Annotated in this window: 54 protein-coding genes and 2 pseudogenes (1 of these 56 cut by a window edge); 15 read left to right on the plus strand and 41 right to left on the minus strand. The window is 69.2% G+C overall.

Features of this window, described 5'->3' with window-relative positions; genetic code table 11:
* The 10 genes from ABZS69_RS42145 to ABZS69_RS42190 form a co-directional block, all read right to left on the minus strand.
* Positions 1 to 74, minus strand: the 5' portion of a protein-coding gene (locus tag ABZS69_RS42145; protein WP_355382344.1) for a hypothetical protein. The gene continues 772 nt to the left of window position 1, outside the view; 74 of the gene's 846 nt are visible here — the first part of the coding sequence; its start codon is at positions 72 to 74; its stop codon lies off the left edge, out of view.
* A 130-nt stretch (positions 75 to 204) separates the two neighbouring features.
* A complete protein-coding gene (locus tag ABZS69_RS42150) occupies positions 205 to 1,026 on the minus strand; it encodes a hypothetical protein (RefSeq protein ID WP_355382347.1) in 822 nt (273 codons plus the stop codon).
* Between the two features lie 7 nt (positions 1,027 to 1,033).
* Positions 1,034 to 1,912: a glycosyltransferase family 2 protein gene (locus ABZS69_RS42155; protein WP_355382350.1), complete on the minus strand. Its 879-nt coding sequence runs from the start codon at positions 1,910 to 1,912 to the stop codon at positions 1,034 to 1,036.
* A 15-nt stretch (positions 1,913 to 1,927) separates the two neighbouring features.
* A complete protein-coding gene (locus ABZS69_RS42160; protein ID WP_355382352.1) occupies positions 1,928 to 3,403 on the minus strand; it encodes an oligosaccharide flippase family protein in 1,476 nt (491 codons plus the stop codon).
* Positions 3,404 to 3,413: 10 nt separating this feature from the next.
* The gene (locus ABZS69_RS42165) at positions 3,414 to 4,394 is read right to left on the minus strand and encodes a hypothetical protein (protein ID WP_355382354.1); all 981 of its coding nucleotides are present in this window, start codon (positions 4,392 to 4,394) and stop codon (positions 3,414 to 3,416) included.
* Complete coding sequence (locus tag ABZS69_RS42170) at positions 4,391 to 5,656, minus strand: DUF4910 domain-containing protein (RefSeq protein ID WP_355382357.1); 1,266 nt, start codon at positions 5,654 to 5,656, stop codon at positions 4,391 to 4,393. Before ABZS69_RS42170 ends, ABZS69_RS42165 begins: the two co-directional genes overlap by 4 nt.
* Positions 5,653 to 6,669: an SDR family oxidoreductase gene (locus tag ABZS69_RS42175; RefSeq protein WP_355382360.1), complete on the minus strand. Its 1,017-nt coding sequence runs from the start codon at positions 6,667 to 6,669 to the stop codon at positions 5,653 to 5,655. Before ABZS69_RS42175 ends, ABZS69_RS42170 begins: the two co-directional genes overlap by 4 nt.
* On the minus strand, positions 6,669 to 7,316 hold the full coding sequence (locus ABZS69_RS42180) for a PIG-L deacetylase family protein (RefSeq protein ID WP_355382363.1): 648 nt from the start codon (positions 7,314 to 7,316) through the stop codon (positions 6,669 to 6,671). The genes ABZS69_RS42175 and ABZS69_RS42180 overlap by 1 nt, the downstream gene beginning before the upstream one ends.
* On the minus strand, positions 7,313 to 8,053 hold the full coding sequence (locus ABZS69_RS42185; protein WP_355382366.1) for a glucose-1-phosphate cytidylyltransferase: 741 nt from the start codon (positions 8,051 to 8,053) through the stop codon (positions 7,313 to 7,315). Before ABZS69_RS42185 ends, ABZS69_RS42180 begins: the two co-directional genes overlap by 4 nt.
* Before the next feature lie 35 nt (positions 8,054 to 8,088).
* A complete protein-coding gene (locus tag ABZS69_RS42190; RefSeq protein ID WP_355382369.1) occupies positions 8,089 to 9,300 on the minus strand; it encodes a class I SAM-dependent methyltransferase in 1,212 nt (403 codons plus the stop codon).
* A 92-nt stretch (positions 9,301 to 9,392) separates the two neighbouring features.
* Between ABZS69_RS42190 and rfbC the strand changes: the two genes are divergently transcribed.
* Positions 9,393 to 9,947, plus strand: coding sequence for a dTDP-4-dehydrorhamnose 3,5-epimerase (gene rfbC / locus ABZS69_RS42195; RefSeq protein ID WP_355382372.1), 555 nt, complete (start codon positions 9,393 to 9,395; stop codon positions 9,945 to 9,947).
* Entirely contained in the window at positions 9,941 to 10,771 is an 831-nt protein-coding gene (locus tag ABZS69_RS42200) for a glycosyltransferase (RefSeq protein WP_355382375.1), read from the plus strand. The genes rfbC and ABZS69_RS42200 overlap by 7 nt, the downstream gene beginning before the upstream one ends.
* A gap of 46 nt (positions 10,772 to 10,817) precedes the next feature.
* Here the strand turns inward: ABZS69_RS42200 and ABZS69_RS42205 are convergent, their stop codons facing one another.
* The 14 genes from ABZS69_RS42205 to ABZS69_RS42270 form a co-directional block, all read right to left on the minus strand.
* Positions 10,818 to 12,443 carry an IS200/IS605 family accessory protein TnpB-related protein gene (locus tag ABZS69_RS42205; protein WP_355382378.1) on the minus strand — a complete coding sequence of 542 codons (1,626 nt, stop codon included), beginning with the start codon at positions 12,441 to 12,443 and terminating at the stop codon, positions 10,818 to 10,820.
* Positions 12,444 to 12,845: 402 nt separating this feature from the next.
* Positions 12,846 to 13,961 (minus strand): hypothetical protein, encoded by a 1,116-nt coding sequence (locus ABZS69_RS42210; protein ID WP_355382381.1) that lies wholly within the window; start codon positions 13,959 to 13,961, stop codon positions 12,846 to 12,848.
* A complete protein-coding gene (locus ABZS69_RS42215) occupies positions 13,958 to 14,737 on the minus strand; it encodes a WecB/TagA/CpsF family glycosyltransferase (RefSeq protein ID WP_355382384.1) in 780 nt (259 codons plus the stop codon). The genes ABZS69_RS42210 and ABZS69_RS42215 overlap by 4 nt, the downstream gene beginning before the upstream one ends.
* 52 nt (positions 14,738 to 14,789) lie before the next feature.
* Positions 14,790 to 15,725: an endonuclease/exonuclease/phosphatase family protein gene (locus ABZS69_RS42220; RefSeq protein WP_355382387.1), complete on the minus strand. Its 936-nt coding sequence runs from the start codon at positions 15,723 to 15,725 to the stop codon at positions 14,790 to 14,792.
* An 8-nt stretch (positions 15,726 to 15,733) separates the two neighbouring features.
* Positions 15,734 to 16,585: a dTDP-4-dehydrorhamnose reductase gene (rfbD, locus tag ABZS69_RS42225; RefSeq protein WP_355382390.1), complete on the minus strand. Its 852-nt coding sequence runs from the start codon at positions 16,583 to 16,585 to the stop codon at positions 15,734 to 15,736.
* Positions 16,586 to 16,610: 25 nt separating this feature from the next.
* Positions 16,611 to 17,537 (minus strand): dTDP-glucose 4,6-dehydratase, encoded by a 927-nt coding sequence (gene rfbB / locus ABZS69_RS42230; RefSeq protein WP_355382393.1) that lies wholly within the window; start codon positions 17,535 to 17,537, stop codon positions 16,611 to 16,613.
* Positions 17,534 to 18,601 carry a glucose-1-phosphate thymidylyltransferase gene (locus ABZS69_RS42235; RefSeq protein WP_355382396.1) on the minus strand — a complete coding sequence of 356 codons (1,068 nt, stop codon included), beginning with the start codon at positions 18,599 to 18,601 and terminating at the stop codon, positions 17,534 to 17,536. The genes rfbB and ABZS69_RS42235 overlap by 4 nt, the downstream gene beginning before the upstream one ends.
* A gap of 2 nt (positions 18,602 to 18,603) precedes the next feature.
* Positions 18,604 to 20,058: a sugar transferase gene (locus ABZS69_RS42240; protein WP_355382399.1), complete on the minus strand. Its 1,455-nt coding sequence runs from the start codon at positions 20,056 to 20,058 to the stop codon at positions 18,604 to 18,606.
* Between the two features lie 270 nt (positions 20,059 to 20,328).
* Positions 20,329 to 20,679, minus strand: a complete 351-nt coding sequence (locus ABZS69_RS42245; protein WP_355382402.1) for a hypothetical protein — start codon at positions 20,677 to 20,679, stop codon at positions 20,329 to 20,331.
* 68 nt (positions 20,680 to 20,747) lie between these two features.
* A complete protein-coding gene (locus ABZS69_RS42250) occupies positions 20,748 to 21,371 on the minus strand; it encodes a GntR family transcriptional regulator (protein ID WP_355382405.1) in 624 nt (207 codons plus the stop codon).
* A complete protein-coding gene (locus ABZS69_RS42255) occupies positions 21,368 to 22,264 on the minus strand; it encodes an EamA family transporter (protein WP_355382408.1) in 897 nt (298 codons plus the stop codon). The genes ABZS69_RS42250 and ABZS69_RS42255 overlap by 4 nt, the downstream gene beginning before the upstream one ends.
* 19 nt (positions 22,265 to 22,283) lie before the next feature.
* The gene (locus ABZS69_RS42260; protein ID WP_355382410.1) at positions 22,284 to 22,661 is read right to left on the minus strand and encodes a hypothetical protein; all 378 of its coding nucleotides are present in this window, start codon (positions 22,659 to 22,661) and stop codon (positions 22,284 to 22,286) included.
* Positions 22,662 to 22,714: 53 nt separating this feature from the next.
* Positions 22,715 to 23,266 (minus strand): GNAT family protein, encoded by a 552-nt coding sequence (locus ABZS69_RS42265; protein ID WP_355382413.1) that lies wholly within the window; start codon positions 23,264 to 23,266, stop codon positions 22,715 to 22,717.
* A gap of 35 nt (positions 23,267 to 23,301) precedes the next feature.
* Complete coding sequence (locus ABZS69_RS42270; protein WP_355382415.1) at positions 23,302 to 23,667, minus strand: MmcQ/YjbR family DNA-binding protein; 366 nt, start codon at positions 23,665 to 23,667, stop codon at positions 23,302 to 23,304.
* A gap of 68 nt (positions 23,668 to 23,735) precedes the next feature.
* On the opposite strand from ABZS69_RS42270, the gene ABZS69_RS42275 reads away from it, so the two are divergent.
* Complete coding sequence (locus ABZS69_RS42275; RefSeq protein WP_355382418.1) at positions 23,736 to 24,359, plus strand: TetR/AcrR family transcriptional regulator; 624 nt, start codon at positions 23,736 to 23,738, stop codon at positions 24,357 to 24,359.
* Here the strand turns inward: ABZS69_RS42275 and ABZS69_RS42280 are convergent.
* The 4 genes from ABZS69_RS42280 to ABZS69_RS42295 all read right to left on the minus strand — a co-directional run bounded on the left by ABZS69_RS42280 (position 24,350) and on the right by ABZS69_RS42295 (position 27,726).
* The gene (locus ABZS69_RS42280) at positions 24,350 to 24,769 is read right to left on the minus strand and encodes a VOC family protein (protein WP_355382421.1); all 420 of its coding nucleotides are present in this window, start codon (positions 24,767 to 24,769) and stop codon (positions 24,350 to 24,352) included. The genes ABZS69_RS42275 and ABZS69_RS42280 overlap by 10 nt on opposite strands.
* Positions 24,770 to 25,041: 272 nt before the next feature.
* Entirely contained in the window at positions 25,042 to 26,067 is a 1,026-nt protein-coding gene (locus ABZS69_RS42285) for an ABC transporter substrate-binding protein (protein WP_355382424.1), read from the minus strand.
* A 14-nt stretch (positions 26,068 to 26,081) separates the two neighbouring features.
* Positions 26,082 to 26,939 carry an ABC transporter permease gene (locus ABZS69_RS42290; protein WP_355382427.1) on the minus strand — a complete coding sequence of 286 codons (858 nt, stop codon included), beginning with the start codon at positions 26,937 to 26,939 and terminating at the stop codon, positions 26,082 to 26,084.
* Positions 26,917 to 27,726, minus strand: a complete 810-nt coding sequence (locus ABZS69_RS42295) for an ABC transporter ATP-binding protein (RefSeq protein ID WP_355382430.1) — start codon at positions 27,724 to 27,726, stop codon at positions 26,917 to 26,919. Before ABZS69_RS42295 ends, ABZS69_RS42290 begins: the two co-directional genes overlap by 23 nt.
* A gap of 190 nt (positions 27,727 to 27,916) precedes the next feature.
* Here ABZS69_RS42295 and ABZS69_RS42300 point away from each other — a divergent pair, with 190 nt between their 5' ends.
* Positions 27,917 to 30,772, plus strand: a complete 2,856-nt coding sequence (locus tag ABZS69_RS42300) for a BTAD domain-containing putative transcriptional regulator (RefSeq protein ID WP_355382433.1) — start codon at positions 27,917 to 27,919, stop codon at positions 30,770 to 30,772.
* On the opposite strand, the gene ABZS69_RS42305 is transcribed toward ABZS69_RS42300, so the two are convergent.
* Positions 30,702 to 32,036, minus strand: coding sequence for a cytochrome P450 (locus ABZS69_RS42305; RefSeq protein ID WP_355382436.1), 1,335 nt, complete (start codon positions 32,034 to 32,036; stop codon positions 30,702 to 30,704). The genes ABZS69_RS42300 and ABZS69_RS42305 overlap by 71 nt on opposite strands.
* 561 nt (positions 32,037 to 32,597) lie before the next feature.
* Here ABZS69_RS42305 and ABZS69_RS42310 point away from each other — a divergent pair.
* Entirely contained in the window at positions 32,598 to 33,665 is a 1,068-nt protein-coding gene (locus ABZS69_RS42310; RefSeq protein ID WP_355382439.1) for a hypothetical protein, read from the plus strand.
* Between the two features lie 85 nt (positions 33,666 to 33,750).
* On the opposite strand, the gene ABZS69_RS42315 is transcribed toward ABZS69_RS42310, so the two are convergent.
* A complete protein-coding gene (locus ABZS69_RS42315; RefSeq protein WP_355382442.1) occupies positions 33,751 to 34,149 on the minus strand; it encodes a hypothetical protein in 399 nt (132 codons plus the stop codon).
* Positions 34,150 to 34,601: 452 nt separating this feature from the next.
* Here ABZS69_RS42315 and ABZS69_RS42320 point away from each other — a divergent pair.
* The 3 genes and pseudogenes from ABZS69_RS42320 to ABZS69_RS42330 all read left to right on the plus strand — a co-directional run.
* A pseudogene (locus ABZS69_RS42320) lies at positions 34,602 to 34,734 on the plus strand (IS5/IS1182 family transposase); the annotation flags it as partial.
* Between the two features lie 186 nt (positions 34,735 to 34,920).
* On the plus strand, positions 34,921 to 35,391 hold the full coding sequence (locus ABZS69_RS42325; protein WP_355382445.1) for a SigE family RNA polymerase sigma factor: 471 nt from the start codon (positions 34,921 to 34,923) through the stop codon (positions 35,389 to 35,391).
* Complete coding sequence (locus tag ABZS69_RS42330) at positions 35,388 to 36,629, plus strand: hypothetical protein (protein WP_355382447.1); 1,242 nt, start codon at positions 35,388 to 35,390, stop codon at positions 36,627 to 36,629. Before ABZS69_RS42325 ends, ABZS69_RS42330 begins: the two co-directional genes overlap by 4 nt.
* Positions 36,630 to 36,739: 110 nt before the next feature.
* Here the strand turns inward: ABZS69_RS42330 and ABZS69_RS42335 are convergent, their stop codons facing one another.
* Positions 36,740 to 37,432, minus strand: a complete 693-nt coding sequence (locus ABZS69_RS42335; RefSeq protein WP_355382450.1) for a hypothetical protein — start codon at positions 37,430 to 37,432, stop codon at positions 36,740 to 36,742.
* Between the two features lie 60 nt (positions 37,433 to 37,492).
* Between ABZS69_RS42335 and ABZS69_RS42340 the strand changes: the two genes are divergently transcribed.
* The 6 genes from ABZS69_RS42340 (at position 37,493) to ABZS69_RS42365 (ending at position 44,515) form a co-directional block, all read left to right on the plus strand.
* On the plus strand, positions 37,493 to 38,218 hold the full coding sequence (locus tag ABZS69_RS42340; protein WP_355382453.1) for a MerR family transcriptional regulator: 726 nt from the start codon (positions 37,493 to 37,495) through the stop codon (positions 38,216 to 38,218).
* Between the two features lie 234 nt (positions 38,219 to 38,452).
* Entirely contained in the window at positions 38,453 to 39,190 is a 738-nt protein-coding gene (gene uppS, locus ABZS69_RS42345; protein ID WP_355382456.1) for a polyprenyl diphosphate synthase, read from the plus strand.
* A complete protein-coding gene (locus ABZS69_RS42350) occupies positions 39,187 to 40,602 on the plus strand; it encodes an EF-hand domain-containing protein (protein WP_355382459.1) in 1,416 nt (471 codons plus the stop codon). Before uppS ends, ABZS69_RS42350 begins: the two co-directional genes overlap by 4 nt.
* A gap of 1,135 nt (positions 40,603 to 41,737) precedes the next feature.
* Positions 41,738 to 42,877, plus strand: coding sequence for a serine hydrolase domain-containing protein (locus ABZS69_RS42355; protein WP_355382462.1), 1,140 nt, complete (start codon positions 41,738 to 41,740; stop codon positions 42,875 to 42,877).
* Between the two features lie 252 nt (positions 42,878 to 43,129).
* The gene (locus tag ABZS69_RS42360; protein ID WP_355382465.1) at positions 43,130 to 43,708 is read left to right on the plus strand and encodes a PQQ-binding-like beta-propeller repeat protein; all 579 of its coding nucleotides are present in this window, start codon (positions 43,130 to 43,132) and stop codon (positions 43,706 to 43,708) included.
* A gap of 243 nt (positions 43,709 to 43,951) precedes the next feature.
* On the plus strand, positions 43,952 to 44,515 hold the full coding sequence (locus ABZS69_RS42365) for a dihydrofolate reductase family protein (RefSeq protein WP_355382468.1): 564 nt from the start codon (positions 43,952 to 43,954) through the stop codon (positions 44,513 to 44,515).
* Between the two features lie 664 nt (positions 44,516 to 45,179).
* Here the strand turns inward: ABZS69_RS42365 and ABZS69_RS42370 are convergent.
* The gene (locus tag ABZS69_RS42370) at positions 45,180 to 45,593 is read right to left on the minus strand and encodes a hypothetical protein (protein WP_355382471.1); all 414 of its coding nucleotides are present in this window, start codon (positions 45,591 to 45,593) and stop codon (positions 45,180 to 45,182) included.
* Positions 45,594 to 45,664: 71 nt separating this feature from the next.
* On the minus strand, positions 45,665 to 46,324 hold the full coding sequence (gene msrA, locus ABZS69_RS42375) for a peptide-methionine (S)-S-oxide reductase MsrA (protein WP_355382474.1): 660 nt from the start codon (positions 46,322 to 46,324) through the stop codon (positions 45,665 to 45,667).
* 123 nt (positions 46,325 to 46,447) lie between these two features.
* Here msrA and rarD point away from each other — a divergent pair, with 123 nt between their 5' ends.
* Entirely contained in the window at positions 46,448 to 47,371 is a 924-nt protein-coding gene (gene rarD, locus ABZS69_RS42380) for an EamA family transporter RarD (RefSeq protein ID WP_355382477.1), read from the plus strand.
* On the opposite strand, the gene ABZS69_RS42385 is transcribed toward rarD, so the two are convergent.
* The 8 genes and pseudogenes from ABZS69_RS42385 to ABZS69_RS42420 all read right to left on the minus strand — a co-directional run.
* On the minus strand, positions 47,339 to 48,331 hold the full coding sequence (locus ABZS69_RS42385; protein WP_355382479.1) for a polyprenyl synthetase family protein: 993 nt from the start codon (positions 48,329 to 48,331) through the stop codon (positions 47,339 to 47,341). The genes rarD and ABZS69_RS42385 overlap by 33 nt on opposite strands.
* Before the next feature lie 11 nt (positions 48,332 to 48,342).
* Positions 48,343 to 49,926, minus strand: a complete 1,584-nt coding sequence (gene nuoN / locus ABZS69_RS42390) for an NADH-quinone oxidoreductase subunit NuoN (protein WP_355382482.1) — start codon at positions 49,924 to 49,926, stop codon at positions 48,343 to 48,345.
* Positions 49,923 to 51,482 carry an NADH-quinone oxidoreductase subunit M gene (locus ABZS69_RS42395; RefSeq protein WP_355382485.1) on the minus strand — a complete coding sequence of 520 codons (1,560 nt, stop codon included), beginning with the start codon at positions 51,480 to 51,482 and terminating at the stop codon, positions 49,923 to 49,925. Before ABZS69_RS42395 ends, nuoN begins: the two co-directional genes overlap by 4 nt.
* Positions 51,482 to 53,329 carry an NADH-quinone oxidoreductase subunit L gene (gene nuoL / locus ABZS69_RS42400; RefSeq protein WP_355382500.1) on the minus strand — a complete coding sequence of 616 codons (1,848 nt, stop codon included), beginning with the start codon at positions 53,327 to 53,329 and terminating at the stop codon, positions 51,482 to 51,484. The genes ABZS69_RS42395 and nuoL overlap by 1 nt, the downstream gene beginning before the upstream one ends.
* A 70-nt stretch (positions 53,330 to 53,399) precedes the next feature.
* Positions 53,400 to 53,696 (minus strand): NADH-quinone oxidoreductase subunit NuoK, encoded by a 297-nt coding sequence (nuoK, locus tag ABZS69_RS42405; RefSeq protein WP_185069996.1) that lies wholly within the window; start codon positions 53,694 to 53,696, stop codon positions 53,400 to 53,402.
* On the minus strand, positions 53,693 to 54,502 hold the full coding sequence (locus ABZS69_RS42410) for an NADH-quinone oxidoreductase subunit J (protein WP_355382488.1): 810 nt from the start codon (positions 54,500 to 54,502) through the stop codon (positions 53,693 to 53,695). Before ABZS69_RS42410 ends, nuoK begins: the two co-directional genes overlap by 4 nt.
* Complete coding sequence (gene nuoI, locus ABZS69_RS42415; protein WP_355382491.1) at positions 54,495 to 55,010, minus strand: NADH-quinone oxidoreductase subunit NuoI; 516 nt, start codon at positions 55,008 to 55,010, stop codon at positions 54,495 to 54,497. The genes ABZS69_RS42410 and nuoI overlap by 8 nt, the downstream gene beginning before the upstream one ends.
* Positions 54,997 to 55,308, minus strand: a pseudogene (locus tag ABZS69_RS42420) (NADH-quinone oxidoreductase subunit H); the annotation flags it as partial. The pseudogene ABZS69_RS42420 and the gene nuoI, both read right to left, overlap by 14 nt.

Genomic DNA, 55,308 nt, shown 5'->3' on the forward strand with positions numbered 1-55,308 from the left:
TCGCGGGCGAACTCGATCAGCTTGACCGAGGCGGGCGTCGCGGAGTAGAGGAAGAGGTCTCCCTGGAAGAGCATTTTGCGCCGAACGTCATCGCCGATTCGGCTATTTGCCAATAAAACGGACATAGCGAGATTTTCCCCCTCGCGTGGTTCTTTTCCCTTCTCTCGCCTTTGCCCGCTTCTTCGTTACAGGGGGTTAGAGGGGTTAAAGAGGCAACTGTGTCTGTGTGTCCGGCCTGCCCACATAGACCGAATAGTCCGGGTGGTCGAAGCGGTGCAGCGCCTGGATGTTGTCGTTCCAGGGTGCGGGAACCGCGCGCTTGTGCCGCAGGCCGTTGATCGGCGCCAGCTTCATCAGCTCGTTGTCCTCGTTGAACTCCCGGATCGCGCTGAGCTCGCCGACATAGTCGTTGTGGATGATCTGGTCGTCGTCACCGACGGTGTCGTCGAGATAGCAGAACACGCGCGGCAGGAAGTATTTGTGGTCGCCCTTGAACAGCCGGAGCGCCGCCGCGGTCGAGGAGTAGAAGTCCACGTCGATGGAGACGAACCCGATCGGCGCCGGACGCTCGCCGTCGAGGAACTCGCCGACCGTGTCCTCGATGTTGCCCAGGATCAGCGAGGCCGTCCCCAGCCGGGCCCGGAGGGCGTCGACGTCCATGACGAAGTCGCCCTCGCGCCAGATGTAGGGCAGGTCCCGGTAGTCGGTGGGCTTGGGCAGCCCGGCGCCGGTGTCGAAGCCGTAGACGTCGATCTTCACCCCCGACGCGGCCGTCGCCAGCGCCGCCATGCGGTTGAGCTCCACCATGCCCGAGCCGCCCGCGACACCGAACTCGACCACGCTGATCCGGCCGACGCCGAGGCGTCTGGCCAGCTCCGCCGCCTGCTGCACGCCGTAGGCGTAGTGCGGCCTCGGGTGGAGGTCGAGCGCGCAGCGCAGCTCGTACGAGCCGAACGGCAGGCGCCGCAGGACGGCCAGCAGGATCCGGCCCGGCTGCATGAGCAGGCGCACGATGCGAATCAACAAGAGGAGATCACCCTTTCGAGGAGACGAGTCGGGCGGCCAACCCGGCGAGTTTGCGGCTGCGGTGCGTCACCATCTGCTGCTGCCGGCGCCAGTACGTACGCAGCAGCACGGCATGGGCACGGTTACGTTGCTCCGGGGAGAGCTCCATGAGCCGCACGGCCCGGTACATCGCCCGGAACTGCAGCGTCGTGGCGAAATGCGCGGTCCAGGCCGGGACCCCGAGCGCCGAGGCGATCCCGGACAGGCGCCGCTCGCGCAGGTTGCGATGGGCGAGGGCTTCCGGCACGTGGCCCCAGGGCGCGGTCAGCGCCAGCATGGTGGCGTAGACCTCGTCCTCACGGATCATCAGCGGCCGGGGCACGGCGGCCACCCGCGCCCGCCGCATCAGCCCGTAGAGGGGGTCCAGTCCGTGGTGCTGGGTGGTGACCACGTCCCACAGCTCGTCCAGGCGGTCGATGGGATCGTCGGAGAGCATCTGGGTGCCGCGGTAGCTGGGCTGGTGGACCGTGCCGTCCGCCCCGGTGTAGCTGATGTCCGAGGTGACCAGGATGAGCCGCTCGTCGGCCAGGAACGGCTCCAGCGTCCGGGAGACGTAGTCCGGTTCGAGCAGGTCGTCGTCGCCCATCCAGCGGAAGAACTCGCCCCGCGCCCGCCGGAGCACCTCCACGAAGTTGCCGATCACGTGCAGGTCACGCGGCTGCCGGTAGTAGGAGATCCGGCTGTCCTGCCTGACGAACTCGCGGCAGAGCTCCTCCGTGCCGTCGGTGGAGGCGTTGTCCGAGATCACCACCTCGATCTCGGCGTGATCCTGGGCCAGCGCCGATCGCACGGCCGCCTCCAGGCGGTCCGCACCGTTGCGGACCGGGATTCCGATGGACACCAGCATCGCTTCTCCTCGAGGTCATCGCGCGCGGGCGGGAAGCAGCCGCACCAGGCGATCGCTCACAATGTGGAACTGGTCGCGGGTCACCACGACCAGCACGTAGGCCAGCAGGCCGCCGCCGCCCGCCACGACGAGCTGGATCAGGGGGCTCCCCCGGGTCAGCAGCGCGAGGCCCAGCATGACGGCCGCGCAGATCAGCGCTCCCCCCGCCGGGCGGACGAGACCAGGCAGGGCCGGCGCGAGCCGTACCCCCGCCCGCTGCACGGCGAGCACAGCGAGCGGCAGGGCGACCAGCGCGGCCGCGGCCGCCTGCCCGATCGCGGCGCCGCGGATGCCGTCGAGATTCGTGCCGACGATGACCGCCGGGATCATCGCCGCCGCGTGCCCGAGGTTCATCCAGACCGTCGAGCGGGTGGCGCCCTGGCCGTTCAGGATGTCGAGGGCGAAGGAGGTGAGCATGCGCACCACCATCAGGACCGCCAGGAACCGCAGCACGCCGGCGGCCAGCTCCCACTTCGGGCCGTAGATGAAGATGATCAGCGGGTGCGCCAGCACCGCCATGAAGACGGCCAGCGGCAGCACTGTGGCGATGAGCAGCGGCACGCTCTTCTGCACGCCGAGCGACAGCGACTCCTCGTTCCGCTCGGCCAGCCGGGAGAAGCCGGCGATCGACACCATGCGGATGGCGCTGCCGATCATGCCGGGGACCCAGCTCGACACGTTGAACGCCATCAGGTAGAAGCCCAGCCAGTCCTTGCCCATGATGTTGCCGACGATGATGTAGCCCACGTTGAGCAGCGTGACCTCCAGCGCGATCCCCGCCGCCGAGGGGATGCCGAAGCGCAGCAGCTTGGCCGCGATCTGCCGGTCGAACCCGAACCGGAAGGGCAGCCGCGCGTAGAGCAGCATGAAGACGCCGGTGACCACGGCCCCCACGAACTGCCCCCAGGCGAAGCTGTAGGCCCCCGCCCCGTTGATCGCCAGGACGATGGCCACCGGCGCGTTGACCAGGAAGCCCGCCAGGACGGCCTTGGTGTTCTTGCCGGTTTGGAACCAGCGCAGCAGGGCCGCGCTGCGCACCGCGGTGACCGCCTCGACGAGGATGACCGCGGTGAGGATGCGCACCACGGACGTGGCCTCCTCGCTGCCGGCCAGCATCGAGAAGTACGGTGCGCCGACCCAGAAGATCCCGTACAGGCACAGCGCGGAGATCATGGTCAGGGTCGTGGCCGTCGGGGCGATGTCCTCCAGCTTCCCGCGCCACTGCACGACGGCCGACATGACGCCGACGTCCTTGACGACCATGACGAACTGGGTGGCCGCGAGCGCGACCGCGTAGATGCCGAAGTCCGCCGGCGCGAGGAGTCTGGCCAGAATCAGGCCGAGAATGAACGAGCCCGCGCGGGTGACCAGTGTGCCGAGAAAGCTCCACACGGCCCCTCGGCCCGCTTTACGCCCGATGTCGCTGATGTCCGGGCTCGTTTGCTCTGCCATGCCTGTCTTCCTAGCTAGGCTCGTTGACCCGCTCCAGCCAGATCTCCCGCCAGAACGGGACGAACGCGCGGGGGCAGTTGGACTTGTAGACGCCGTCGCAGATGATCCCCTCGAGCGCGATGCACGGGTTCTTCATCTCCAGCATCTCGCCGGTCTTCTCGTCGATGCAGCGCTCGACGCGGGCGCTCACGCGGGCGACGCGCCCGCACGAACGCGCCATGTCCTCCTCGAAGCCCAGGCCGCGGTTGAACCCCTTGGTGTTCAGCGTGGCGACGATCTCGTCCCTGGACTTGATCCGCACCAGCTCGCCCGGCTGGAGGTCGGTCGTGCCCGTCGGCGTGCGGCCGTCGTGCGGGCCCGGCCGTACGAAGCCCCACGCCAGGCCGCCCTTGACGCGCAGCCACTTCGGGAACTTCCTGGACAGGCGCTGGTAGCGGTTGAACACCCCGAAGAAGAGCGTGCGCAGGGTCGCTCCGACCCCGGCGTTGCCCACCTGGATGTCGGTGACGTACTGCCTCATGTCGCGGAGCGGGAGCTGTTCCGGGGCGGCGCGCAGCAGCTCCGTGGCCTGGCAGCGGAAGCGCTCCTCGCCCTCGGGCCCCGGCTCCCTGCGGGTGTTGACCTCCAGGATCGGCAGCAGCGGCCGCTCGGGGCGGACGGCCGGCTCCGGGGTGGGCGGCCCGTCCACCTGCTTGAGCCAGGCGGTCTTCCAGTAGAGCAGGCAGGCGGTCTGGCAGCCGCCGTGGGCCGCGCCGTCGCAGCGGGAGCCCGTCAGGTGGACGGCGTCCTCCATGCGCCGCATCCCGGTCCTGGTCATCGTGTCGCAGAGTTTGTTGGCCACCTTGTGCACGGTGAGCCGCTGCCCGCAGAAGCGCAGCATCTCGGGCATGAAGGGGAGGCTGTCCAGCTCCCCCTTCTCATCGAGCGTGGCGAGGATCTCCTCCGCGCTGAGGACCTCGACCACGTCGCCGACTTTCAGCGCCAGGTTCAACCCATCCACTCCTTCACCAGGCCCGCGTTCTGCAGGGCGTGTGCCGCGTCCGCTATTGCCTGGAACGGCAGGTTCGACCGTTCCGCGATGTCGAGGAGGCTGTTCAGCCCGTCGGAAAAGCTCAACACCCACAACATCGCCATCTGCGCTTGCTTCGTGTCACTGCGCCCGCCGAGTGACCCGTACAGTCCGCGGGTCCCCAGCTGGGGCTCGCCGTACGGGCTGAGGTTCTGGTAACGGCGGTTGTCCTCCAGGACCCGCACGGCCGTCCACAGCGTCTCCAGGGTGTCCTCCATGGCCTCGGGACGCACGAAGTCGGGATTGTCGGCCGAGGTGTGATACTCCGGATAGCCTCCGTAGGGTGTCCTGGTCAGCGAGCCGACGGCCAGGTTGAAGCCCGGCGAGCAGTACTGCCGCTCGTCGTAGCCGTACGGGGAGAAGTCCAGGACGGTGTGCCGCCGGTCCTTCAGCACGTGCGCGAAGACCCGGTCGATCTCCGCGTCGCCGCGCCTGCTGCGCTTGTAGGTGATCGCGCCGCCGTCTCCCGCGCAGGCCAGGGTCACGCCGTGCTTGACCCGGTCGGTACGCTCCCGGTTCAGGGCGAGCCAGGTGATCGCGCCGATGGTGCCGGGCGCGAAGATGAACCGGTAGGTGTACCAGGGATCGGTCAGCCGCCGCGCCAGGGCCGCGGCCACCGCCACGCCGGCCAGGTTGTCGTTGGCCAGCGAGGGATGGCAGATGTGGCAGGAGATCAGCACCTCCTGGGAGCTGCTGCCGCGGACCACGTGCTCGCCGTAGGTCAGGTGCCCGTCGGCCAGCGTGGAGTCGATCCTGACCTCGTACGGGCCGTCCGCCATGCCGTCCAGGGTGTTCTGGCTCAGGCAGAAGCCCCAGCTCTCGGCGTAGTAGCTGGTCCGGTACGGGACCAGGTCCGGCTGGTCGGGCAGCGTGTGCAGGTGCGGGCGCAGCTCCTCCAGGGACATGGTGGCCTCGACCGGCACGCTGTAACCCACGACGTGCAGGTTGGAGTCCCGGAAGTCGACCACCCTGTTTCCCGCGGCGTCCTTGATGTAGGCGTCGCGGATGTTCCATTCCCGGGGGATCGTCCAGTCCAGGACCTTGGTGCCCGTCGGCACCTGGGTGATCTCCAGCGGGATCGACTCGCCGATGATCTCCAGGGTCTGCCGCAGCCCGTCTCCGGTGATGCTCCGGCACAGCGGGTAGAGCCGCCGTACCAGGTCGTGCATGTCCTCCCCGGTCATGGACGCAGGGTGTCGTCGACGGTGCCGGCCGCGCGCCGGTCGGCGAGCCGGGCCAGCCGGGTGAAGCGGCGTTCGAAGTCCTGCTTCGTCAGGCCGTGCTCGCGGTAGGCGTCGATCAGCTCCACCGCACCCGCCTTGACCGTCCAGCGCGCCTCGTAGCCCAGCACGGCCCTGATCCGGGAGAAGTCGACGCGGTAGGAGCGCGGATCGGACCCGGTCTCGCCGGTGATGGTCAGCGTCGACCCGGGCACGGCGGCGACGACCTCGGCCGCGATCTCGGCGACGGTCACGTTGTTGACCTCGGTGCCCACGTTGAAGGCGGTCGCGTGCACGGCTTCGCGTGGCGCGGTGAGCGCTGCCGCGAACGCCTCGGCGATGTCGCGCGCGTGGACCAGCGGGCGCCAGGGGGTGCCGTCGGACAGCACCCGGACCTCGCCGGTCAGGTGCGCGTGGCCCACCAGGTTGTTCAGCACGATGTCGGCGCGCAGCCTCGGGGAGAACCCGAAGGCGGTGGCGTTGCGCAGGAACACCGGCGTGAAGTCGTCGTCGGCCAGCACGACCAGGTCGTCCTCGACCCGCACCTTGGACTCGGCGTACGGCGTCACCGGGCGCAGCGGCGCGTCCTCGCCCAGCAGGTCCTCGCCGCCGGACGCGCCGTAGACCGAGCAGGTGGAGGCGTACAGGAAGCGGCGCACGCCCGCCTCCTTGGCCAGCCTGGCCAGCCGGACGGAGGCGTGGTGGTTGATGTCGTAGGTCAGGTCGGGCGCGAGCGCGCCGAGCGGGTCGTTGGACAGCGCGGCCAGGTGGATCACCGCGTCGAATCCCGCCACGTGTTCGGGGCCCGCGTCGCGCAGGTCCACCGCGTGCGCCTCGACCGTCTCGGGCGCGGGGCCGAGCAGGCAGTCGGCGAACAGTCCTGAGTCCAGGCCGACCACCTGGTGCCCGGCCTCGGCCAGCATGGGAGCCATCACGCTGCCCAGGTAACCCTGGTGGCCGGTGAGAAGTACCCGCATCAGTTCTCCAGATCGACAGTCAGCTTGGAAACGTGGAAGGCCTCGGCATAGCGCGCGTGGCACTCGATGCCGCGGATGCGGGCCAGGCCCAGGAACGCCTCGCGGTCGTACCAGGGCCGGTGCCGCTGGGAGGCGTAGTGGCGCTGGAGCAGGTCCACCTTCAGCTGCGCCACCTCCTCCGCGAGCGGCTGGTAGACGGAGGGCGCGGCGAGGTCGCCGTCCCATTTGACGATCTCGTAGCCGAGCGCGAGGTGGTCGCGGAAGGCCGTGGGCACGAGCTCGGCCAGCCCCCGGTGGTCCTGGTGGGCGTCGCCCCGCCAGGGCGCGAAGATCAGGTCGGGGTCGGTACGGGCGCGCAGCTCCTCCACCGCGGCCTTGGCCTCCTCCCACCTGGCCGGCAGGTAGCCGTCGGGCAGCTTCAGCACGGTGACCCGGAGGTCCGCGCCCGGACAGAAGTCCGCCAGCGCCGCGCGCTCCTCGTCCTCGCGCTCGGTGCCGCCGCCGGACAGCACCAGCGCGTCCACGCGGAGGCCCGGGTGGGCGGCGCAGGCCGTCAGCAGGCTGCCGCCGGCCCCGATCGCCAGGTCGTCGCAGTGCGCGGCGAGCGCCACGATGCCCGTGAGCCGCCCTGGGCGCAGGCCGATCATTGGGACCGTTCCCAAAGCGCCCAAGGGCGCTCGCCCCGGGAGTAGGCCTCGTCCAGCTCCATCCGCTGGTTCACGGTGTCGGTCGGCCGCCAGTAGCCGCGGTGCGGGTAGGCCAGCAGGCGTCCGCGCTTGGCCAGCTCCGCGCAGCCGTCGGCGACCAGGTCCCCGTTCTCCGGGATGTGCTGGAAGACCTCCTGGGTCAGCACGAAGTAGCCGCCGTTGACCCAGACCGGCATCTCGCTGACCGGTGAGATGCCTCCGATCAGGCCGTTCTCGCCCACGTCCACGCAGTGGAAGGTCTGGGACGGCGGCACGACCATCATCGAGGCGGCCGCGCCCGATTCGGTGAAGCGGTCGATGATGTCGGGCAGGGGCGCGTCGGTGAGCACGTCCGCGTAGTTCGCGAGGAACATCTCGTCGCCGCCCAGGTGCGGGCGGACGCGGCGCAGCCGCTCGCCGATCGGGGAGTTGGTCCCGGTCTGCACGAACGAGATGGACCAGTCGGAGATGTCGCTCGACAGCAGCTCGACCTTGCCGCCCCGTAACACGAAATCGTTGGACGTGGCTTCCTGGTAGCCGAGGAAGAAGTCCTTGATGTGGTGGGCTCCGTAGCCCAGGCACAGGATGAACTCCTTGTGCCCGAAGTGCGCATAGTAACGCATGACGTGCCAGAGCAGCGGGCGCGGGCCGACGAGCGCCATCGGCTTGGGCACCTCGCCTGGCACACCCGTTCGCATGCGTGTGCCAAAGCCTCCACAGAACAGGACAACCTTCACACGACCTCCAGGTGTGGGATCGGGAAGACCAGACGGCCTCCCCATTCGTGCACATAGGAGAGCTGAGCGGTGAGCTCTTCGCGCAGGTTCCACGGCAGGACCAGCACATAGTCCGGGCGATCCTGGGCGATGCGCTCCGGGGGAGCGATCGGGATCCGGGTGCCCGGAGTGAACCTGCCGTGCTTGTAGGGGTTGCGGTCAACCGTGTAGGCCAGCAGGTCCTGGCGGATGCCGCAGTGGTTGAGGAGCGTGTTGCCCTTTCCCGGCGCGCCGTAGCCGGCGACCGTCTTGCCTGCTTCGGCGGCGTCGATCAGGAACCGGAGCAGGTCGCGGCGGACGCGGGCGACCCGGTCGGCGAAGCCGGCGTAGCCGGACAGATCGTGCAGCCCGGCGGCCTTCTCTTGCGCGAGCACGTCGAGCACCCGATCGGACGGGCTTCCCGACGGCCGGGCCCACAGGCGGATGGAGCCGCCGTGGGTGGGCAGCAGCTCGACGTCCACCAGCGTCAGCCCGCCGGAGGCCAGCGCCCGCTGCGCGGAGGCGACCGTGTAGTACTGGAAGTGCTCGTGGTAGATCGTGTCGTACTGGTTCAGCTCCATGAGCGTCAGCAGGTGCTGGACCTCGATCGACACCCATCCGTCGTCGGCCACCAGGGCGCGCAGCCCCTGGGTGAAGCCGATCACGTCGGGGATGTGCGCGTAGACGTTGTTGGCCACGACCAGGTCGGCCGGCCCGTTCTCGGCCCGCGCCGCGGCGCCCGTCTCCGGCGTCAGGAACGCGGTGAGCGTCGGCACGCCCTTGTCCTTGGCCGCCTGTCCCACGTTGGCCGACGGTTCGATGCCCAGGCACCTGACGCCGTGCCCGACGACGTGCTGCAACAGGTAGCCGTCGTTGCTGGCCACCTCGACCACGAACGCCGGCTTCAAACGTTCCACAGCGGAGTCGACGAACTGCCGTGCGTGTTCCACCCATGAGGCGGAATATGAGGCGAAGTACGCGTATTCAGTGAATGTTTCTTCAGGCGTAATCAACGGCGGTATCTGAGTCAGCCAGCAACTGGTGCAGACCCGCAGGTGAAGTGGATAAGTGAGCTCGGGCTCGTCGAGCTGTTCCGCGGTGAGGAACAGCTCACAGGGCGGAGTCGCCCCGAGATCCACCACACCGACCAGGTCGGCCGAGCCACACAGCCGGCACGATGTCCTCAACAATGGGCCCCACCCGAAAACGACAAGATTTACCCCCTATGGCAAACCCACAGCCGTACTTCGGGTGGGGCCCAAGGAGTGTTACAAGTATCTTCATGAAGCACCTGAGCATCAGTGGAGCATTCGTCTACACCCCTCGCATCCACAGCGATCCGCGGGGCGACTTCCTGGAAAGTTTCCGCGCCGCCGACCTGGAGGCGCGGGGACACTCGATGGAGCTCGCGCAGGTGAACTGCTCGGTCTCCAAGCGCGGCGTGCTGCGCGGCGTCCACTTCGCCGACGTCCCCCCAGGTCAGGCCAAGTACGTCATGTGCGTCTCAGGGGAGGTGCTCGACGTCGTCGTGGACATCCGCGTGGGCTCGCCCACCTTCGGCCAGTGGGAGGCGGTGCGGCTGAACGACGAGTCACGCAGCGCCGTCTTCATCGCCGAGGGCCTGGGGCACGCCTTCATGGCGCTCAGCGAGTCGGCCACGGTCCTCTATCTCTGCTCCACCACGTACGACCCGGCACACGAGCACGGCCTCCACCCGCTGGACCCGGATCTCGGCATCGAATGGCCGCTCGACGGGGAGCCGATCCTCTCGGCCAAGGACGCCGCGGCGCCCACGCTCAAGCAGGCGCGGGAAGCGGGGATACTTCCGTCGTGGTGAGCGTCGTGATACCGGCCCACAACGAGGCCAAGGTGCTCGGCCGCCTGCTCGACGGCCTGCTCCGCGAGGCCGCGCCGGGCGAGTTCGACGTCGTGGTGGTGGCCAACGGCTGCACCGACGGCACGGTCGACGCGGCAGAGCCGTACGACGTCCGCGTGCTGACGACGCCGGTCCCCTCCAAGCGCGAGGCGCTGCGGATGGGCGACGAGGCGGCCCGCGGATATCCCCGGCTGTACGTGGACGCCGACATCGAGCTGAGCACCGCCTCGGTCCGGGCGCTGGCGGACGTGCTGGCGGCACCGGACGGGCCGCTCGCCGCCGCGCCCGAGCGGGACCTGGCGCTGGCCGATCGCCCGTGGCCGGTCCGCGCCTACTACGCGATCTGGACGCGGCTGCCGCACGTGCGCGCCGGGCTGTTCGGCCGGGGCGTCATCGCGGTCAACGACGAGGGCAACGCACGGATCCGTGCCCTGCCTCCGGCGATGGCCGACGATCTGGCCGCCTCGCTGGCGTTCTCGCCGGACGAGCGCGTGATCGTGGCCGGCGCCCGCGCGGTGATCCAGACTCCGCGTACGGTCGCCGACCTGATGCGCCGCCGGGTGCGGGCCACGACCAGCGTGAGCGAGCTGGAGCAGACCTCGGCCACGGCCGGCGAGCGCACGGGCATGCGGGATCTGCTGGCCATCGTGACCGGAGAGCCGCGCCTGGTGGGCGCGGCGGTCGTCTTCGTCATGATGGCCGTGCTGGCCAGGCGGAGAGCCGCCCGCGCGATCCGCGCGGGCGACTACACCACCTGGCTGCGTGACGAGAGCAGCCGGGATTAACCGACCGGCGTGTTCGTGGGTGACCGCCTCAACACGGGAACCGTTCCTAGGAGCTGAGTATGAGTTGTTCATGTTCAGCCGTGCGCCCCGAACGGTGTTGGGCACACTGGTCGCCCGCGTTCACTCCGCATCCGGGCGGCACGCATCGGGTGCGTGGTCCGGGAATGCGGGGGCGGGTTCCCTCACACCCAGAAGTATGGGCTCTGGCCTGGACGGTCCGATGCCCCGCACGATCGCTCCGGTCGTGCGGGGGCGGTGCCGTCCGTCGCCGGATCGCATGCCCCTGGGCGCGTCTGCCGATCGCCACGGCTGCCGCGTCGTGGCGAGTCGTCTTCTGGTTCTTCTTGGTCGTCCTGGTCAGTGGGGCCTGCCAGTACTGGGCGCCCCACTTGCTGGTGTAGGCCGGGTCCACCGCGATGATCGCGATGCCGGTGGCGGCGGCCATCGAGAGCAGCCGGGCACGCAGCCTGCCAGTGGGCATGCCGGAGATGAGTTGCCGGAACCGCCTGCGGCGGCCGTGCTTCTCCCGGGTCTTCTCCGCTGCGAAATCCAGGTCCTCGATCGCGATCGCCGCCACCCCGCATGCTTTCGCCCAGGCCAGCAGCCGTGACAGGGCATGGCGCACCTGGGCGTCGCGGTGCTCGGCCGTGCCGGACAGGTCGTAGCCGAAGCGGCGCGGCCGGCCGATCGGATTGCCGTGGACATGTAGCCGCCAGGCGGCCAGATGGTCGGCGTTGGTGTCCACCCCGATCACCCCTCGGGCCAGGGCCACCGGCAAGGGGATGGCTGGGGCGGGCGGGATCTGCCAGGACGCGGTCAGGTACCAGCGGCCCCGGTCCACATCCAGGTGGATGCGGTAGGCCACCGCCCGGTTCGCCTCCACCCGCTCGCCCCACTCGACATGCCGGTAGGCGAACCGTATCCGGGCCGACAGCACATACCGGCCGTGCGGGGCGTTGGCCAGGTGCGCCAGCGGCGCGGGCAGCCTGATGCTCACCTCGCCGCTGGGGGTGACGCGGACCGTTTCGTTGCCGTACCGCTTGCCGGACTCGCCGTCAGCTTGCAGGAACCAGCGCGCGGCCTGCCACCGCGCCCGCCATTCCCGTTCATCAAACCCCGCCGCCTCCAAGTGGTGCCGCACCCCGGCCAGCCGTTTGCCACCCCGCACGATCCGCACCCGCCCACCCTGCCAATCGGCCCGCACCGCAGCCAGCCGATCGGCCAGCACCCGCAGCCGGCGGGACTTGGCGAACCACTCCCGCCGCGAACGGTAGCCACCTGGCCCGCCCTTGGTGCCCTTCTGGCCCAAAGGCAGCGCCAGCCGGCGCGCGATCGTGACGATCCCCGCCTCGAGCGTCTGAAGATGGGCCAGCTGGCCGCGCCGGGCCAGCGCCCACTGATCATGGCTGGCTTTGGTGATCGCCCCCGCCCACCGCGCCGACGAGTCCGGCGTCAGCTCCCGCTTACGAGCTGCCCACCGATCAGCGCCGTGCACGAGCCCGTCACGGCCCCGCGCCGCAAGGTCCTTCGAGGCTAGCGAGCCGAGATGTGTCCCGACCAGCCGCAGCACAGTCTCGTCCTGGGCGGTCAGCCCCTTGAGACGATCGCGGATCGCCACTCCGCGGACAGCGGCGGCAACGTACGGTGCTGCGATCGGCCGCAACTCAGCCATGCCCGCCACTCCGCAGCACCGGGCACCCGCTGCCAGGCTCCGGACGGCAGGCACCCGGCGAGGTCGCTACGCGCCGGACGGCGGCACACCGGTACGCCCGCATAACGCCCCACCCACCTCCCGGACTTCACTGAACGTGACCGAGAGACTACCCCATCTTGACCCTGCCGGATAGAACATTCGAGCGAAACGTAAGTCGTCGCCCCGTCCATACAGCTACCGACGCCACGTCGACCGGCTCCGCCCTGCACTCGCCCCCGCCCGGCGGAGCCCCACTACCCGACCCTGACACAAACCCTTAAGGCTCATACATCCCCACCCTCAAAGGTCGACTGTTGCGACCCTTGAGCCGATACTCCCCCGAGCCCTGAACTCGATCTATCGCACCGAATCAGGCGGAAGTCACGAGGGTTGTCCGCAAGTGGACAGCCACGCGTACAGCAACCACCCCAGCTCGTACGGCCGGCACTCCCGGTCGACGGCGACCGGCGGATAGACCCGGTCCAGCACGCCGAGGCGCAGCCCCGGGCGCACCCCGGTGGCCACCGCCCGCAGCCCGCGCACCAGCTTGCGCGGATCCGCCCTGGCTTCCTTACGCCACGTCAGGGCCAGTTCGTCGAGCACGAAGGAGGGCCGCTCGATCATCCAGTCGAGCCCCTTGGAGATCTCCGCCACGTAGGCGGTGCCCCCGGCGTCGGCCAGGTCGAGCAGCGCCATCGGCCCCATCGACAGCTGATGGACGCTGTAGACCGGATATCCCTCGACCACGGACCCGGTGCGGGCGTCGTAATGCCACCACCACTCCCCCTGCGGGCCCTGCGCGTGGCAGATGCCCTCCGCCACCTGCTCGGCCGCGCGCAACGCCGCGGCGTCGCCGGTGGCGGCGTGCAGCCTGGCCAGCGCCTGCAGCGGGTAGACCTGGTCGGCGAAGCAGCCCACGTGGGCGCGGTACCGGGGGACCAGCGGGCCCTGCCCGAGCGCGTGCGGGTAGAGCCGGTTGCCCGCCAGCCCGTTCAGCAGCCGCTCGCGGGCGCGCTCGGCGCGGCCGTCGGTCACGCCGGCCGCGACCAGGGCGGCCAGCGCCCACGCCGCTTCGACGGTGTAGATCTGGACGCCCGAGTCCAGCTCCGCGAGCCGGCTCAGCGCCAGGTCCAGATCGGCGTGCCCGGCCTCCGCGGCCGCCCAGGCGATCAGCGCGGCGTCGCCGGGGCCCGTCACCTCCGGCAGCCGTTTGACCAGGTTGCCCACCAGGTCGAGGAGGTTGTCACCGGCCAGGGCCGCCCGCTGCCGCTCCTCCGTCAGGCACCCCACGCCGAGCGCGACGATCGCCGAGTAGCGGACGCTGCGCCCTTCCGGCGCCGCCGTCCACGTCCCGTCGGCGTTCTGGCGGCCGCGGCGGGTGAACACGAACTCGCCGTCTGCGTAGCCCGGCGGCAGCCCGCGCACGGACAGGTCCACCATGCCCGTCACGAAGTCCTGATGTCCGGAGCTCAGCAGAGCGATCCGGTGATCCGTCACGTCGTCTCCTCGATCCTGCGTTTGACACCGGCCCGCTCCCGGACCACCAGGAGCAGGAATCTGCCGTTGGTCCGCACGTAGCGCGGGCCGAGCCGTAACGGCTCCTGCAGCATGCGGTAGAGCCACTCCAGGCCCAGGCGCTGCCAGCGCAGCGGCGCCCTGCGGGTGTGCCCGGCCAGCACGTCGAACGAGCCGCCCACGCCGTGGATGACGCGGGCCCGGGTGGTCTCGCCCCACTCGCGGATGAAGATCTCCTTCTTCGGCGAGGTGATGCCCAGGAACAGCAGGTCGGCCCGCGACTCGGCGATCTCGGCGGCGACCTCGGCGGAGTCCTCGATCGGGAAATATCCGTTACGCGAACCGGCGATGCCCAGCCCCGGGTAGCGCAGCCGTACCTCCGCCAGCACTCCGGCCAGCACCTCGTCGGTCGCGCCGAGGAAATAGGCGCGGTAGCCGCGCCGGCCGCCCTCGGCCATCAGCTCGGTGAACAGGTCGATGCCCGCCACCCGCTCGGGAAGCCGGTGGCCGAGCATCCGCGCGGCCCAGACCACGGACTGCCCGTCGGCCAGCACGAGATCGCTGTCGAGTACGGACTGCCGCAACGCGGCGTCCGTCCGCATGTTCACCACCTTGGCGGCGTTCACCACGCCGATGGTGAGCCTCCTCTTCTCCGAGACCGCCGCCACGCACCGCGCGATCACCTCGCGCATGGTGAGGGCGTCCAGTGTGGTGCCGAGTATCGATTTCCTGGAGACCTGCTCAGGCAACCTCGTCATCCATCCCCCTGGGTGTCCATGACATATCGGTTCCGGCTCAGGAAACGTGACATCACGGGAGGACCAGCTCGGTGAGCGTCGCGCGATGGTCGGTCCGGGGCATCCGCACGGTCTGGAAGCTCCGGATCGCGATCCGGCGGTCGGCCAGCACGTGGTCGATCGCCACCTTCGGGAAGAACCGCGGCTGCTCGTAATAGGGCCAGGTCATCGACAGCCCCTTGCCGGTGACGTCGGCGGCGTCCCGGTAGCCGGTGGCGATCAGCTCGCGCAGCACCGCGTGGTCCAGGGTGGAGTTGAAGTCACCGGCCAGCACCCGCGGCCGCCCTCCGGCGGGCGGCAACGCCCGGATGCTCGACGCCCAGCACGCCGTACGCCAGCCCTCGGAGGGCGCGCACGCGTGGACCGCGACGAGGTCCACCTCCCGCCCGCCCGGCAGGGTGACGACGGCGGGAAGGTGGCGCGGGCTCTCCTCGAAGGCCGGTGCCGCGATCGGCGCGTCCGCCGGCCGCAGCGGGTAACGCGAGTAGATCGCCGCACCCTGCGAGTCCTCCCCCGGCAGCACGATCTTGTACGGCAGCAGCCGCCCCAGCCCGAGCTCCTCCACCCGTTTTCGCATCAGGTCGGTGAACTCCAGCAGGTTCAGCACGTCCGGCCGATCGCGCTCGACCGCGTCCACCAGGTCGGACGGCAGCACGGAGGAGTGCAGGAGGTTCACGGCCAGCACCCGCAGCACCGGACCGCCGGCGGGCGGGTTGCCCTCCGGGATCGCGCGCGGCAGCACGGCGACCGCGAAGGCGCCGGTCACCACGAGCGCGGCCACCAGCAGCGCCCAGGAGCGCAGGAAGACCGCGAAGCCCAGCGGCACCAGCGCGAGGGCGGCCGCGTAGGGAGTGAACGACACCAGCTGCGACCAGACGAACTTCGGCTCCCACCCGCACAGGCGCAGGCCCGCCCACCCGGCGAGGCCCGCCACCATGAGCCACAGCACCGAGTCCCCTAGGCGACGCTGCACCGGCGTCCACGCGTCAGCACCGGCCACGCCGCGTGCAGCGCGGCGTGCCAGTGCCGGATCGGCTCCCCCCTGGTGTGCGCGAGCACGCTGTAGGCCGGCCGCTTGGCCGGGCTCGGGAAGGCGGCGCTGGTCACGGGGCGCACCCGGTCCGGGTCCGCGCCGAGCAGCCGGAAGATCTCCTTGGCGAACCCGCACCAGGTCGTCTCGCCCCCGCTGGTGCCGTGGTAGACGCCCGGCGGCAGGTCCGACCGCGCCAGCCGTACGAGGTAGTCCGCCAGGTCGGCCGCCCAGGTCGGCTGGCCGTGCTGGTCGTCCACCACGTCGACCGTGGGCCGCTCCTCCGCCAGCCGGATCATGGTCCGCAGGAAGTTCCCGCCGCCCGCGCCGTACAGCCAGGCACTGCGCACCACGTAGTGCCCGTGCTCCAGCGCGGCGTGCTCGCCTTCGAGCTTGGTCCGCCCGTACGCGTTGATCGGCCCCGCCGGCGCGTCCTCCCGGTACGGGACCACGCTGTCCCCGTCGAAGACGTAGTCGGTGGAGACGTGCACCAGCCGCGCCCCCGCCAGGTCGCACGCCTCGGCCAGCCAGCGCACGGCGTGCCCGTTGACCGCCAGCGCCTCCGCCTCGTGCGACTCGGCGGCGTCCACCGCGGTCCAGCCGGCGCAGTTGATCACGACCCGCGGCCTGTAGGCGGACACGAAGTCACGCACCGCGCGCTTGTCGCACAGGTCGAGCTCGCGCCGGCCGAGCGCGAGCACCGGCTCCCCGGTCAGCGCCGCCCGGTCGAGGACGTCGGCGGCGAGCATGCCGCCGGCCCCCGTGATGAGCCATCTCATGGCGCCTCCCCGCACAACCGATCGGTCACGAGGTCCACCGGTCCCGGTGCTCGGCGTACCAGCGGACGGTGTCCTTAAGCCCCTGGTCGAACGGGATCTCCGGCCGGTAGCCGAGCGCCCGCAGCTTCGAGTCGTCCATCGAGTACCTGCGGTCGTGGCCCTTGCGGTCCTCGACGTACTCGACCGCGTCCCAGTCCCGGCCGCACGCCTGGAGCAGGCGGCCGGTCAGCTCCTTGTTGGTCAGCTCGGCGGTGCCGGCGATGTTGTAGACCTCGCCCGGCCCGCCCTTCTCGGCGACCAGCCGGATGCCGGCGCAGTGGTCCTCGACGTGGATCCAGTCGCGGACGTTGCCGCCGTCGCCGTACAGGGGGACCTTCCGGCCGCGCATCAGGTTCGTGAGGAACAGCGGGATGAGCTTCTCCGGGTACTGTCTTGGGCCGTAGTTGTTGCCGCACCTGGTGATCGAGACGTTCAGGCCGTAGGTGATCGCGTAGGCGCGGGCGATCAGGTCGCCGCCGGCCTTCGACGCCGCGTACGGCGAGCGTGGCCGCAGCGGCGCGTCCTCGTCCCACGAGCCGATGTCGATCGACCCGTACACCTCGTCGGTCGACACCTGGACCACCTTCGGCACGCCCGCCTCCAGGCACGCCTGCAGGAGGGTCTGGGTGCCCAGCGCGTTGGTGCGCATGAACTCGGCCGCGCCCTCGATCGACCGGTCCACGTGCGACTCGGCCGCGAAGTTCACCACGAGGTCGTGGCCGGGGACGACGCTCTTGAGCAGCGTGGCGTCGCAGATGTCCCCTTCCACGAACTCGTGCCGCACTCCTTCGAGGTTGGCCCGGTTGCCGGCATACGTGAGCTTGTCCAGCACCGTGACGTACATATCGTGCAGATTGCGGACGAAGTGCGAGCCGATGAAGCCCGCACCGCCCGTCACCAGAATCCGGGTCATGAACTGATCTGTACCTTGCTGTGATCGCCCAGCACGAGACGATGGGCTTTGGGCGTGTTGGGCGCCGGGGTGACCTCGACGTCGTGGCCGATGAGCGACGACTCGATGCGGCCGACCCCGGCGATGGAAGCTCTGGGTAACACGATCGAATACTCGATCTCGCTGCCGGTGACGGCGCAGTCGGCGCCGATGGAGGTGAAGGGGCCGACATAGCTGTCGCGGATCCGCGCGCCCCTGCCGATGATCACCGGGCCGACGATCCTGGACCGCTCGACCACGGCCCCCTCCTCGACGACCACCCGGCCCACCAGCTCGCTGGCGCCGTCCACGTCGCCGCGTGCCAGGGGCTCGACCGACTCCAGGACCAGCCGGTTGACCTCCAGCATGTCGGTGACGTTGCCGGTGTCCTTCCAGTAGCCGGAGATCACCGAGGACTCGACCCGCAGGCCCGCCTCGATCAGCCACTGGATCGCGTCGGTGATCTCCAGCTCGCCCCGCCACGACGGCTTGAGCTCGGCCACCGCGTCGTGGACGGCCGGGCTGAACAGGTAGACGCCGACCAGCGCCAGGTCGCTCTTGGGGCGCGCGGGCTTCTCCTCCAGGCCGATCACCCGGCCCGTGGCGTCGAGCTCGGCCACCCCGAACTGGCGCGGGTCGCCGACCCTGGTGAGCATGATCTGGGCGGCGGGCCGCTCGCGGGCGAACCTGTCCACCAGGTCGTTGATGCCGCCCACGACGAAGTTGTCGCCCAGGTACATGACGAAGTCCTCGTCGCCCAGGAACTCCCTGGCGATCAGCACGCCGTGCGCGAGCCCGAGCGGCGCCTCCTGCCTCAGGTACGTGACCTGCAGCCCGAAGGCCGAGCCGTCCCCCACGGCCGACTCGATCTCCGCGTGGGTGTCGCCGACCACCAGGCCGAGCTCCCTGATCCCCGCCGCCGCGATCGCCTCCAGCCCGTAGAAGAGGACCGGTTTGTTCGCGACCGGCACCAGTTGCTTGGCCGAGGTGTGCGTGATGGGCCGGAGCCGGGTGCCCGACCCGCCGGCGAGCACGAGTGCTTTCACCGCTAGTAAGCCCCTTCTCCACGGGTGACGACGGACCAGGTCTTCCAGAGGATCTGCAGGTCGAGGATGAGCGACCAGTTCTCCACGTACCGCAGGTCGAGGCGTACGGACTCCTCCCACGTCAGGTTGGAGCGGCCGCTGACCTGCCAGAGCCCGGTCATGCCCGGCTTGACGACCAGGCGGCGGCGGACGTCGGCGCCATACTTGCCCACCTCCTCCGGCAGCGGCGGGCGGGGGCCGACCAGGGACATCTCGCCCCGGAGCACATTCAGCAGCTGGGGGAGCTCGTCGAGCGAGTATTTCCGCAGGAAAGCGCCTACCCTGGTGATCCTTGGATCGTTCCTAATCTTGAAGAGCACGCCGTCGAACTCGTTCGCGTCGAGGAGTGCGCTCTTGAGCCGCTCCGCATCAACCACCATCGTACGAAATTTCACGACACGGAACTCTTTGCCGCCTTTGCCGACCCTGGTCTGATGGAACAGCGCGGGCCCCTCGCTGGTGAGGCGGATCATCAGCGCGATCGCCAGCAGCGGCAGCGCCAGGATCAGCAGGGCGGCCGCCGCGACCAGCCGGTCGAAGACGGTCTTCGCGACCTGCTTGGTGCCGTCGAACTCGGGATGTTCCAGGTGCAGGAGCGGCATCCCCGCGACCGGCCTGATGCTGATGCGCGGCCCGGCCACGTCCATGAGCGCGGGGGCCACGAAGAGGTCGGTACGCGCGGTCTCCAGGCTCCAGGCCAGCCGGCGCAGCGCGGCCCCGTCCAGCTCCGGGCAGGCCAGCACGGCCACGGCGTCGGCCTGCTCGCGCTCGACCACCGCGGCGACGTCGCCGAAGGAGCCGAGCACGGGGATGCCGTCCAGGTCGACGTCCATCGCGCTGTCCGGAAGGCAGGCTCCCACCACCCGCATTCCGTGGTGCGGCTGCCGCCTGAACTGCATCACCAGGTCGAGGATCGACTCCCGGTGCCCGACCGCGATCACCTGGCGCGTGTAGTCGCCCACCGCTCTCCTTCGGTGGAGACGTTTGCGCATCCGGTAGCGGAAGTACAGCGTGGACAGCAACGCCAGCGGCAGCATCGCCATCACGAAACTACGCGCGACCGCGGTCTGCGTCGCGTAGGCCAGGATGGCGACCGTCGCCATCAGGCCGATGCCGCCGTTGAAGACGGCCTTGAACTCGTCCGTTCCCTCGCCGTTGGCGCGCTGGCGGTACGCGCCGCCCATCATGAGCGCGACGGGCCAGGCGACGATCAGGCCGAGTCCGAGCAAGAACTCGATCCACGGAATGAACACCCCGGCGATGAGCCGGATGCCCAGCACGCATACGCATGCCAGGAGCGCGCATGTCGTGTCCCCGCCTAACAAGAGCCGTAGGTACGCGCGCGTCCAGATGCTCGACGCGCGGCGTGGCACGGCCCCGAGGAGCACGACAGCGGACTCCCCAGTCCCCACCCTCATAGCACCACCCTGACTCACTCGGTGCACTGCGATAACAGGACGTTCCTTGAACCACATGGGTTGACATGTCCCACGCACAATCAAGGGCGGCGGCCCCCCACTAAAGATTAAAGATCGATTCCGGCAGGGGGAATAACGTCCAATGTCCACAATCGGACGAGGGCTCGGCAGTCCGGGGACTTGACGGAACGATCCATAAGTGCAGCGGACGCGCGGGGGAAATGTGCGGTTTACGGTTGCATTTCGGCAGGTTGCTGCCGAATGAAGCGGCTAGTCGTACTCCAGGTCCGGCAATGCGGACGGCGGGTCAGGACTGCGCCAGACGACCACAACCCCGTCATGCGCGGAGTCGGCGGCCAGGGCCAGCCGATCGAGGTCGAAGTCCGGCAGATAGCGCAGCCGCGCCAGGAAAGTGGCGTCCGTGGCCGAACGCGGCACGACGCAGCCCTCGCCGTCGCGATCGAGCAGGATGTAGAGGACGTCTTCCCCGGCTTCGGTGACCACACGGACCTCCACCACGTCCTCCCAGGCGAGGGCCTCGACGCTACCGTCCGCGTAGTGACGAGTGACGCCCTCTTCCGTGACATACACGTAGGAGTCCGGCATCGGATTGCCGTGCATGGGCGCGATTCTTGCGAGTTCAGGGGCTGTCCCGCAAGGGTTCGCACACAATGGTGCGGCTGACCCGCTCAGTGGCCGCCCCAGGAGTGGCTGAGATGCGCCGCCACGGCCGCCCTGGCCGCGTCCTGCGGGCCGTCGGCGATGGCGTCGAGCAGCTCGCGATGCTCGCGTACCAGGACGTCCCGGTCCGTGTAGACCTCCCGGAGCCGCACCAGCCCGAGCCGCGTCTCCGCCGCCAGGACCCCGTAGAGCCGTTCGAGCCGGGGGCTCCCCACGGCCTCGATCAGCGCCTGGTGCATCGCCATGTGCTCGGCCACGCTCTCCGACCAGGGCGCGTCGGCGGGCAGGGCCGCCATCCGGAGCAGGGCGGCCTCCGCCCCCGGCACCCGCTGACCGGCCACGGCCTGCGCCATCAGGTCTTCGAGCGGCCTGCGCACGTACATGAGGTCGTCGAGGTCCGAAAGCGTCACCTCGGGGACATAGGCACTGCGGTTGCGCTCGCGTCTCAGCAGCCCCTCGTGGACGAGGCTCGCCAGCGCCTCCCGCACGGTCGGGCGGGCGACGCCGTACGAGGCGGCGATCTCCTGCTCGGGCAGCGGGGTGCCGGCCGGGATCTCGCCGGAGAGCACCCTGTCGCGCAGGGCGTCGGCGAGCGCGCCGACGGTGGAGACGGGTCTGAGCGGCAACGTCACGGCTGCGACTCTAGCTCCCTTTCCGGCACGACCTCCCGATCGCGTACGGTCGCCTTCTCCGGGACGGCCACGGCCACCAGGCTCAGCGCGAGCAGGCCCAGGCCCGCGATCGAGACCGGGGCCAGCCGCTCGCCGAGCACCACCAGGCCGAGCAGCGCCGCGACGGCCGGCTCCGCCAGGGCCAGTGTGGCGGCCGTGGCCACCGGCGTGGTCCGCAGGCCCCGCCCGTACAGGAAGTAGGACAGGGCCGTGGTGCCGAAGCCCAGGTAGACGACGGCGAGCAGCCCGCGCGGCTCGCCCAGCCAGGCGACCCCTTGCACCAGCAGGACGGGCAGCATGATCAGCGCCGCGCCGCCGAACATCACCCCCATCACCGCGTTCGACTCGGCCCCGCGACCGATCGCCCGCGCGGCCATGACCGCGTAGAAGGCGTAGAGCAGGCCGCCGAGCAGCGCGAACAGCACCCCTGAGACCGTCTGCCCGCCTGCCTCGATGCCGCCGCCCACGATGAGCGCGGCGCACCCGCCGATGGCCGCCGCGGTCGCCATGACCCAGCGCCCGCTCGGCCGCTGGCCGTGGAGGGCCCAGGACAGCAACCCGGTGAAGACGGGCCCGCTCCCGATCGCCACCACGGTCCCGATGGCGACCCCCGTGCGGCCCACGGCGGCGAAGAAGCAGAGCTGGTACGCGGCCACCGCGACGGCGGCCAGCAGCAGGCTCGGCCTGATCGCCTTCCTGACGCCGGCTCCGGCCACGAGTGCGAGCGCCGTGCCCCCGATGACCAGCCGGGCGGCGGCCAGCGCGACGGAGTCGGCGGAGACGAGCAGTCCTGCCGTCCCGGCCGTGCCCCAGAGCACGGAGGCAGCGATGACGGCGAGCGGTCCATTCCTCATGCCCGCCATTGTCTGACAACTAAACAATTTCGTCCAGTTGCTGGTCGATCAGCCGCCCCGCCGGGGCCACCACCTCCCCCGCGTAGTCGTCCAGCACGGCCAGGGCGTCGTGGACGCTCGGCACGCTCTTACGCGGGAGCTCCAGCAGCGTCTCGTCCTCCGCGGTGATCGACCCCTCGACGTGGAAGGCGCCGGCGAAGGCGGCGATGGAGACCTCGAACCGGACCTCACGCCCGTCGGGCAGCGTGACGTTGACGCCGACGCGGGCGCCCGCGGGCGGGAGGAAATAGGAGAAAGGCTCGCTTCTGGCGAAGGGGTGACGTAATTCCGCGAGCATCCCTGACGCCCGGCTCAGGGCCTCAAGGAGACCGGCCGCGGCCAGACTCTCGCTGTCCACCAAGAAAGGGTAGATCAGCGAGTCATCAGGTGGCCACCTACCGCTCATCGGGGTCAGCTGTACGTGACGGTCAACGTGACGGCCACCGGGCCGGGGAGATCGGCGACCGGCGGGTCGGTGGCCAGGCGGGCGTGGCGCTCGACGTCGTATCGGACGCCCTCGTGGCGGAGCTTTCCCCGCTCGATGCCCTCCAGCCGGAACCCGGCCTTCGTGGCGACCCGGCACGACGCCGGATTGTTCGTGCGGTGCCCCAGCTCCAGCCGGTAGAGGCCCAGCTCGCCGAAGGCCCACCGCGCCAGCTCCCCGGTGGCCGCCGCGGCGATGCCCCGCCCTCTGGCCTCGGGCACGACCCAGTAGGACACCCAGCCGTTGTCGTGCTCGTCGAGGCGGGACACCGCGACGTTTCCGACCACCTGCTCGCCCGCGGGGCCCTCGATCGTGACGGCGAACGCGTGGCCGACCCCCTGCCAGGAGGCGATCCACCCGGAGGCGTCCTTGAGCGTGACGACGGGCCAGGGCGCCTGCGTCCGGAGGTCCGGCGCCCGGAAGGCCCTCAGCACGAGCGGAGCGTCGTCCGCACACCACTCCCGCAGCCGAACGTGCACAGCGCCCACAATGCCCGAGATTACCCGTAATGCACCTATAAGGCGCCCTGCCCGATTTGATGGGCGGCCTCGAACTCGGCCACCATCGCCTTCGGCGCGGTCAGGCACCAGGCCTCGGCCACCAGCTCGAACAGCTCGTCGGGGTCGATCTTGTCGAGGTGCACCACCACCCAGCCGAACCGCCCGGCCGTGAACTGCACCTCGAACACCTCGGGCCGCTCGGCCACCAGCGCGATCTGCTCCTCGATCGTGGCCTTGAGCCCGACGGTCTCGGTCGCCTCCCACAGGTAGCCGAAGCCCTTGTCACGGACCTTGAGGCCGATCCACTCGCCGCCGTGACCCATGCGGACCCCGGGCAGCTCGTCCAGCATCTTGAGGAACTCATCGACGGTCACACCCATGTCCGCCTGTGTACCAAACCCGACCGACACTTCCAACCGCGGCGCCGAAGCCCGCTAACGTGAGACCGGTGGCCGACACCCGTACCAAACTGCTCGAAGCCGCGCTGGAGACGCTCAAGGAGCACGGCATCGCCGGCGTCTCGGCCCGTACGATCGCCACGGCGGCGGGCGTCAACCAGGCCCTCGTCTTCTACCACTTCGGCAGCGTCGGCCGGCTCCTCGCGGCCGCCTGCGAGCACGGCTCCCGGCAGCGCATCGCCCTCTACCGCGCCCGCTTTGCCGCCGTCACCACCCTCCGCGAGCTCCTCGACCTCGGCCGCGCGCTGCACGCGGAGGAACGGGCGGAAGGCTCCGTCGCCGCCCTGGCCCAGGTCCTCGCGGGCGGCCAGACCGACCCCGAGCTCGCGCCGGCCACCACCACCGGCCTCAACCTGTGGATCGAGGAGGTCGAGCAGGCGCTGGGGAGGGTGCTGGCGAAGTCGCCGCTGGCGGAGTTCGTGGACGTGGCGGGGCTGGCAAAGGCCACGGCGGCGGCGTTCGTGGGCCTGGAGCTCTACGAAGGCGTGGACCCGGACGGCGCGAACCAGGCGTTCGACGCCCTGGAGAGCCTGGCGGGCCTGGTGACGGCCCTGGAGGACATGGGCCCTGTCGTACGCCGCGCCGCCCGGGCCAAACTGCGCCGTCACTCGTAGTAGCGGACCTCCAGCACGTTGCCGTCGGGGTCAGGGAAGAACATCGTCTCGGAGGCGATGCCCTGCGCGCCGAAGGAGTTGACGCCGGAGCCGGTGATCTCGACCCCGTGCTGCTTCAGCCGGACCTGCAGCTCGTCGAAATCCTCCTTTCCGACGGCCAGGCAGAAGTGGTTGATCGGATGCCCGGCGCTCCCTTTGACCCCGGTGCTTTCCTCCACGCCCATGGAGGCGTCGTACGTCATCAGGTCGAGGATGGTTTCGGCCGTGATCCGCACACTCGGAAAGGCCGCCTTTCCCTCGCGAAACGCCTCGGCCCGCACCCCTGGCAGGCCGATAACCTGCTCGTAGAAATGCAGGGAATGAAGCTGGTCGGAGACCCAGCAGACGAGATGGTCGAGCCGCACGTCCATGCATACCTCCGCTTTTCTGCCGCCCGAATCCCCCTGTCCACCTGCGGGTCCAAGGTTGGACGGTGATTCAGCGGCCGACACCGGCCGGCGCCGTACTCATTTCATAATGAAAGATCCGGATGACAGCAAAGTAAACTCCGAAGGTCGGGCGGAGACCTCGCCACGCTAATTGACCTGGGCCCCTCAATACGAATCCGGCACCTTTCCCCACAGGCCACGGGCGCTCCGCGCGGAAGTGGATGGCGCCTCCCTGCCGTAAGGCAGCCCGATCGTCACCCGGCCCCGAGGAACTCGTTGGTGAAGGTCCTTTTCAGGTCGATCTTCGCGCCGGCGACGTCCGGGCTGAACCGCCTGAGCACCCCGTAGACCGCCTCGGCGCCTTCCAGGTGAATGGTCCCGTCAGGGGAGAACGCGGCCTTGGCCCGCTCGATCGCGTGCACGTAGACCTCCGCGTCACCCGCCGCGTACTCCGCGGGCATCTTCGCGGCGATCTCCTGCGGCGAATGCCGCTGCACCCACTCCAGCGTGCGCTTGATCGCCCGAGCGAGCCTGGCGGCCGTCTCCTTGTTCTTCCCGACCCAGTCCGAGGCCGAGTACAGGACGGCGGCGGGGTAGGTGGACACCCCGAACTCCTGCTCCACACCCCGCACGGTGCGCGTGTCACTCAGCACGCGCACCTTGTCGGCCCCGGCGCGCTTCTGCAGGAACGAGAAGGCCGGGTCGATCATGACGGCGGCGTCGACCTTGCCGTTCTCCATCGCGGCGACCGCGGCGGCCTCGCCGCCAACCCCTTGCACGGCGGCGTCATCGGCCTTGAGACCGTGCTTGACCAGCAAATACTTCAGGAAGAAGTCCGTCGACGACCCTGGCGCGGTCACGCCCACGGTCGCGCCCTTCAGGTCGCCGATCGACCGGATGTCCCTGGTGGTCCTCGGCGAGACCGCGAGCACCAGGGACGGATAGCGCAGCATGTTGACGAAGGCCGTGAGTTCCCGCCGCTTGGCCTGCAGCTGAATGGTGTGGTCGTAGAACCCGCTGACCACGTCGACGCTGCCTCCCTGCAGGGCCTGCAGGGCCTTCGAGCCGCCCTGCAGGTCCTCGATCCGCACGTCGAGCCCCTCGGCCTGGTAGTAGCCCAGTTGCCGGGCCAGGGTCGTGGGCAGGTAGACGAGCAGGGACTGGCCGCCGACGCCGATGGTCACCCCGCCGGCGCTTCCTCCGCCACCGCCGCAGGCGCTCGGCGCGAGGGCCAGGACGCCCGCGACCGCCCCGACGAGCAGCCTGCGCCAAGAGTGCATGGTTCCTCCAAGGGTCAGGCTGCGACGTCGGGCTTCCAGCGGAGCAGGTGGCGTTCGAGGCGGTGCACGACCAGGTCCAGCAGGAGCACCACGGCGGACAGCACGGCCATGCCCGCGAACACGCCGGTGGTGTCGAAGACGCCCTCCGCCTGCGAGATCAGGTAGCCCATGCCGCGCGAGGAGCCGAGGTACTCGCCGACGACGGCGCCCACGATGGCGAACCCGGCACTCACGTGCAGGCTGGAGAAGATCCACGTCAGCGCACTCGGCAGGAAGACGTGCCGGATCAGCTGCCGCTCCTTCGCGCCGAGCATCCGCGCGTTGTCGACGAGGACGGGGCTCACGTCCCGTACGCCCTGGTAGGTGTTGAAGAAGACGATGAAGAAGACGAGCGTGACGCCGAAGGCGACTTTCGACCAGATGCCCAGGCCGAACCAGAGCAGGAAGATCGGTGCCAGCACGACGCGCGGGAGCGCGTTCAGCATCTTGATGTAGGGATCGAGGATGTCGGCGAGCAGCGTGACCCGGGCGAGCACGAATCCGCCGCCGAGCCCGAGTGCGGCGCCGATCAGCAACGCCAGCGACGCCTCGACGAGCGTGACCCGCAGATGCTCGAAGATCTCGCCGCCCGCGAACCAGTCACGGACCCGGAGCGCGATGTCCGACGGCCGGCTGAAGTAGAACGGGTCGATCACCCGCAGCCGGACCAGCAGCTCCCACAGGGCCACGACCACCACGCCCAGCAGGGTCTGGGCACCGCGCACGACGAGGGCACGCCGGCGCACCCACCTACGGAACCCGGGCGCGACCCGCGCGGCGGTCTCGCTGCCGCCCTCGTCGACCGCGGATTCAGCCGCGGACGGTGCGTTCATAGCCCTTCATCACCTCTTCCCTGAGGTCGGCCCAGACGCGGGCGTACGCCTCGGTGAATTCCGGTCGCGTGCGGATGTTCATGAGGTCGCGGGGGCGCGGCAGATCGATGGGGTAGCGGCCGATGATGCGGCTCTCCGGACCGGCCGAGAGCAGCACGACCTCGTCCGACAGCGACACCGCCTCGTCGAGGTCATGAGTGACGAAGACGACGGTCTTCCCCGACCCCGTCCACAGCGCGAGCAGCTCGTTCTCCATGATCTGGCGGGTCTGCACGTCGAGAGCGCCGAACGGCTCGTCCATCAGCAGGAGGTCGGGGTCGGTGATCCACGTCTGGGCGACGGCGGCGCGCTTGCGCATGCCGCCTGACAGCTGGTGCGGATAGGCGCGTTCGAAACCGGACAACCCGACCCGCCGCAGCCACTCCGCGGCTCTACGCGCGCGCTCGGCCGGGGCGACCCCGCGCAGTTGCAGCCCGAACGCGACGTTGTCCAGCACCGTCTTCCACGGAAGCAGCGCGTCCTGCTGGAACAGGTAGCCCGCGTCCGTGTTGAGACCGCTCAGCCGCCGGCCGGCCGTCCGGACCTCTCCCCTGCTCGCCCTCAAGAGTCCGGCGGCCACGTTGAGAATCGTCGACTTGCCACACCCCGTCGGCCCCACCACGGACACGAACCGGCCGGCGGGGACGGCCAGGTCGATGTCCCGTACCGCGGTGTATTCCGTGCCGTCGTTGGTCCGGTACGCCACGGACACTCCTGCCAGCTCCACGGCCGGGGAGCCACCTGCCATCCTCGCCGCCCCTCTCCTCACGGGGCCGGCCCCCGGCTCCGCCAGTTGACAAGCATGCCCGCCTACATTCCACAACAGCGGTCAAGAATCGCCAAGTAGCGCTTCCGGTCGCCCAGGAAGGATGATCAAGTCTCGACTATCCTGACAAATGCCCCTCCGTCCGGTTCGGCAGCTCAGCTGGAGGTCGCCGGTGCGTTCTGAAGGTCGTACGCGGGCCGGATTCCGCGTTCTCGGGCCGGTGGAGCTCCAGACCGACAGCGGGAACCTCGTACTGACCGGCAAACAGGGGGCGCTGCTGACGATCCTGCTGCTGAGCGCCAACCGCGTGGTGTCGGTCCAGCGGCTGGCGGAGGCGTTGTGGGGCGCGCCGTTGCCCAGCTCGCCCGCTTCCCGGGTCAGGATGCTGATCTCCGACCTCAGGAAGACGTGCGTCGCCGCGGGGGACAATCTGATCCGTACGCAGCGGCCCGGGTACGTCGTACGGCTGGCGCCCGACCAGCTCGACCTGGCCACGTTCCTCGACTGCGTGGCGCGGGCCCGGCAGGCGGCGGCCGGCGGCGACCAGGAGACCGCGGTGACCCGCTACGACGAGGCGCTGGGCCTCTGGCACGGCGCGCCGCTGGCGGGGATCGACGGCTCCTTCGTCCAGGCGGAGGTGGCCAGGCTCGAGGAGCTGCGGCTGGAAGCGGTGGAGGGCCGGGGCTCGGCCCTGCTCGCGATGGGCAGGCACGCCGAAGCCATCACCGAGTTCACCACCGTCGCCACGGATCATCCCCTGCGCGAGGCGGCGCACGGACAGCTCATGCTGGCCCTGCACAGGAGCGGCAGGCGTGCCGACGCGCTGGCGGTCTATCGCAGGCTGCGGCAGCGGCTCACCGAGGAGCTGGGGCTGGAGCCCGAACGCGAGCTGCAACGGCTCCACCAGCGGATCCTCACCTCGGACCCCATGCTCGAACAGGAAACCTCCGACGCCGCTCCGGGGGCGGCCCCGCCAGTCCCCCGGCAGTTACCCGCTCCGCCCCCGCACTTCGTCGGCCGCGAACGCGAGCGCGCCGAGCTGGACCGCCTCGCCCGCGACCGGACCGGCAAAGGCGTGACCATCGCCGCCATCAGCGGCACCGGCGGAATGGGGAAGACCTCGCTGGCCCTGCACTGGGCGCACAGCAACCTCGGCCTCTTCCCCGACGGTCAGCTCCATGTCAACCTCCACGGGTTCGACCCGACCAGCGAACCCCTGCCTGCGCAGGTGGCGCTGCGCCATTTCCTCGGCTCCCTCGGCGTCCCGGCGGCGGCCGTCCCCGCCGGGGAGCAGGCCCAGACCGGGCTCTACCGCTCGCTGGTCGCGGGCCGCCGCCTGCTCGTCGTCCTCGACAACGCCCGCGACACGGCGCAGGTCGAGCCGCTGCTCCCCGGCAGCCCCAGCTGCGTCGTCGTGATCACCAGCCGGAACCTCCTCCCTGGCCTGATCGCCACCCACGGTGTGAGCCTGATCGGGCTGGACGCGCTCACGCCCGCCGAGACCCGCCGCCTGCTCGGCCACCACCTGGGTGAAGCGAGGATCGACGCGGATCCCGACAGCGCGGCCGTCCTCGTGGAGCACAGCGGCGGCCTCCCCCTGGCCATCAGCGTGCTCACCGCGCGCGCCGCCATGCACCCCGGCTTCCCCCTGTCCGTCCTCGCCGGGGAGCTGAGCAGCCCCGCCACCCGCCTCGACGCCCTGCGGACCGGCGATCTGAACACAGACCTCCGGGCCGCGTTCACCTCCTCGTACGAGGCGCTCCACCCCACCACCGCCCGGCTGTTCACGCTCCTGGGACTGGCGCCGTGGCCGGACGTCAGCCTGCGCTCGGCCGCCGCGCTCGCCGGCCTGCCCGCCGCCCGCACCAGGGTGGCGCTGGAGCACCTCGAAGCCGCCAACCTGGTCCACCAGCACCGCCCGGGGCGCTACCGCACGCATGACCTGGTCCGGCTCTACGCCGCCGAACGCGCGCGGTCCGATCGGCCGGAGCACGAGCGGGTGGAGGCGCTGACCCGCCTGGTCGGCTCCTACGTGCACACCGCCCGCGCCGGCGAACGGCTGCTGAACCCCAATCGCCCGCTGGCCGAGCGGATCTCCGCCGAACCCGTGGAGGATGAGTTCGAGGACGCGGCGTCGGCCTGGGCCTGGTTCGAGGACGAGCAATCCAGCCTCATGGCCGTTCAGCGGCTGGCCGTGCGGCTGGGCATGGACGCGGCCGTCTGGCGGCTGGCGTGGGCCACGGACACGTACCACAAGCGGTGCCAGCACGAGCAGCGCATCCTGTCCTGGGAGACGGCCCTGGCCGCCGCCGAGCGGCTCGGAGACCCGGGGACGCGGGCCCTCGCCCATTGGTATCTGGGGTACGCCTACGCGCAGGACTCCCGGGCCGACGACGGCCTGGAACATCTGCTGCTCGCGTACAAGCTGTTCGAGCAGGAGGAAGACCTCGCCGGGCAGGCGCACACCAGCCACACCCTCGGGTTCGCCTGGCTCGCGCAGGGCGAGCCGGAGCGCGCGATCCCGCACGTGGAGACCGCCCTGCGCCTCCAGCGGGAGCTCCGAGACCCCCTCTGGGAGGCCAACGCGCTCAGCGCCGCCGGCTGGTGCCACGTCAAGCTCGGCCGGTACCCGGAGGCGCGGTCGTACTGCGAGCAGGCTCTGGAGCTGTTCCAGAAGCACGAGGACCTGAACGGCGAGTCCGCCACGCTCGACAGCCTCGGCTACATCGCCCACTGGGAGCGCCGGCACGACCAGGCGCTCGACTACTACGGCCGATGCCTCGAACTGCGCGACAGACTCGGCAACGCCTACCAGGGCGCCGACACCCTCGCCCGCATCGGCGACGTCCACCACGAGATGGGGCAACTCGCCGCCGCCCGCGACGCCTGGCAGCGGGCGCTCGACCTCTATCACAAGCAGCACCGCGCGGCCGAAGCCGAGGACGTCCGGCAGAAGATCAGGCGCCTTGCCGTACGGCCCGCCGCTCCAGCCGGACCCTCAGGTCACGCGGCACCAGCAGACCGCTGAAGTCGGGCACGATCGCCGCCTCCTGCGACGGCGTGATGCTCATGCCGCTGACCAGCCAGGACGTCGCCAACGTCAGCTGCATCATGCCGAGCTGGGTCCCCACGCACACCCGTGGCCCGGCACCGAAAGGCAGGTAGGTGTGCCTGACGGGCACGGTGCGCGGATCCAGCCACCGCTCCGGCAGCAGCCGGTCCGGGTCGGACCACCAGCGCGGATCGCGATGCAGCCGATACAGGCTGAACAGCACCTGGTCCCCCGTCTTGAGCCGCCAGCCGTCGAGCTCGGTCTCCCGGCGTACGGTCCGGCCGATCAGCCAGGTCGGCGGCCACAGCCTGAGCACCTCCTTGACGAACGCCTCCGTGTACGGCAGGTCTCCCATGACCGGGACGTCGCCGGCCGCGGCGGCTTCCTCCTCCAGCCTGGCCAGGAAGTCCGGGCGCGTGCTGAGCTCGTACACGATCCAGGTGAGCGCGGCGGCCGGGACGCCCAGGGCGGCGAGCATGATGCCACGCAGGAACCGCTCGATCTGCAGATCGGACAACTGCCGACCTCCTGCGGCTCCCTCGGCGTTTAAGGCGCCCGCGGCCCCCGCTGCGAGCAGCACGCCGAGGAGGTCCTCAGCAGACGAGGCACCGGACGCACCACGACGACGGCGCACGATGTCGGCCATAAGCGTCAGGAGCCGCTTGCGGGAGCGGGCGAAACGCCGCACCTTGCGCGACGGCCACCACGGCGGGAGCTGCAGCGAGTCGCGCGACAGGGGATCGATGGCCGCGACGTTCTCGGCCAGCGTCTCCGGCACGCCTGCCGCGTCGGCGCTCAGGCAGAAGTCGGCGGTCGCCCGGCCGAAGAAGTCGGCCATCGTGGGGAGCACGTCCATCTCCCCTTCACCGACCGTCCTGAGGAAGATCTCACGCAACCGCTCGGCGTGCGCCTGCGCGACCCTCCTGTGCAAACCCTGCCAGCCCGCGCGGCGGGTCGTGGTCCACAGCTCGGCGTCGGCCGCCATCTGCTCGGTGTCCACGCTTCCCGCCAGCGGCGAGTTCTCGGCCAGGAAGTCGCTGTTGGTCCTGGTGAGCAACGCATGCACCTGATCCGGTGAGGACACCACGATCGTGCGGGCGTCGAACGAGAAGACGTCCCCGTATTCACGGTGACACCGTTCCAGGAAAGCGTTCCTGTCCCGGTCGTACTCCTCGGTGTTGCCGAACAACCAGTGCCCTCGGGGCCCGGCAGGCCGCTCCGAACCAGCTGCATGCGTCACTCGTCGGCCCTCTTAGTTGAAGAAGTTCCAGTAGGTGTACATGCCTCCCATGCGGACCCGGCCCACGAGGCGGACGGCTGCGTGTCGGATGTGCTTCATGCGTAACCTCCGTAGCGCGACTGACGTCACTGACCACGATCGATCACGGGGCGCATGATCTCCGCATGAAAACCGCCTGCCCCAGCAGACACCCTTGTGCTCCTGCGCCGGCGCCGCACCTGATCCCGCTGTCGGCAGGCGGATCACCCATGAACGCCAGAGACCTCAGACCTCCCCAGCCTGGAGCGATCCATAGTGAAGACCCGGCGAGTCGCCGGTTACGCGATCTTGACGGGACGATTACAGCTATGCCTAACATGTATGTAGGCGGCAACGGCGGCGACGTTCCCTTCGGCCGTCATGATCGGCCCGTAGCGCCGGAAGGACACGCTCATGCAGGACCCCCCGAGCTCCGAACCATGGAGGCAGTGGCACAACGGGCTTGAGCTGGACCGGTCTTGGCCGGCGCCTGCGGACGGGATAGAGGTCAACCGGACGGAGCTCAAGAAGCGCTCGAAGCAAATGGTCATCGACGCCCTCGGCACGAAGACCTCCGTCAGCGACGGAAAGCATTCGGATCGCATGCCGAGCGCGGCCTTCGGACACTTCGTCTGGGGGACCGAATTCGGCGCGTACTCCCCCGTCAACGTCACGCGCACCGATCTCGACGGCGCATGGGCGTCCGCGGACCGGATGATGACCGCGCTCGACCGGAAGTTCTCCCACCTCAAGGAACGGTCGGAGGCATTCCACGAGTCGTACGAGGGCTTCGGCCAACTGGTGTACGTCGCCGCCATGAACTACGACACGGCCGAGGGAATCCTCGACCGCCGTCTGGACAAGCTGCGCAAGGTTATCCACGGGCAGCAGGATCCGGGCCGTACCCGGCCTCCCTCCGACACCGAGCCGTGGCAGGAAGAGGACGTCTCGTCCAACAGCGCGGCCGGCGTCAGGAAGTTCTTCGACCGGAGTCATCCGGAGCGTCTCCTGGACCTCGGCGTGGTGCTTCACAACTTCGCCGACCGGATGTCCGGCGCGGCCGCCGCCATCGAGGGGCACTCGAAGGCACTGGCCCAGATCTGGGGCAGCGAGGCGGCAGAGCTGTGCCAGCAGGCGCTCAGGATGCTGCACGGCAGCACGAAGACGCTCGCCTACGACGCGGGCCGGACGGGCGACGTGCTCCTCTCGTTCGGCGAGTTCTACTGGCGGTACAAGGAGAACTGCGCCAAGGCCGTCGGCGACTTCGAGATCGACGACCTGTGGGAGTGGGCCGGCGGCAAGGACAACGAGGACGACGAGCGCGCCCGCCAGTATCTGCGCGAGTTCAACCAGCAGATGGGCCTCTGCTACGACATGATCCCCGCGGACGCCGAAATGCTGCTGCCCCAGATCGCCTACGTCGAATACGCCGACCTCTATCACGACGAAGAGGGCACGTACTTCGACCGCCTGGAAAAGAACGAGCCGTTCTCCTGGCTGTTCGACAATCCCTGGAAAGAGTCGTCCCCCGACCCGATCCTGCCCAAGAAGTCGGCAACCGAGATCCTCGAGACCCAGCTACGGGAGCCCTATTCACACTGGTGGCAGTGAACGGCCCCAAAGCAGAGCAACCGTCGACGACCGCCCGCGCCGAGCCGGTCCGACCAGCCGGCCAGGATGAGCCGAATGTTGAATGTCAGCGGTCGAACCAGCGTGTTGCCGCAGGCGTGAACAACGTGATGACGATCGCGAGCGGCAGGACGGTGCCCAGGTCGATCAGTGTCCTCCAACCGAACTCGCCGTCGATGGCGGCCGTGATGAGGTAACTGCCGACCGCGACCGCCTCAATGGCCACAGCGCACCAGCGCACCCACTTCCTGCGTGACGACCAGCGAAATACCAGCCACCCCAGGAGCACGACGACCAAGAAGAGCCGGAGCAACACCCCGAGAAGTACCGGGTTGCCGAAGGCAGCCACCGCAGCCGGCAACATCATGGCGAAAAGGAGAAGACTGACGCCTAACTGCAGGGTCATGATCACCCTGGCGGCTCGCACCGTGGCCGGCATCTGCTCGGCCGGAATGACCTTCGTCACACGATCATTCTGCCCCAAGACAAACTCCTGCGGCCATGCTCCGCAGCGAATGAACCATGCTAACCGGCTGGTCCGTTTCGAATTCCAGACCCATGACGACGAACCCGGCCATCCATTCAGACAGGGACCACCTGCACTGCCTTCCCGCACAGTTTGCTCATGTCGTCCTCGCCAGACGTCAGAACGATGGCAGGGCGCACCGAGCGCAGCGCCGTGGCCACAGCGCCGATGGCGTACTTGCGACCTCGCGACGCTCAACCGGCTTCGTGCGCGCGCCATCCGTCCTCCTCTTGGAGTTCGGGCGCCGACTTGACCCGGCGGAACAACTCCGCCGCCTCATCACGCAAAGACTGCGGGACCGGCCCCGGCCTGCCTCTCCTCACCGAGGTCGCCGCCAACTCACCAATGCCTGGGCCGACAGCGCCTACCGCACCACCGCCCTCGGCATCGACGTCGAAGTCGTCCGCCGAGACCCCCACCACCAGGGGATTCACCGCGTTGCCGCGCCGCTGGGTGGCCGAGCGCACCTTCGGCCGGCTCATGCTCCACCGCCGACTGGCCCGCGACTACGAGACGCGGCCAGACCACGGCGCCGCCTGATCCGATTGGCGTCCATCGACAACCCCGCCCGACGCATAACAGGCGAAGCCATCCCAACCTGGCGATATACGTAACCGGCAATCAATCACAAACTTCGCACTTCAGGCGCCCTCTTTGATTTCGAGCAAAGGTCTTTGCAACAGGCCCGGCCTCGGGAGGCGTCTTGGAGGTGTGGAGTTCGAGGATTTCGTCCGGGCGCGCGGGTCCGCCCTGCTCAGATATGGCCACGTGCTGACCGGCAACGCCGACGACGCCGCCGACCTGGTACAGGAGGCACTGCTCAAGCTGGGCGACAGCTGGCGCAGGGTCCGCAACAAGGACGATCCGGAGTCGTACGTACGTACGATCATGGCCCGGCAGCACATCAGCTGGTGGCGCAGGCGGCGCAGGGAGCACCTGACGGACGACGTACCAGAAGGCTCCTACACCGACAGCCACTCCTACGGCGAGCTGTGGAAGGAGCTGGCCACGCTGCCGCGCAAGCAGCGTGCCGTCCTGGTGCTGCGCTACTACGAGGACCTGCCGGATCAGGACATAGCCGAAATCCTGGGGATCTCCCGGGGAACCGTGCGCAGCCAGGCGTTCCGGGCGCTCAACACGCTGCGGATCAAGCCGGCGATGCTTGAAAGGGGACGATCGTGAGGACAGAAAACGAGTTGACCGACGCGTTCCGGTCGGCGGCGGAGCGGGTGCCGCAAGAGGTCGACCTGCTGGCAGCCCTTGCGTCGCGCAGGCGTCGCAGGCACCAGCGGCGCATGCAGATACTCGCGGCCGGGGCCGTGGTGGCGGTGCTGGGTGGGGGCGCGGTGGGAATCAGGGGCGTCTTCTCCGGCGGGGGCCAGGCCGGCGTGTCGGCGGCGTCTCCCACGGACATGACAGTCTCCGTCACCACCATGCCCCCGAGCGTGGCGCTCTCCCCGCCCGCGCGCTCGAAGGTCGTGGACGCCGGCAAGCTTTGGCCCGGCGCGGTCTTCACGATGCCCGCCAAGAACGCCGATGGCTGGCGCTATCGTCCGATCACCGCCCTCAGCGCGACGGAGGTGCTGCTCAGCGCCGAGTCGTCGTTCGAGAAGGCCGGGAAGTTCGAAGTGTACGACTCGGCGACCGGCAAGTCGCGCGTGGTCACCAGGGTGCCGCGGACGCCGGGGTTCGACCGCTACTTCCCGCAGACCGCCACCACCGACGGCCAGAGCCTCGCCTGGTTCGCGTACGGCGAAAAGGACGGCGCGGCCGTGCGCGAGATCTGGACGGTCCCGCTGGCGGGTGGCAAGCCCAGGCTGCTCGGCACGTTCACCGGGAAGCACGCGCAGATCGACGCGATCAGCGTCGACGGCGACCACGTCTACTGGTCCGAGCTCTCCGGCGGCGTCTGGAGCATCCCCGTCGCGGGCGGCGAGGCGGCGCGCGTGCCCGGCGGCGACGGGCTGCACCTGATGAAATGGCCGTACGCCGTGGACGTGGCCGGCGGCGGGGAGGGGCACGAGCGCAACCAGACCAAGCTCGTGGACCTGGCGCGGGCCACGCAGACCGAGATCAAGGCGCCCGCGTCGGCGCAGGGCCTGCGGTGCGGACTCTCCTGGTGCTTCGGGCGTAACGGGCAAGAGTCGTTCGTGCAGTACCTCGACGGCACGAACACGATCGCCCTCGACGGCCTCGGCGACCCCTCGACGCTGACCCGGTTCCCGATCCTCGACCGGTTCCTGTTCGCCGGTGGCACCGTCTACGACGCCGCCACCGGCGAGGTGGCCGCCACCATCGGCGAGGGCGCGGGGTCGTACGGCGTGGGCACCTCCTCCGAGCCCAGCACGATCATCTACTGGGTCGGCGAACCCGGCACGTTCACGGTGCTGAACCTGGCAGCCGTCCCGCCCGCGAAATAGCGTTCGGGACCATGCGGACCTTCGCGAATGTTCAGGAGCTCAAGACGGCCGTCGGCGAGAAATTCGGCCCTGCGGAGTGACGGACGGTCACTCATGGCCACCAATAATCATCACCGTTGATCAAGAGCAGCGACAACCGCATGCTGTCTGCGCAGATACCGCCGGCCCAGGACCCCGTACCAGATCATGACGGGCAGGTGGAGCGCGTACCCGAGCTGTTCCAGTGCCCCCGTGGGGCCGTCGGTCCCGGTCGTCCACGGAAGCACGACGGCGGCCAGGCCCATAAGTGCGGCGATCAGGCCGGCGACACGGAGCCCGGCGGGCATCGGGATGCCCACCGCGCCGGCGGCGGTGGCGGCGACCCACAGCAGCCCGGCCAGATTGACCGCCCATTTGGCCGTGAGCAGGACGGCCAGGGCCACTGTGGCGGCCGCCGGGGCGGTCGGGCGGGCGGCCAACTGGGTCAGTGCCAGGTTTCCGGCATCATGAAGCAGTCCGGCCAGCCCGGCGCCGGCCAGCAGGCCACCGGCCAGCGTCACCAGATACGGCCTTGACGTCTCGGCCGGGCGAGCAGCCATCACAAGCCCTGCCGCGGTCAGTGCCAGCCAGCCCAGCACGTCGAAGGCCAACTCGGCCAGGTGCAGCCCGACCTTCTCGCTCACCGCGTCCAGCGCGGCACCGGGGTCGGACGGACTCAGGGTCAACCCCGATGGCACCACGATGGCCGTACCGGCGATCATGGCTACCAACGAGGTCAACAGCAGCACACCGGTGAGCCGGCGCCGAGGGTTCGGATCAGTCATGGCCGTGACGGTAGAACCCTGACGCAGGGACAAGGTCAACCCGCCAGGAGAGGGGACACCATGTGGCGGATCGGGCAACTGGCGCGCATGGTCGGCGTGTCCGAACGGACCCTGCGCCACTACGACAAGATCGGGCTGCTGGTTCCCGCCGCGGTCGACCGTACCACCGGCTACCGCTGGTACGGCGTGGCCGAGCTGTCCCGGCTCGAACGCATCCGCGGGCTGCAGCGTCTCGGCCTGCCGCTGCGCCAGATCGCCGATCTGCTGGACGCTCCCGAGACGCAGCTGCGGCAGGCGCTCACCGAGATCGTGGCGAACCTCAGGCGTGACATCGCCACGCTGGCCGCGACCGCGGCTCACGCCGAGGACCACCTCGCCGTGCCGATGTCGATCCTGCCGCAGCAGACCGCGGTGGACCCGCGTCGACTACGCGTCCGCCGCATGCGCCTCGACCATCCCGCCGAACTGGCCGCCGTCTGCCCGGCACCACCGGCGGCCCTGCTGACCTGGCTTCGCGGGCAGCCGACGGGCGGCTTCGCCGCCGCGGTGACCACCGACGGCGCCGGCGAGCAGCTCTCCCTGCCTGCCCGCACCGTCGTACGAGCCGTCGTTCCACCCTCAGCAGGGGTGGTCCGCGCCGGGCAGGACCTGTTCGGCTGGCTGCACCGCCACCGCCTGGCTGTCACCGGCCCCACCGTGGAAGAGCACCTCATCGACGCCGACGGCGCTCACGCCATCGTCCTCGAGGTACCCGTGAACCCGCTGCGGCGCATCCGCGCCGCCTGACCGCTCCTCGCTGTCGCCGCACGCCCACGCCCACGCCCCGCAGAACGCCATGAGGTCGTGAGGCCGTGACCGCGCTCGAGCAGGCCGGCCTCCCCGCCGAACGGAACTGCGATCCGGCCCAGGCCATCACCGTCAGGCCGATCGACTGACACAGACGCCTCATCCGCTGACGTCAGCCCGGCAAGCGACCGACACTCGACAATACTTTTGGTAATGATATAGTTACGCTCAGCTATGGAAATCATCGGCGGGTTGCCGCGTCACGTGGCTTGCGTGATGGATGGGAACGGGCGGTGGGCCGCGCAGCGATCGCTGCCGCGCACCGCAGGCCACGAGGCGGCAGAGGCCTCCGTAATCGACATCATCGAGACAGCGCGCTCGGCCGGCATCAAATGGTTGAGCCTGTACGCCTTCTCCACCGAAAACTGGCGGAGGCCGACGGGCGAGATCGACATCCTGATGAGGCTCGTGCGCCGGGCCATCCGCAAGCACGCACCGGCGTTGCACGCGCGGGGCGTCCGGTGCAGGTTCCTGGGCATGTCCGATCCGCGGATCCCGCCGCCCCTGGTCCAGGACATCGCCGATCTGACGACGCTTACCAGCGACAACAGGCAGATGACGCTGACAGTCGCCTTCGATCACGGGGGACGCCGCGACATCGTGGAAGCCGCCCGTTCGCTGATCCACGCCGCCGTACCGGCCGAGCAGGTCACCGAGGCCACCTTCGCCCGGCATCTCCCCTACTCCGACACCCCGGATGTGGACCTGGTCATCCGCACCTCCGGAGAGCAACGAATCTCCAACTTCATGCTCTGGCAGGTCGCCTACGCCGAATGGGTCTTCCCACAGGTGCTATGGCCCGACTTCCGCGCGACCCATCTCTGGGAATGCCTTGAGGCCTACCGATCGCGCCAGCGCCGGTTCGGCGATGTCCGCCAGTCGGCCGCCACTACGGGAGAGGAATCTCGATGACCCAGATCACCGGAGAGGAGACCGTCGACGTCTTCGGGCCGGACTCGATGCTGCGCCGCCTCGTCAACGACGCGCGGTGGGGCCTTGCGGTGTCCCGCGCCACGGTGCTGGAAGCCGCGCACCCGCAGATCGGCACAGCGTTGATCGAGAACTCGACGTTCGTGACATATCCGTGGCGGCGGCTGCGCAACACGTTGGTGAGCATGCAGCGGATCCTCGACCTGGACCATCACGTTCGCGACCGGGAGATAGCCCGCCTCAACCGCCTGCACGCCCGCATCTCGGGCACCGACCCGCAAGGCCGCGGCTACGACGCGATGGACGCCGCAGCACGCGCCTGGGTGGTGGCGACCCTGTTCGAATCGACGGTGACGATGTATCGGCTGAGCGGCGAGTCGCTCAGCGGGCCCGCGCTGGAACAGCTCTACGCCGAGTTCCGTGCGTTTCTGGTCCTGCTCGAGGGCAACAGCGACCAACTCCCCGCGACGTCGCGGGAGTTCTGGCCCTACTACGACGACATGATCGACCATCACCTGGAGAACACCGAGGCGGTGCGCGTGATCCTCTACCGGCTCTTCGCCAACGTGCCCGCGCCGCCCCTGCTCCGCAACCATCCCGCGGTGTGGGCCGCAGGCCGAGCCGTGGCAGGCCCGGTGGCCGCCGCGATCACCATCGCGTCGTTGCCGGAATCCTTCTGCCGACGTGTCGCCCTGCCCGACCTCCCAGGGACGCGGGCGATCATGCACGGGGCCTACCTGACCGCCGGATTCGCCACCCGCCTGCTTCCGAACAGCTGGGTGCGCGTCGACTCGATCATGAGCCTGCTGGATCCCGACCACACCAGTGGTTCTGGACCATGGGGGACCGTACGCCGCAAGGCGGACCAGGCCGCGGCCATGCTCAGACTCCTCACCCCGGCTCCTGACAAGGTCAACCACACCACCCGCTCAGCCGACCAGTTCTTCGCCGAGGTCCTGGACCAGACCGGCGACGGTTACCTCGCCTGGCCTGACCTGGCGGCCATGGCAAGAGAGATCGCCACTCGGCTCGACCTGGACGAACAGGACGAGGAGCGGCTCTACAACGCGCACGCCGCCTGGTGGCGGGAGTTGCAGGCCGGTCTCGACACCGACGGCGACGGACGCGTCACACGGCAGGAATATGCGGCCTCAGCCGTTTCTCTGCCCAGCCTCGGACTCGTCAAGGTCGCCGACGTACTGTTCGATGTCACCGATATCGACGACGACCAGGCGATCGACGTACAGGAATACCAGAGGTTGTTCCGCACGGCCTTCCACCGCGACCTGACCGGCAGAGCCGACAGCTACTCGCGCAGCGCTTTCGTCCGACAGTTCCTGTCCTTCATGTCCGGGCAACAGCACTCGACCGCCTACGACTCCCTCCTGTCCTAGCCACGCGCGTATGAATACGGGCTCGCCGGACACAGCTCAGCCGCGTACCTCGCCGGACGTCAGACCCACCGGGACGCGTCACCGGTGCCGCACCAACCGTCAAACGCTCTCACCGTGGCCGAGTGGCGCTATGCGGGAAGCGGTCACGGCGAGGCGTTCTGGGCGGAGGAATCGTCCGAGTCCCAGTCCAGCTGCGGTTGATGTGACCGGCGACCGCCTGGTGCACTGGTTTCATGATCGGCACGACCCTGTGGGAGCGTCAGCTCCACCAAAGGGGCTCCGCTTCCGCGCTGGCCATCGGGGAAGACTGCATCGTCGCCCATGAACGCCACACTCGGCTTGTCTGCCTGAATCGCCATGACGGCTCGGTCCGCTGGGACATCCCAATGGGAACGTGGCCGCGAAGCGTCGTCCTCGCCGGCGACCGTTGTCTTTGTATAGCGCAGAACAACGATCAGCTTCCTGTGTCAGCCTCACGACGGGATCGCTCGTGTGGCGCGCTGGCCTGCCAAGTTTCTCCGGGCATGTCGTGGCCACGGCGGACGCGGTCATCGTGGGCGGCTGGCGCGGTTACACGCGCGTGGCGGGGTTCGACTTGGACGATGGACAGCCTTTGTGGCAGACGCCGCGCCGCACGGACACGGTGTTATCTGGGGTCCATCTGGACCGTCAGGCAAGTAAGGCAGGTGGCCTTCTGCGAACTTGCCTGACGAATTATCTGGGGGTTGTCAGGCAAGTCGGTTACGTCAGGGACGTGAGGCTTGACGTTTGTCGCTGGGTGGCATCATCGAACTGCCGACGCCCTGATTGCCGACCACCTCGGCCTCGAGCCCGCTCCTGGTGCGCTGCACCGCCTCGGTTTGTGACTGTCCTGCCAGCTCAACGACGAGGTGAGCACCGGACCACCCGGCGGATAAATCCGGTGGCGGCGCACCTCGGCCTCGAGGCGAGCTCGCCGCCAGATCGCTGCCCTGGCTCGGCGACTGATGGCGGGGCGCCGTGCGGGATAGGTCAGCCGGAAGTCTTACCTGGGGTGCGACCGCCGTCGCAGGCGAGGTTCGTCCCGGATACGGAGGAGGACGGGCGCCTGCGCCCCGAGGATGGAGATCATCTCTCCCCTCCGAAGGAAGGCCGCATGCCGTTCACCACCGCCACCGCCACCGCGCTCCTGCTGTCCCTCCTGCCGGCCCCCAGTCAGACCGACGTGCGGGAGGCGCTCGACGCCGCCGTGGCCGCCGGCGCGCCCGGCATCCTGGCCAGGATCGATGACGAGCGCGGCACCTGGATCGCCACCAGCGGCAAGGCCGACCTGGACACCGACCGGCCGGTGCCGCGCGAGGCCCGCTTCCGCGTGGCCAGCCTGACCAAGAGCATGGTAGCCACCGTCATCCTGCAACTCGTCCAGGAGCGCGAGCTCACCCTGGAGGAGCCGATCAGCGAGCGCCTGCCGGGGCTGGTGGCGGGCGGCGACCGGATCACCGTACGCCAGTTGCTCAACCACACCAGCGGCCTGGCCGACTACGTGGCCGCCGACGAGTTCGTCGACCCCGAGCAGTACGGCCGCCGGACCTACACTCCGCGGCGGCTCGTGGCCGAGGGCGAACGGCTGCCCCGCAAGGCGCCGGGCCGTTTCGCCTACTCCAACACCGGCTACATCCTGCTGGGGCTGCTGGTGGAGAAGGTGACAGGCCACGACCTGCGGTACGTGCTCGAACGCCGGATCTTCCGCCCGGCCGGGATGACGCGCTCGTACCTGCCCCTCACCGCCCCGGCCGTCCGCGGCCCGCACGCCACCGGCTACCACCTGCCCCGCGGCGCCGACCCGGCCGAGCCGGGTGCGTTGCGGCCGATCACCCGGCTGAACCCGTCCTTTGCCTGGGCCGCCTACGGCGTGGTGTCGGACGCCCGCGACGTGAACCGCTTCTACCAGGCCCTCTTCGGCGGCCGGCTGATCGGCGCGGACCTGCTTGCCCAGATGCGCACCGGGGTCGCGACGCCGCAGGCGCCGGTCTTCCCCAAGTACGGCCTGGGGCTGGAGTCGGTCGGCCTCACCTGCGGCGAGATGTGGGGCGCGACCGGCTCCATCCCCGGTTACCAGACGTTCGCCTTCGCCGACGCCACCGGCAAGCGCCGGATGACGGTGTCGGTCAACGTGCAGCGCAACGATCCGAAGGTCGCGACCATGCTGCTGGCCGGCGTCGACGCGCTGAACCGTTACTTCTGCGGCGAGCCCTACCCGCCGCTCACCTCCAGCGCGACGAGCCTGGGCCGCTGACAGGTGCTCTCGATGGGCACCGCCTGGCCCAGGGTGAGCCGAGGCGAGCAGCAGCCGGTACGCAGCACCGCCTCCTTCAGCATGTCGATCAGCGGGACTGATCCCCCGCGGCGGCCCACCGGTTCCTGGCCGGTCGGGTCCAATCACGGTGGTCAACCGGCGCACCGAACGTGAGCAGCCTGCGTGCCTGACGTGCCTTATGGTCCTTCAAGCGGCTGACCAGCTACTTCGCTCAAGAACACAAGATAACGATTGCTTCCTCTGCCCTGGGGCAACGGCGTACTGCTGGGGAACGGCACGAAAGCGTGGCTGATCGATCCAAGGTCCGGCGGGGAACTCGGCCGGTGGAGCCTGCCGGAGCCGCTGGCGGACACCGACAACCGCCCCGCGTTCACCCTTGTCGACCATGACCGTTGCCTAGCGCCATACGGACACCGGTCCCTTGCCGGCATTCGGCTCACCTCCGCTCACGCGGACCCGCTCTTCCAACATGATGCCGACCTCGCGGCCGCGGCCCCCGAGTTCACCGGTGGCGTGGTCTTGATGCGGGAGCGAGGAGCCGGCTACGTCGCCGCCGACCCCGAGAACGGATCGGCGTTGTGGAGGGTAGACGTCGGGCAGCCACTCGCCGGAGGCGTCGGCCGAGCCGACAAAGGGTTCGTGATGGTCAGCCGAAGCGGCGTGCTCTTTCGCCTGGGCTCCGACGGAAACCTTCTCGAGCGATCCTCATCGGTTGCCCGGGTTATCGCCCCGCGCGACCTTGGAGCGGGAGAGATGATGTTGATCACCAAGGGGACGCTGCGGGTGATCCGTATCGATCACTCCAGCTAGTGGGTGACCACTGGAGCTCCGACACATCCGCCAAACCGCATCAGCAGCTCGGGAGACCGGCGTGCAGGACAGTCCTACCTGGACCCCGGCACCTGACCAGCCAGTAGACCGGGCACCGATGACTTCCGGGCGGAAGTGTCGTCTAAAGCATCAGCGACAGGCCACAGACGCCGCGGTCACGCGAGCGCTGCGGCCCGGGACGAGCACGGTCCCCAGACGACCAGAGACCACGGAGTTCTGATCATGCGGAAGCTGATAGCGACAGTGTTCAACTACTCCCTCGACGGCTTCCTCGCCGACGAGGGCACCGAGTTTTGGAAGTTCTGCTTCGACCTGCCCGAAAACCGCGAGCCCGACGACCCGGCGCACCTCGACTGGCTCCAGAGCGCGTACGCGCACCTCATGGGCCGCACCGCCTACGAGGGCATCGCCGGGGCCATGACGACCTCCACCGACCACCCGTTCGCCGACATACTGAACACCGGGCGCAAGGTCGTCTTCTCCCGGACCCTGAAAACGGCCGACTGGGCCAACACCACTATCGCCGCCGGTGACACGACAGAAGAGATCGACAAGCTCAGGCTGGGCGGCGACGGCCACATCGTGGTCTGGGGCGGCGTCAGCCTCTGGCGGTCGCTCATGCGGCTCGACCTGATCGACGAACTCCGGCTGAGCATGTTCCCCTACGTCGCAGGCGAGGGCACCCGGCTGTTCGACGGCGTCCCCAAGTCCTACCGGCTCGACCTGGTCTCCAGCACCGCCTCCAGCAACGGGATCGTATACCTGCAGCACCGGCGACACCGCTAACCCCAGCGACCGGACCTGCACAACGAGCGGCGGTCACGCGAGCGCCGCTCCTTGTCCGAGGAGTCCACGACCCAACTCAAACCAACCAGCGACACCGGCGGCATCGCCGCGATCGACAGCGGCCAGTGGACACCGAGGCTCACCCTCAAAGCCCATTTCTCCTCGGGGCATTGCCCGCGCCTCCGGTGAGCCAGGGTGAGGAGCGAACCCTGGATCGTCGATCGTCCCCGAGCACGTACGGCGTCCGGCCATGTAGTGGCGATCGTAGGGCTGCATCTGCGCGGCAACCCTCATCGGGGCGTTCGGTTGGTACGGCGGGGCCGACGCGCGGTGCCCGGCCCGGCGTCCCGCCGCCGTCCGGGACCGGCCCCCAGGCCGCCCGCCCGGACGACGCGCAGGCGGAGGGCCGGGGGTACGGCGGCGCACCGCGCTGCCTACAAGTACAAGGCTGCGGTGTTCTCAGCGACCTGGTGCCGGAACATCAGCTCCATATGGTCGACCCCCGTGCCGCGATACGCCTTTCGATGTTCTCGCTGTTCGCCGTCTTGCTGACAGGGCATGGTGGTGCTATCCGCGACCAGCCGAAGAGCCGCAGCGCGGCAGGCCGCTGGAGGCGGGCTGCCCTTGATCCTGTAGAGAAAGTTGTCGCCGTAGCTACTAGTGACTACCAGCCCTGGGGTAGATCGTTCGGCCTTCGAGTCCACCACCATCGGGTCTCGTTCCCCTCCGCGAGGGGCCGCCAGTACTGCGCAAGCTCAGCGCCGCCGTCCTCATGCGTCACAGCGCGAAAGCGCTCGTCGAGGCGGTCCAGAGCGCTGGTGAGCTTCGTGCGAGCCATCCCATGCAGAGCCTCGCTGTACTCTTCCAAACCATCTCGAACCGTCAGGTCGTTGATGTACTCGTAGACCATGTAACGGTCCTGGCCGCGCGACCACTCCTCCATCTCGTTGATCAAGCATTCCCACACCTTGAGAGAGGAGAGAACGCCATAGATCGGCTCCTCGACCTGCGCCGCGTGTTCGGGCGCCAGCCCCTCCTTCTCCAGAGCGAGGCGCTGAAGATCGAGGACACTGATCATCTGGCGTTCGTCGGGAGTGAGACTTCCGGCCAGAGCCTCCGCCTCACTCCCACTGCGCGCACCGTGAGTCATCACTCCCCGTCGCTGGTCGTCAGGCCGACAGGACAGGCCACGCCCGTCCCGCCGATCCCGCAGTAGCCGTTTTTGTTGCGGTGAAGATACTGCTGGTGATAGTCCTCGGCGTAATAGAACGGGCCCGCGGAGGCCAGTTCGGTGGTGATCTCGCCGTAGCCCGCCTCCTTGAGCACCCGCTGGTACGCGTCCCTCGACGCCTCCGCGGCCTTCTGCTGCTCCGGGGAGTGGTAGTAGATCGCCGACCGGTACTGCGTGCCCACGTCGTTGCCCTGGCGCATGCCCTGGGTCGGGTCGTGGGCCTCCCAGAAGACCTTCAGGAGCTCCTCGTACGAGATCTTCGCCGGGTCGAAGGCCACCCGGACGGCCTCGGTGTGTCCCGTGAGGCCGCTGCAGACCTCCTCGTACGTCGGGTTGGGCGTGTGGCCGCCCTGGTATCCGACCGCCGTCGTGACGACCCCCGGGGTCTGCCAGAACTTGCGCTCCGCGCCCCAGAAGCAGCCGAGGCCGAAGTCGGCGATCTCGAGGCCCTCCGGCGGGGTGAGGGGGGCGTCGAGGACCGCGTGGCGGGACGGGATCGGCATGGGGTCCGGACGGCCGGGGAGGGCGTCCTCGGGTCGGACCATCGATGTCTTGTTGCCGCCGAACAGCCAGCCCATGGCACTACCTCCACTAGGTCTCGTCCCAGAGTACATAGCCTCTAACGCTTTAGGAGCTCTACACATTTCCGTATAGTGAGCATCATTTGTGTTTAAAGGTGGTAATGCCCGAAGATAGGGTTCATGCCTGACCTTCGGCGCGGTGTCTGGTTCGGGATCGCCGCTTACACGATGTGGGGGCTGTTCCCCCTCTACTGGCCACTCCTCAAGCCCTCCGGAGCCGTCGAGATCCTCGCCCACCGGATGGTGTGGTCGCTGGTCGCCGTCGCGGCCGTGCTGGCCGTGCGCAGGCACTGGTCCTGGTTCCGCACGCTGCTCAGGCAGCCCATGAAGCTGGCGCTGCTGGTGCTGGCGGCCATGGTCGTGACCGTCAACTGGGGCACGTACATCTACGCGGTCAACACCGGGCACGTCGTCGAGAGCGCCCTGGGGTACTTCATCAACCCCCTCGTCAACGTGCTGTTCGGGGTGGTGCTGCTGCGGGAGCGGCTGCGGCCGCTGCAGTGGGTGGCCGTGGGGTTCGGGGCGCTGGCGGTGCTGGTGCTGACGTTGGACTACGGGCGGCTGCCGTGGATCGCGCTCACGCTGGCGGTGAGCTTCGGCGTGTACGGGCTGCTGAAGAAGAGGGCCAATGTGCCGGCCACCGAAGGGCTCGCGATCGAGACCCTGGTGCTGATCCTTCCGGCGCTCGGCTACATCTTCTTCCTGCACGCCGGCGGGCAGGGGACGTTCGCCAGTCAGGGCCTCGGGCACGCGCTGCTGCTGGTCGGCGGCGGGGTCGCCACCGCCATCCCGCTGATCTTCTTCGGGGCGGCGGCCATCCGGGTGCCGCTCAGCACCATGGGCCTGTTGCAGTACATCGCGCCGATCCTGCAGTTCTCGTGTGGCGTGCTGATCGCCAAGGAGACCATGCCGTCCAGCAGGTGGATCGGCTTCTCGATCGTCTGGCTGGCCCTGGCGATCTTCACGTACGACGGCTTCAGGACGGCGCGCGCCGCGAAGCGGGTCCGGAAATCAGCCGGAACGCTGGACCACGTAGTCACATAGCGCCAAAAATGCGGACCTGGCGGGGATGTCGGGAAGGCCGAAGATGTCGGCACGGGCCCGGTCCACCCAGGATGCCAGTTCCGCCCGCGCCTGCGCCATCCCGCGGTGGGCGCGGAGCAGGGTCAGCGCCTCCTCCACGTCCTCCTCGGCCACCGGCCCCGACAGCAGCTCGCGAAGGCGCGAGCTCTCATCGGAGGAGGCCAGGGCGTACAGGACGGGGAGGGTCTGGACGCCCTCCCGCAGGTCGGTGCCCGGCGTCTTGCCCGACTGGGCGCCGGACGAGGCCACGTCCAGCAGGTCGTCACCAAGCTGCCAGGCCACGCCGACGGCCTCACAGGCGCGGCTGAGCCGCTCCTCGACGTCCGCGGGCGCGCCGGACAGCAGCGCGCCGAAGCGGCCGGAGGCGGCGATCAGGGAGCCGGTCTTGTCGGCGAGCACGCTCAGGTAGTGGCTGACGGGGTCCTCGCCGTCGCGCGGGCCCACGGTCTCGCGGATCTGCCCCTGCACGAGGCGGGAGAACGTCTGGGCCTGGATGCGGATCAGCTCGGGGCCGAGGTCCGCGAGGAGGTCGGATGCCTGGGCGAACAGGTAGTCGCCGGTGAGGATGGCCACGGTGTTGTCCCACCGGGCGTTGGCCGACGGGGAGCCCCGGCGTACCGGGGCCTCGTCCATGACGTCGTCGTGGTAGAGCGAACCCAGGTGGGTCAGCTCGATCACCACCGCGCCGGGCACGACCCCCGGCGCGGACGGGTCGCCGAACTGCGCGGCCAGCAGCACCATCAGCGTCCGGAACCGCTTGCCGCCGGCCTCGATGAGGTGCTTGGACGCCTCCGTGACGAAGGCGTCCTCGCTCTCCACCGACGAACGCAGGAGCTTCTCGACCGCGGCCAGTCCGGTGGCCACGTCCTGCGCCAACCGTTCGTCCTCGATGGGAAGGTCAACCACGGGAGGCGCAGACATACGAGATCCCCTTATCTGATGAACAGGCTGTGAGCAGCGTCGTTGGCGACACCGAGCAGGGACTCCGGGTAGAGCCCCACTCCTACGGTAACCAGCAACGAAAGGGCGATGACGGCCACGGTCCCCATACTGGGCACCGCGATTGCCGGACCATCGGCCGCCGGCTCGCTGAAGAACATCAGCACGATCACGCGGACGTAGAAGAACGCGGCGATGGCCGAGGCCACCACACCCACCACGACCAGGCCGGCCATCCAGCCGCCCATCGAGTCGCCGGGCTGCGTGCCGCTGTTCAGAGCGGCGGCGAAGACGGCGTACTTGCCGAAGAAGCCGCTCGTGAGCGGGATGCCGGCGAAGGCCAGCAGGAAGAAGGCGAACACCCCGGCCAGCACCGGCGCGCGCTTGCCGAGCCCGGCCCAGCGCGACAGGTGCCCGGCCTCGCCGCCCGGGTCACGGATGAGCGTGACCACCGCGAACGCGCCGACCGTCGTGATGCCGTAGACCGCCAGGTAGAACAGGATCGCCTTCAGGGAGACCGCGTTCTGCTCGGCGGAGCCGAACGTGGCCATCACGCCGACGAGCAGGAAGCCCGCGTGCGCGATGGACGAGTACGCCAGCATCCGCTTGATCTCGGTCTGCGTGATCGCCAGGATCGAGCCGACGATCATGGTCAGGGCGGCGACGCCCCAGATGATCGGCCGCCAGTTCCAGTCGAGGTTGCCCAGACCCACCCAGAACACCCGCAGCACGGCGCCCACGGCCGCGACCAGCGTGCCGGAGGCCATGAGGGCGGTGATGGGGGTCGGGGCGCCCTGGTAGACGTCCGGCTTCCAGGCGTGGAACGGCGCCGCACCGATCTTGAACAGCAGGCCCACGCCGAGCAGCGCGAGTCCGAGCATCAGGATCGGGTCGAGCGCGGCGCTCTTGGCCATGGCCTCGTTGATGCCCGGCAGCGAGACGGTGCCGGCGAAGCCGTACACCATCGCGGTGCCGTACAGGAAGAAGGCCGAGGAGAACGCGCCCAGCAGGAAGTACTTCATGGACGCCTCCTGCGAGAGCAGGCGACGCCGGCGGGCCAGGCCGCACAGCAGGTAGAGCGGCAGCGACATGACCTCAAGGCCCACGAACATCGTCAGCAGGTCGTGGGAGGCCGGGAAGAGCAGCATGCCGCCGACCGCGAACAGCACCAGCGGGTACACCTCGGTGTGCCCGCCGCCCGCGGCCTCGGCCTCCTCCTCGTCGGCGCTGCCGGGCACGGCCGCGGCCGAGGCGACGAAGTGGCCCTCGTCGTTGATCAGCAGCACGCACACGAACGACAGGACGAGGATGACGCCCCAGATGAACAGCGCGGGCCCGTCCACCGCGACCGCGCCCATGGCGACCGGTGCGGTGGGCACGTTGCCGCGCAGCACCTGCACGAGCACCAGGGCGAACGCGCCGAACAGGCTCAGCAGGGTGAGCGGGACGTGGATCGACTTGCGCAGGTATCGCGGCGCGAACGCCTCGACGAGCACTCCGATGACGGCCGCGCCGAACACCACCAGCAGCGGCGCCAGCGTGCCGTACTCGATCGTCGGCGCTGGGATGGAGTTCACTGACCGGTCCCCTTCTCAGCGATGGTGGACGTGGGCACCTTCACGTTGGTCAGCGTCTGGTGCACCGACGGGTTGATCACGTCGAGCAGCGGCTTGGGGAAGAAGCCGAAGCCGATGATCAGGGCGACCAGCGGGGCCAGCACCCAGATCTCGCGGGCGTTCAGGTCCTTGAACGCCTTGACCGGCTCGGCCGTCGGCCCGTTCATGGCCCGCTGGATCATCCACAGGATGTAGACGGCGGCCAGGACGACGGCCACCGCGGCGACCACCGCGGCCACGGTCAGGGCGCCCGACCCGTGGGCCTGGCTGGAGTACGTGCCGATCATGACCATGAACTCGCTCACGAACGAGGAGAGCCCCGGCAGCGAGAGACCGGCCAGACCGGCGACCAGGAAGAAGCCCGCGAGCACCGGCGCGACGCTCTGCACGCCTCCGTAGTCCCCGATGAACGGCGAGCCGCGCCTGGCGATGAGGAAGCCCGCCGCCAGGAACAGCGCGCCGGTGGCGAAGCCGTGGTTGACCATGTAGAGGGCCGCGCCGGACTGGGCGACCGACGACATGGCGAACACGCCGAGCACGATGAACCCGAAGTGCGAGATCGACGTGTACGCGATGAGCCGCTTCATGTCGGTCTGCCCGATGGCCACGATGGCGCCGTAGATGATGCTGATGACCGCCAGTACGACGATCGGCATCGTGAACGCCTTGGCCGCGTCGGGGAACAGCTCCAGGCAGAAGCGGAGCATCCCGAACGTGCCGACCTTGTCCAGCACGCCCACCAGCAGCACGGCGGCACCGGCCGGAGCCTGCGCGGCCGCGTCGGGCAGCCAGGTGTGCACCGGCCAGAGCGGCGCCTTGATCGCGAAGGCGATGAAGAAGCCCGCGAACAGCCACTTCTGCATGGCCGGGTCCTGCACGACCCCGATCAGCTCGGGGAACATGAAGGTCTTGCTGCCGCCGACCACGTAGAGCCCGATGACCGCGACCAGCATGAGCAGGCCGCCGAAGAGCGAGTACAGCAGGAACTTGACGGCCGCGTAGGACCGCTGGGCGCCGCCGTACGACCCGATCATGAAGTACATCGGGATCAGCATGGCTTCGAAGAACACGTAGAAGAGGAAGATGTCGGTCGCCGCGAAGACGCCGATCATCATCGTCTCGAGCACCAGCAGCAGCGAGAAGTACGTCTTCACCGACCGCTTGGGCGTGATGAGCGTGCCGTCTGCGGTCTTGACGCCGTCGGCGTCGTGCCAGGAGGCCAGCACCACGATCGGCACCAGCACCACCGAGAGCGCGATCAGCACGAGCGCGACCCCGTCCACGCCGACCCCGAACTTCACGCCGAAGCTCGGGATCCAGTTGTACTCGGCGTTGAACTGGAAGCGCGGACCGGCCGGCTTGAACCCGGCGGCCATGACACCCGTGAGGACCAGCGTCAGCAGCGAGACCAGCAGGGTGACCTGCTTGGCCAGCTTGTCACTGCCCTTGGGAAGCAGGGCCACCACGATGGCGCCCACCACGGGCACCGCCATGAGTATCGGAAGCCAGGGTGACATCAGAGGTTCCCAACGAGGAGCAGGGCGCCGGTCAGCAGGGCGGCACCGATGAAGATGGACAGCGCGTACGTTCTGGCGAAGCCCGTCTGGAGCCTCCGCAGGCGCCCCGAGGTGCCCCCGATGCCCGCGGCCAGGCCGTTGACCAGCCCGTCGATGCCGCGGTTGTCGAAGAACACCGCGATGCGGGTCAGCCACTGGCCGGGGCGCATGAAGAGCGACTCGTTGAGCGCGTCGCCGTAGAGGTCACGGCGGGCGAACGTGGTGAGGAACGACCCGCGCGGCTGCACGGCCGGCACCTCGGCCCGGCCGTACTTCATCCAGGCGAAGGCCGCGCCGACCGCGACGAGCGCGAGCGTGGCGAGACCGGGCGTGCTGGCGAAGTCGAAGTGCGGCGCGGGTCCGTCGCCACCGACAGCGGGCTGCAGGAAGTTGTACAGAGTCCCGTTCAACACCAGGTAGCCGCCCAGCCCGATCGAGCCGATCGACAGGATGATCAGCGGCCAGGTCATGACGGCCGGCGACTCGTGCGGGTGGGCGTCCTCCGCCCAGCGCTTCTCACCGAAGAAGGTCATGAAGACCATCCGCGACATGTAGAAGCCCGTGATGCCCGCGCCGAGCACAGCCAGCCAGCCCAGCACCGGCTGGTGGTGCACCGCGGTCTCGATGATGCCGTCCTTGGTGAAGTAGCCGGACAGCAGCGGGAACCCGATGATCGCCAGGTAGCCGATGAAGAACGTGTAGAAGGTGACCGGCATGTACTTGCGCAGCCCACCGAACTTCCGCATGTTCACTTCGTCGTTCATGCCGTGCATGACCGAACCGGCGCCGAGGAACATGTTGGCCTTGAAGAAGCCGTGCGTGATCAGGTGGCCGATCGCGAACGCGTACCCCGCGGGGCCGAGGCCCGCGCCGAGCATCATGTAGCCGATCTGCGACATCGTCGAACCGGCCAGGCCCTTCTTGATGTCGTCCTTCGCGCAACCGATGATCGCACCGGCGAGCAGCGTGGCCGCGCCGACGATGGAGACGGCGAGCGCCGCGCCCGAGCCCTCGGGGAAGAAGAACGCCCCCGAGCGGACCACCAGGTAGACGCCGGCGGTGACCATGGTCGCCGCGTGGATCAGGGCCGACACGGGGGTCGGGCCCTCCATGGCGTCCAGGAGCCAGGACTGCAGCGGGAGCTGCGCGGACTTGCCGCACGCGCCGAGGAGCAGCAGCAGGCCGATGGCCAGCATGGTGCCGCTCTCCTGGCCCGGCGTGATCTGCTCGCCGAGGTTCTTGAACGTCAGCGTGCCGAACGTGGTCCAGATGACGAACATGCCGACCAGCAGGCCGAAGTCACCGACGCGGTTGACGACGAACGCCTTCTTCGCCGCAACCGCCGCCGACGGCTTGAACTGCCAGAACCCGATCAGCAGGTACGACGCCAGACCGACGCCCTCCCAGCCGATGAACAGGCCCACGTAGTTGTCGGACAGCACCAGCAGGAGCATCGCGGAGACGAACAGGTTCAGGTAGCCGAAGAACCGGCGCCGGTGCTCGTCGTGCGACATGTAGCCGATCGAGTAGATGTGGATCAGCGACCCGACACCCGTGATCAACAGCGCGAAGCTGATCGACAGCGGGTCGATCAGCAGGCCCATCTTCACCAGGCCGGGGATGAAGTCGTAGAGCTCGACCGCCCGCCGGCGCTGCTCTTCCCCGAACCCGAGGAGCTCGAAGAACGCCAGCACCGCCACGACGAACGAGGCGAGGGACATGGCCACGCCCAGCAGATGGCCCCAGCGGTTGGTGAACCGGCCGAACACCAGCAGGATGAGCGCCCCCACCAGAGGGAGAGCGATCATCAGCCAGGAGACCCCGATCACACCGCCGGCGTGCTGGATGATCTCAACAGGAGATTCCACCAGTCACCTCTTAGTACTTCAGCAGGTTCGCGTCGTCGACCGACGCGGACCTGCGGGTTCGGAAGATCGTCACGATGATGGCCAGGCCGACCACGACCTCGGCCGCGGCCACCACCATCACGAAGAACGCGATGATCTGGCCCTCCAGGTTGCCGACCTGCCTGGAGAAGGTGACGAAGGCGAGGTTGCAGGCGTTGAGCATGAGCTCCACGCACATGAACACCACGATCGCGTTGCGCCGGATCAGCACGCCCAGGGCGCCGATGGCGAACAACAGGCCGGACAGGACGAGGTAGTGCGTCGTCACTTGGTCACCTCATTGTTCTGCTCGCTGTCGTCCCGCTCGATGGCGCGCTCCTCAGCGTCCTCCTCGGCCGTGTGCTTGATGGCCTCGGCGAGCTTCGGGTCGGCCGGCAGGTGGTCGTGCTCGACGTCGTAGCGGGCGATGTAGCGGTTGACCGAGGACTCGGCGACCGAACCGTCCGGCAGCAGCGCCGGCATGTCGATGGCGTTGTTCCTGGCGTACGTGCCGGGGCCCGGCAGTGGCGACGGCCGGTCGCCGAGGAACCGGGCGCGGGCCAGGTCCTTCTGCGTCGGCTTGTCGGCGAGCCGCTCGCGGTGCGCCAGCACCATCGCGCCCAGCGCCGCCGTGATCAGCAGCGCCGAGGTGATCTCGAACGCGAACACGTACTTGGTGAACAGCAGCAGCGCGATCGAGCGGATGTAGCCGCCCTGCGCGGTGGCCTGCGCCAGCCCCGCCTGGTCGGCGAAGATCGCGTTGCCGAAGGCCAGGACGATCAGCACCAGGAAGCCGAGGGCCGCGAGGGTGGCCCAGACGCGCTGGCCCTTCAGCGTCTCCACGAAGGAGTCGGAGGAGTCGACGCCCACCAGCATGAGCACGAACAGGAACAGCATCATGATCGCGCCGGTGTAGACGATGATCTGCACCGCGGCCAGGAAGGGCGCGTCCTGCACGGCGTACAGGACCGCGAGGCTGAGCATCACCGTGCCGAGCATCAGCGCGGAGTAGACGGCCTTCCGGTTGAAGACCATGCCGAGCGCGGCGCCGACGGACACGACGGCGAGCACCCAGAACGTGACGGTCTCACCCATTGGTCCGCCCCAGCCGGTAGTAGTCCTCTTCGGTCTCACCGAGCCGCATGGGGTGCGGCGGCTGCTCCATGCCCTGCGTCAGCGGGGCGAGGAGCATCTCCTTGGTGTAGATGAGGCTCTCGCGGGAGGTGTCGGCGAGCTCGTACTCGTTGGTCATGGTGAGGGCCCGGGTCGGGCAGGCCTCGATGCAGAGACCACAGAGGATGCACCGCAGATAGTTGATCTGGTACGTGCGCCCGTAACGCTCACCCGGCGAGAACCGCTCCTCGTCGGTGTTGTCCGCGCCCTCGACGTAGATCGCGTCGGCCGGACACGCCCAGGCGCACAGCTCGCAGCCCACGCACTTCTCCAGCCCGTCAGGCCAGCGGTTGAGCTGGTGACGCCCGTGGAAGCGAGGAGCCGTCGGCTTCTTCTCCTCCGGGTAGTTCGTCGTGACGGGCTTCTTGAACATCGTGTGGAAGGTGACCCCGAAGCCCTTGACGGGGTTCAGCCAATCAGTTAGTCCCACTGGGAATCTCCTTGCGCTGCACCCCGTGGTAGTGCGGCAGATCGAGCGGTGGCACCGGGAAGCCACCTTCCGTCGGCTCTTCGGTCAGCTCCTCGAACTCGGCCTCGACCTGAGCCTTCCGGGCCTCCTTGCGCCGCTGGTTGACGGTGTCGAACCGCATCCAGATGGCCAGCCCCGCGACCACGACGAACCCGGTGATCCCAAGAGCGATCATCCGGGTCTCCTCGTAGAGCACCACCGTGCGCACGCCGGCCACGAGCAGGATCCACGCCAGGTTGAGCGGGATCAGCACCTTCCA

This window comes from Nonomuraea sp. NPDC005650 (assembly GCF_040605375.1).
GTDB lineage: Bacteria > Actinomycetota > Actinomycetes > Streptosporangiales > Streptosporangiaceae > Nonomuraea.

What these genes read in the sequence shown, in the direction of transcription:
- ABZS69_RS42155 (WP_355382350.1), bottom strand. Translation starts at nt 1,912, where the DNA reads ATGCTGGTGTCCATCGGAATCCCGGTCCGCAACGGTGCGGACCGCCTG.
- ABZS69_RS42160 (WP_355382352.1), bottom strand. Translation starts at nt 3,403, where the DNA reads ATGGCAGAGCAAACGAGCCCGGACATCAGCGACATCGGGCGTAAAGCG.
- ABZS69_RS42170 (WP_355382357.1), bottom strand. Translation starts at nt 5,656, where the DNA reads ATGACCGGGGAGGACATGCACGACCTGGTACGGCGGCTCTACCCGCTG.
- ABZS69_RS42175 (WP_355382360.1), bottom strand. Translation starts at nt 6,669, where the DNA reads ATGCGGGTACTTCTCACCGGCCACCAGGGTTACCTGGGCAGCGTGATG.
- ABZS69_RS42180 (WP_355382363.1), bottom strand. Translation starts at nt 7,316, where the DNA reads ATGATCGGCCTGCGCCCAGGGCGGCTCACGGGCATCGTGGCGCTCGCC.
- ABZS69_RS42185 (WP_355382366.1), bottom strand. Translation starts at nt 8,053, where the DNA reads ATGCGAACGGGTGTGCCAGGCGAGGTGCCCAAGCCGATGGCGCTCGTC.
- rfbC (WP_355382372.1), top strand. Translation starts at nt 9,393, where the DNA reads ATGAAGCACCTGAGCATCAGTGGAGCATTCGTCTACACCCCTCGCATC.
- ABZS69_RS42205 (WP_355382378.1), bottom strand. Translation starts at nt 12,443, where the DNA reads ATGGCTGAGTTGCGGCCGATCGCAGCACCGTACGTTGCCGCCGCTGTC.
- ABZS69_RS42215 (WP_355382384.1), bottom strand. Translation starts at nt 14,737, where the DNA reads ATGACGAGGTTGCCTGAGCAGGTCTCCAGGAAATCGATACTCGGCACC.
- rfbD (WP_355382390.1), bottom strand. Translation starts at nt 16,585, where the DNA reads ATGAGATGGCTCATCACGGGGGCCGGCGGCATGCTCGCCGCCGACGTC.
- rfbB (WP_355382393.1), bottom strand. Translation starts at nt 17,537, where the DNA reads ATGACCCGGATTCTGGTGACGGGCGGTGCGGGCTTCATCGGCTCGCAC.
- ABZS69_RS42240 (WP_355382399.1), bottom strand. Translation starts at nt 20,058, where the DNA reads ATGAGGGTGGGGACTGGGGAGTCCGCTGTCGTGCTCCTCGGGGCCGTG.
- ABZS69_RS42245 (WP_355382402.1), bottom strand. Translation starts at nt 20,679, where the DNA reads ATGCACGGCAATCCGATGCCGGACTCCTACGTGTATGTCACGGAAGAG.
- ABZS69_RS42255 (WP_355382408.1), bottom strand. Translation starts at nt 22,264, where the DNA reads ATGAGGAATGGACCGCTCGCCGTCATCGCTGCCTCCGTGCTCTGGGGC.
- ABZS69_RS42270 (WP_355382415.1), bottom strand. Translation starts at nt 23,667, where the DNA reads ATGGGTGTGACCGTCGATGAGTTCCTCAAGATGCTGGACGAGCTGCCC.
- ABZS69_RS42280 (WP_355382421.1), bottom strand. Translation starts at nt 24,769, where the DNA reads ATGGACGTGCGGCTCGACCATCTCGTCTGCTGGGTCTCCGACCAGCTT.
- ABZS69_RS42285 (WP_355382424.1), bottom strand. Translation starts at nt 26,067, where the DNA reads ATGCACTCTTGGCGCAGGCTGCTCGTCGGGGCGGTCGCGGGCGTCCTG.
- ABZS69_RS42290 (WP_355382427.1), bottom strand. Translation starts at nt 26,939, where the DNA reads ATGAACGCACCGTCCGCGGCTGAATCCGCGGTCGACGAGGGCGGCAGC.
- ABZS69_RS42295 (WP_355382430.1), bottom strand. Translation starts at nt 27,726, where the DNA reads ATGGCAGGTGGCTCCCCGGCCGTGGAGCTGGCAGGAGTGTCCGTGGCG.
- ABZS69_RS42310 (WP_355382439.1), top strand. Translation starts at nt 32,598, where the DNA reads ATGGTCATCGACGCCCTCGGCACGAAGACCTCCGTCAGCGACGGAAAG.
- ABZS69_RS42335 (WP_355382450.1), bottom strand. Translation starts at nt 37,432, where the DNA reads ATGACTGATCCGAACCCTCGGCGCCGGCTCACCGGTGTGCTGCTGTTG.
- ABZS69_RS42340 (WP_355382453.1), top strand. Translation starts at nt 37,493, where the DNA reads ATGTGGCGGATCGGGCAACTGGCGCGCATGGTCGGCGTGTCCGAACGG.
- uppS (WP_355382456.1), top strand. Translation starts at nt 38,453, where the DNA reads ATGGAAATCATCGGCGGGTTGCCGCGTCACGTGGCTTGCGTGATGGAT.
- ABZS69_RS42350 (WP_355382459.1), top strand. Translation starts at nt 39,187, where the DNA reads ATGACCCAGATCACCGGAGAGGAGACCGTCGACGTCTTCGGGCCGGAC.
- ABZS69_RS42355 (WP_355382462.1), top strand. Translation starts at nt 41,738, where the DNA reads ATGCCGTTCACCACCGCCACCGCCACCGCGCTCCTGCTGTCCCTCCTG.
- ABZS69_RS42365 (WP_355382468.1), top strand. Translation starts at nt 43,952, where the DNA reads ATGCGGAAGCTGATAGCGACAGTGTTCAACTACTCCCTCGACGGCTTC.
- ABZS69_RS42370 (WP_355382471.1), bottom strand. Translation starts at nt 45,593, where the DNA reads ATGATCAGTGTCCTCGATCTTCAGCGCCTCGCTCTGGAGAAGGAGGGG.
- msrA (WP_355382474.1), bottom strand. Translation starts at nt 46,324, where the DNA reads ATGGGCTGGCTGTTCGGCGGCAACAAGACATCGATGGTCCGACCCGAG.
- rarD (WP_355382477.1), top strand. Translation starts at nt 46,448, where the DNA reads ATGCCTGACCTTCGGCGCGGTGTCTGGTTCGGGATCGCCGCTTACACG.
- ABZS69_RS42385 (WP_355382479.1), bottom strand. Translation starts at nt 48,331, where the DNA reads ATGTCTGCGCCTCCCGTGGTTGACCTTCCCATCGAGGACGAACGGTTG.
- ABZS69_RS42395 (WP_355382485.1), bottom strand. Translation starts at nt 51,482, where the DNA reads ATGTCACCCTGGCTTCCGATACTCATGGCGGTGCCCGTGGTGGGCGCC.
- nuoL (WP_355382500.1), bottom strand. Translation starts at nt 53,329, where the DNA reads ATGATCGCTCTCCCTCTGGTGGGGGCGCTCATCCTGCTGGTGTTCGGC.
- ABZS69_RS42410 (WP_355382488.1), bottom strand. Translation starts at nt 54,502, where the DNA reads ATGGGTGAGACCGTCACGTTCTGGGTGCTCGCCGTCGTGTCCGTCGGC.